Annotated in this window: 54 protein-coding genes (1 of these 54 running past the window's edge); 31 read left to right on the forward strand and 23 right to left on the reverse strand. The window is 56.9% G+C overall.

Annotated elements, in window-relative coordinates; translation table 11 throughout:
* The 3 genes from IM313_RS10110 to IM313_RS10120 all read left to right on the forward strand — a co-directional run.
* Nucleotides 1-2868, forward strand: a 2868-nt coding sequence (locus tag IM313_RS10110) for an FG-GAP-like repeat-containing protein (protein ID WP_193056095.1), incomplete at its 5' end; no start/stop codon positions are given.
* Between the two features lie 72 nt (nt 2869-2940).
* Entirely contained in the window at nt 2941-5118 is a 2178-nt protein-coding gene (locus IM313_RS10115) for a type I secretion system permease/ATPase (protein ID WP_047368514.1), read from the forward strand.
* Nucleotides 5115-6290, forward strand: coding sequence for an HlyD family type I secretion periplasmic adaptor subunit (locus IM313_RS10120; RefSeq protein WP_192971043.1), 1176 nt, complete (start codon nt 5115-5117; stop codon nt 6288-6290). The genes IM313_RS10115 and IM313_RS10120 overlap by 4 nt, the downstream gene beginning before the upstream one ends.
* Nucleotides 6291-6324: 34 nt before the next feature.
* Here IM313_RS10120 and IM313_RS10125 read toward each other — a convergent pair whose 3' ends face one another.
* Nucleotides 6325-7209 carry a hypothetical protein gene (locus tag IM313_RS10125; RefSeq protein WP_028013087.1) on the reverse strand — a complete coding sequence of 295 codons (885 nt, stop codon included), beginning with the start codon at nt 7207-7209 and terminating at the stop codon, nt 6325-6327.
* A gap of 280 nt (nt 7210-7489) precedes the next feature.
* On the opposite strand from IM313_RS10125, the gene IM313_RS10130 reads away from it, so the two are divergent.
* Entirely contained in the window at nt 7490-8953 is a 1464-nt protein-coding gene (locus IM313_RS10130) for an EAL domain-containing protein (protein WP_192986883.1), read from the forward strand.
* Between the two features lie 25 nt (nt 8954-8978).
* Here the strand turns inward: IM313_RS10130 and IM313_RS10135 are convergent, their stop codons facing one another.
* From IM313_RS10135 to IM313_RS10145, 3 genes are all read right to left on the reverse strand, one after another.
* Complete coding sequence (locus IM313_RS10135) at nt 8979-9251, reverse strand: YqjD family protein (RefSeq protein ID WP_028013089.1); 273 nt, start codon at nt 9249-9251, stop codon at nt 8979-8981.
* Between the two features lie 119 nt (nt 9252-9370).
* Nucleotides 9371-10039: an epoxyqueuosine reductase QueH gene (locus IM313_RS10140; RefSeq protein WP_192971045.1), complete on the reverse strand. Its 669-nt coding sequence runs from the start codon at nt 10037-10039 to the stop codon at nt 9371-9373.
* A gap of 121 nt (nt 10040-10160) precedes the next feature.
* Nucleotides 10161-10637, reverse strand: coding sequence for a GNAT family N-acetyltransferase (locus tag IM313_RS10145; protein WP_045260478.1), 477 nt, complete (start codon nt 10635-10637; stop codon nt 10161-10163).
* 89 nt (nt 10638-10726) lie between these two features.
* On the opposite strand from IM313_RS10145, the gene IM313_RS10150 reads away from it, so the two are divergent.
* The 4 genes from IM313_RS10150 to IM313_RS10165 all read left to right on the forward strand — a co-directional run bounded on the left by IM313_RS10150 (nt 10727) and on the right by IM313_RS10165 (nt 15037).
* Nucleotides 10727-11665, forward strand: a complete 939-nt coding sequence (locus tag IM313_RS10150; RefSeq protein ID WP_192971046.1) for a LysR family transcriptional regulator — start codon at nt 10727-10729, stop codon at nt 11663-11665.
* Between the two features lie 91 nt (nt 11666-11756).
* On the forward strand, nt 11757-12032 hold the full coding sequence (locus IM313_RS10155; RefSeq protein ID WP_028013093.1) for a metal/formaldehyde-sensitive transcriptional repressor: 276 nt from the start codon (nt 11757-11759) through the stop codon (nt 12030-12032).
* 31 nt (nt 12033-12063) lie between these two features.
* Entirely contained in the window at nt 12064-13182 is a 1119-nt protein-coding gene (locus IM313_RS10160; RefSeq protein ID WP_041910069.1) for an S-(hydroxymethyl)glutathione dehydrogenase/class III alcohol dehydrogenase, read from the forward strand.
* Nucleotides 13183-13342: 160 nt separating this feature from the next.
* On the forward strand, nt 13343-15037 hold the full coding sequence (locus IM313_RS10165) for a methyl-accepting chemotaxis protein (protein WP_192971047.1): 1695 nt from the start codon (nt 13343-13345) through the stop codon (nt 15035-15037).
* A 76-nt stretch (nt 15038-15113) separates the two neighbouring features.
* Here the strand turns inward: IM313_RS10165 and IM313_RS10170 are convergent, their stop codons facing one another.
* The 4 genes from IM313_RS10170 to IM313_RS10185 form a co-directional block, all read right to left on the reverse strand.
* Nucleotides 15114-17495, reverse strand: coding sequence for a glucose/quinate/shikimate family membrane-bound PQQ-dependent dehydrogenase (locus IM313_RS10170; RefSeq protein WP_192971048.1), 2382 nt, complete (start codon nt 17493-17495; stop codon nt 15114-15116).
* A 255-nt stretch (nt 17496-17750) separates the two neighbouring features.
* A complete protein-coding gene (locus tag IM313_RS10175) occupies nt 17751-18674 on the reverse strand; it encodes a LysR substrate-binding domain-containing protein (RefSeq protein ID WP_192971049.1) in 924 nt (307 codons plus the stop codon).
* A 182-nt stretch (nt 18675-18856) separates the two neighbouring features.
* Nucleotides 18857-19741: an SDR family oxidoreductase gene (locus IM313_RS10180; protein WP_028013098.1), complete on the reverse strand. Its 885-nt coding sequence runs from the start codon at nt 19739-19741 to the stop codon at nt 18857-18859.
* A 64-nt stretch (nt 19742-19805) separates the two neighbouring features.
* Nucleotides 19806-20195, reverse strand: coding sequence for a YdeI family stress tolerance OB fold protein (locus IM313_RS10185; RefSeq protein WP_045630393.1), 390 nt, complete (start codon nt 20193-20195; stop codon nt 19806-19808).
* A gap of 139 nt (nt 20196-20334) precedes the next feature.
* Here IM313_RS10185 and IM313_RS10190 point away from each other — a divergent pair, with 139 nt between their 5' ends.
* The 4 genes from IM313_RS10190 to IM313_RS10205 are packed head-to-tail and all read left to right on the forward strand — an operon-like array spanning nt 20335 to nt 22828.
* A complete protein-coding gene (locus IM313_RS10190) occupies nt 20335-20838 on the forward strand; it encodes a hypothetical protein (protein ID WP_048959564.1) in 504 nt (167 codons plus the stop codon).
* A 9-nt stretch (nt 20839-20847) separates the two neighbouring features.
* A complete protein-coding gene (locus IM313_RS10195; RefSeq protein ID WP_028013100.1) occupies nt 20848-21294 on the forward strand; it encodes a DUF421 domain-containing protein in 447 nt (148 codons plus the stop codon).
* Between the two features lie 11 nt (nt 21295-21305).
* Entirely contained in the window at nt 21306-21824 is a 519-nt protein-coding gene (locus IM313_RS10200) for a 2-oxo-tetronate isomerase (RefSeq protein ID WP_192971050.1), read from the forward strand.
* Nucleotides 21825-21841: 17 nt separating this feature from the next.
* On the forward strand, nt 21842-22828 hold the full coding sequence (locus IM313_RS10205) for an SDR family oxidoreductase (RefSeq protein WP_192971051.1): 987 nt from the start codon (nt 21842-21844) through the stop codon (nt 22826-22828).
* On the opposite strand, the gene IM313_RS10210 is transcribed toward IM313_RS10205, so the two are convergent.
* The 8 genes from IM313_RS10210 to IM313_RS10245 form a co-directional block, all read right to left on the reverse strand.
* Entirely contained in the window at nt 22829-24454 is a 1626-nt protein-coding gene (locus IM313_RS10210; RefSeq protein WP_048999540.1) for an alpha-amylase family protein, read from the reverse strand.
* 8 nt (nt 24455-24462) lie between these two features.
* Nucleotides 24463-25473 carry a cytochrome d ubiquinol oxidase subunit II gene (cydB, locus tag IM313_RS10215; protein ID WP_048999541.1) on the reverse strand — a complete coding sequence of 337 codons (1011 nt, stop codon included), beginning with the start codon at nt 25471-25473 and terminating at the stop codon, nt 24463-24465.
* Nucleotides 25473-26876 (reverse strand): cytochrome ubiquinol oxidase subunit I, encoded by a 1404-nt coding sequence (locus IM313_RS10220; RefSeq protein ID WP_028013105.1) that lies wholly within the window; start codon nt 26874-26876, stop codon nt 25473-25475. Before IM313_RS10220 ends, cydB begins: the two co-directional genes overlap by 1 nt.
* Nucleotides 26877-26943: 67 nt before the next feature.
* Nucleotides 26944-27816, reverse strand: a complete 873-nt coding sequence (locus IM313_RS10225; RefSeq protein ID WP_028013106.1) for a manganese catalase family protein — start codon at nt 27814-27816, stop codon at nt 26944-26946.
* Between the two features lie 17 nt (nt 27817-27833).
* Nucleotides 27834-28340, reverse strand: a complete 507-nt coding sequence (locus IM313_RS10230; RefSeq protein WP_028013107.1) for a ferritin-like domain-containing protein — start codon at nt 28338-28340, stop codon at nt 27834-27836.
* A gap of 25 nt (nt 28341-28365) precedes the next feature.
* Complete coding sequence (locus IM313_RS10235; RefSeq protein WP_008502273.1) at nt 28366-28569, reverse strand: hypothetical protein; 204 nt, start codon at nt 28567-28569, stop codon at nt 28366-28368.
* 23 nt (nt 28570-28592) lie between these two features.
* Nucleotides 28593-29087 carry a ferritin-like domain-containing protein gene (locus IM313_RS10240; protein WP_048999542.1) on the reverse strand — a complete coding sequence of 165 codons (495 nt, stop codon included), beginning with the start codon at nt 29085-29087 and terminating at the stop codon, nt 28593-28595.
* Between the two features lie 94 nt (nt 29088-29181).
* Entirely contained in the window at nt 29182-29367 is a 186-nt protein-coding gene (locus IM313_RS10245; RefSeq protein WP_004150795.1) for a general stress protein, read from the reverse strand.
* 506 nt (nt 29368-29873) lie between these two features.
* Here IM313_RS10245 and IM313_RS10250 point away from each other — a divergent pair.
* Nucleotides 29874-31217, forward strand: coding sequence for a VOC family protein (locus tag IM313_RS10250; protein ID WP_048999543.1), 1344 nt, complete (start codon nt 29874-29876; stop codon nt 31215-31217).
* Between the two features lie 43 nt (nt 31218-31260).
* The gene (locus IM313_RS10255; RefSeq protein ID WP_192971052.1) at nt 31261-32766 is read left to right on the forward strand and encodes a carboxylesterase/lipase family protein; all 1506 of its coding nucleotides are present in this window, start codon (nt 31261-31263) and stop codon (nt 32764-32766) included.
* Here IM313_RS10255 and IM313_RS10260 read toward each other — a convergent pair.
* Complete coding sequence (locus IM313_RS10260; protein ID WP_192971053.1) at nt 32753-33595, reverse strand: LysR family transcriptional regulator; 843 nt, start codon at nt 33593-33595, stop codon at nt 32753-32755. The two genes, IM313_RS10255 and IM313_RS10260, sit on opposite strands and share 14 nt — an antisense overlap.
* A gap of 114 nt (nt 33596-33709) precedes the next feature.
* On the opposite strand from IM313_RS10260, the gene IM313_RS10265 reads away from it, so the two are divergent.
* The 4 genes from IM313_RS10265 to rimL all read left to right on the forward strand — a co-directional run bounded on the left by IM313_RS10265 (nt 33710) and on the right by rimL (nt 38300).
* Nucleotides 33710-34879, forward strand: a complete 1170-nt coding sequence (locus IM313_RS10265) for a pyridoxal phosphate-dependent aminotransferase (protein ID WP_045630397.1) — start codon at nt 33710-33712, stop codon at nt 34877-34879.
* Nucleotides 34880-35034: 155 nt separating this feature from the next.
* Nucleotides 35035-35808 (forward strand): transporter substrate-binding domain-containing protein, encoded by a 774-nt coding sequence (locus IM313_RS10270; RefSeq protein ID WP_192971054.1) that lies wholly within the window; start codon nt 35035-35037, stop codon nt 35806-35808.
* Between the two features lie 242 nt (nt 35809-36050).
* Nucleotides 36051-37706 carry a glucan biosynthesis protein D gene (locus IM313_RS10275; protein WP_045260490.1) on the forward strand — a complete coding sequence of 552 codons (1656 nt, stop codon included), beginning with the start codon at nt 36051-36053 and terminating at the stop codon, nt 37704-37706.
* A gap of 45 nt (nt 37707-37751) precedes the next feature.
* A complete protein-coding gene (rimL, locus tag IM313_RS10280; RefSeq protein ID WP_192971055.1) occupies nt 37752-38300 on the forward strand; it encodes a 50S ribosomal protein L7/L12-serine acetyltransferase in 549 nt (182 codons plus the stop codon).
* Here the strand turns inward: rimL and ydcK are convergent.
* On the reverse strand, nt 38295-39275 hold the full coding sequence (ydcK, locus tag IM313_RS10285; RefSeq protein ID WP_041910038.1) for a YdcK family protein: 981 nt from the start codon (nt 39273-39275) through the stop codon (nt 38295-38297). The two genes, rimL and ydcK, sit on opposite strands and share 6 nt — an antisense overlap.
* Nucleotides 39276-39397: 122 nt before the next feature.
* Between ydcK and tehA the strand changes: the two genes are divergently transcribed.
* Entirely contained in the window at nt 39398-40399 is a 1002-nt protein-coding gene (gene tehA / locus IM313_RS10290) for a dicarboxylate transporter/tellurite-resistance protein TehA (RefSeq protein WP_041910036.1), read from the forward strand.
* Complete coding sequence (gene tehB / locus IM313_RS10295; RefSeq protein WP_028013116.1) at nt 40399-40992, forward strand: tellurite resistance methyltransferase TehB; 594 nt, start codon at nt 40399-40401, stop codon at nt 40990-40992. The genes tehA and tehB overlap by 1 nt, the downstream gene beginning before the upstream one ends.
* Here tehB and pepT read toward each other — a convergent pair.
* On the reverse strand, nt 40989-42218 hold the full coding sequence (gene pepT, locus IM313_RS10300; RefSeq protein WP_192971056.1) for a peptidase T: 1230 nt from the start codon (nt 42216-42218) through the stop codon (nt 40989-40991). The genes tehB and pepT overlap by 4 nt on opposite strands.
* A 111-nt stretch (nt 42219-42329) precedes the next feature.
* Here pepT and IM313_RS10305 point away from each other — a divergent pair, with 111 nt between their 5' ends.
* Complete coding sequence (locus IM313_RS10305) at nt 42330-43925, forward strand: ABC transporter substrate-binding protein (RefSeq protein ID WP_192971193.1); 1596 nt, start codon at nt 42330-42332, stop codon at nt 43923-43925.
* Between the two features lie 134 nt (nt 43926-44059).
* Nucleotides 44060-44734, forward strand: a complete 675-nt coding sequence (locus tag IM313_RS10310) for a DUF3313 domain-containing protein (protein ID WP_041910029.1) — start codon at nt 44060-44062, stop codon at nt 44732-44734.
* Nucleotides 44735-44768: 34 nt separating this feature from the next.
* Here the strand turns inward: IM313_RS10310 and IM313_RS10315 are convergent, their stop codons facing one another.
* Nucleotides 44769-45665: a DMT family transporter gene (locus tag IM313_RS10315; protein WP_047365193.1), complete on the reverse strand. Its 897-nt coding sequence runs from the start codon at nt 45663-45665 to the stop codon at nt 44769-44771.
* Nucleotides 45666-45839: 174 nt separating this feature from the next.
* On the opposite strand from IM313_RS10315, the gene IM313_RS10320 reads away from it, so the two are divergent.
* Nucleotides 45840-46712 (forward strand): helix-turn-helix transcriptional regulator, encoded by an 873-nt coding sequence (locus IM313_RS10320; RefSeq protein WP_192971057.1) that lies wholly within the window; start codon nt 45840-45842, stop codon nt 46710-46712.
* Here the strand turns inward: IM313_RS10320 and IM313_RS10325 are convergent.
* Entirely contained in the window at nt 46686-47858 is a 1173-nt protein-coding gene (locus IM313_RS10325; protein WP_192971058.1) for a benzoate/H(+) symporter BenE family transporter, read from the reverse strand. The two genes, IM313_RS10320 and IM313_RS10325, sit on opposite strands and share 27 nt — an antisense overlap.
* Before the next feature lie 92 nt (nt 47859-47950).
* On the opposite strand from IM313_RS10325, the gene IM313_RS10330 reads away from it, so the two are divergent.
* Nucleotides 47951-48478, forward strand: coding sequence for a helix-turn-helix domain-containing protein (locus IM313_RS10330; RefSeq protein WP_192971059.1), 528 nt, complete (start codon nt 47951-47953; stop codon nt 48476-48478).
* 80 nt (nt 48479-48558) lie between these two features.
* Nucleotides 48559-50523 (forward strand): U32 family peptidase, encoded by a 1965-nt coding sequence (locus IM313_RS10335; protein WP_192971060.1) that lies wholly within the window; start codon nt 48559-48561, stop codon nt 50521-50523.
* On the opposite strand, the gene IM313_RS10340 is transcribed toward IM313_RS10335, so the two are convergent.
* On the reverse strand, nt 50524-50754 hold the full coding sequence (locus IM313_RS10340; RefSeq protein ID WP_047368536.1) for a DUF2554 family protein: 231 nt from the start codon (nt 50752-50754) through the stop codon (nt 50524-50526). It lies immediately after the preceding gene.
* Between the two features lie 246 nt (nt 50755-51000).
* On the opposite strand from IM313_RS10340, the gene IM313_RS10345 reads away from it, so the two are divergent.
* Nucleotides 51001-51363 (forward strand): hypothetical protein, encoded by a 363-nt coding sequence (locus IM313_RS10345; RefSeq protein ID WP_045260501.1) that lies wholly within the window; start codon nt 51001-51003, stop codon nt 51361-51363.
* A 155-nt stretch (nt 51364-51518) separates the two neighbouring features.
* On the opposite strand, the gene ftrA is transcribed toward IM313_RS10345, so the two are convergent.
* Nucleotides 51519-52526, reverse strand: a complete 1008-nt coding sequence (gene ftrA / locus IM313_RS10350; protein WP_192971061.1) for a transcriptional regulator FtrA — start codon at nt 52524-52526, stop codon at nt 51519-51521.
* 73 nt (nt 52527-52599) lie between these two features.
* Here ftrA and IM313_RS10355 point away from each other — a divergent pair, with 73 nt between their 5' ends.
* From IM313_RS10355 to urtC, 5 genes are all read left to right on the forward strand, one after another.
* Nucleotides 52600-53013: a rhodanese-like domain-containing protein gene (locus tag IM313_RS10355; protein WP_047365183.1), complete on the forward strand. Its 414-nt coding sequence runs from the start codon at nt 52600-52602 to the stop codon at nt 53011-53013.
* A 156-nt stretch (nt 53014-53169) separates the two neighbouring features.
* Nucleotides 53170-54273 (forward strand): cobalamin-independent methionine synthase II family protein, encoded by a 1104-nt coding sequence (locus IM313_RS10360; protein WP_041910011.1) that lies wholly within the window; start codon nt 53170-53172, stop codon nt 54271-54273.
* Between the two features lie 202 nt (nt 54274-54475).
* Nucleotides 54476-55747 carry an urea ABC transporter substrate-binding protein gene (urtA, locus tag IM313_RS10365; RefSeq protein WP_028013130.1) on the forward strand — a complete coding sequence of 424 codons (1272 nt, stop codon included), beginning with the start codon at nt 54476-54478 and terminating at the stop codon, nt 55745-55747.
* 24 nt (nt 55748-55771) lie between these two features.
* Entirely contained in the window at nt 55772-57346 is a 1575-nt protein-coding gene (gene urtB / locus IM313_RS10370; RefSeq protein WP_063438025.1) for an urea ABC transporter permease subunit UrtB, read from the forward strand.
* Nucleotides 57346-57671, forward strand: partial view of an urea ABC transporter permease subunit UrtC gene (gene urtC / locus IM313_RS10375; protein ID WP_047368539.1) — the start only. The gene runs 748 nt beyond the window's last position; the window shows 326 of its 1074 coding nt (coding positions 1-326); it begins with the start codon at nt 57346-57348; the stop codon falls past the right edge of the window. The genes urtB and urtC overlap by 1 nt, the downstream gene beginning before the upstream one ends.

Below are 57671 nucleotides of genomic sequence, written 5' to 3' on the forward strand. Positions count from 1 at the left end.
TGGCGCTATAACGATACCCGCGATCTGCCTGACGGGGATTACACCTACCAGGTGCGGATTATCGACCAGGCGGGCAACGTCGGCTCCACCGCCTCTCAGGTGGTGACGGTGGACACCACGCCGCCAGCTACGGTAGGCACGGTAGTGAGCTATACCGACGGTGAAGGCGAGCGTCAGGGCACCTTTGGCAGCACGGTGGCCACGGACGATAACGCACCGCTGATCAACGGTACGCTCAACCGCGCCCCTGAAGACGGCGAGATCGTCCAGCTATACCGCGACGGCGTTCTGCTCGGTCAGGTGACCATGAACGGCAGCGCAAGCTGGTCCTTCCAGGATAACGGCCTGAGCGATGGCAACCACACGTACATCGTGCGTGTGACCGACAAAGCCGGTAACTACACGGAATCCGACGGCTTCGTGCTGAACGTTGATACCAGTATCCCGACCACCACGGCGGCGATTACCGCCCAGACCACGTCAGATACCACCCCAATCGTCAGCGGTACCGTCTCCGCCGACCTGGTGAATGGCGAGTATCTGGTGGTGACGGTGAACGGGAAAACCTACACCTCCCAGACGGGGGGGGCCGTGGTAGTCGACCCGGATCACAATACCTGGTACCTGCAGATCCCGGACGGCGATGCCCTGAGCGTGGCGGGCTACAGCGTGACGGCGCAGGTGAAGAGCAGCGCGGGTAACGGCAATACCACCGGTACGGCGACCGGCAGCCTGGTGATTGATACCACCACGGTGAATACCGACTGGGCAACCACGGCGGGGAACAGCAACAACTCCACCATGACCCTCGGCATGAACAGCAGCGGTCTGTGGAATATCATTGCGAACACTCAGGCTTACTCCAGTAGCGATAGCTCGACCTATGCCGGCAATACGCTGACTAACACCCGCGGCTACTACGTGGTGAGCCAGACCGCCGCCGACTTTGACCGTAACGGCACGCAGGATATCTTCGCGACCGAGAATACCTACGCCGGGTCTACTCAGGTGATGTGGACCTACGATGGCAGCACCTATAACGCCAGCCAGCTGGCGATGGGGACCACTATCTGGTACGGCGGCGTGATTGCGTACGATAAAACCGGCGATGGCTATCTGGATCTGGCGTACGGCGATGCCGGTATGGACTCACTGACCTACCTGGTGAACAACAACGGCGTCCTGTCGCCGGACGGCACCGGCGGGGAGGGCGGTTTCTACGGTCAGTTCGACTCCGGGCGTGAAATCTCCGGCGTCGACCTGAACAACGACGGTACGGTGGATATTGTCCAGCACACCAACCGCAGCGGCGCGTACTCGTTAACCGTGATCAACAACAACGGCAACGGCACGCTCTCCATCGGCCAGAACCTGACCAACGTGTTTGTGGTAAACGCCGCGAATACCACCACGGCGGCGTCCATGACGTGGGCGGATTTCAACGGCGATGGCTACATGGATCTGTACCTGGGCAGCAGCTACAACAACAACGGCGGGGTGATCTACTACAACGACGGTACCGGGAAGCTCTCGACCACCAAGAGCGCGGTGGAAGCCTCTAACGCCACGGCGGGGTATCTCTCGGTGGCGGTGGACTGGAACGGGGACGGGCAGATGGACATCATCAAGCTCAGCACCTACGGCGGTTCACAGACGGCGACGCTGTTCACCAACAACGGCTACGGTTCCAGCTGGACCGCCAGCCAGCTTAAAACTGGCCTGGCCTACGCCACCGGCGTGGCGGCAGTGGACTACAACTGGGACGGCGCGAAGGATCTGCTGGTGTCGCAGCAGAACGGCAAGGTGGTGCTGGTGCAAAACAGCGCCAAAATTGCCGACGGTACCGCGATGCACCTGCACATTGTCGACAGCGAGGGCATCAATGCCTTCTACGGCAACACGGTCAATCTGTACAACGCCGCGGGCGTGTTGGTGGCTTCGCAGATCATTAACGCCCAGTCTGGTATTGGTTCGAACGATACCTCTGCGCTGGTGAGCTTCTACGGGCTGGATCCGAATGAAACCTATTCGGCCGAGATCCTGAAGATCACCAACGGCGTGTCGGATAACGTCACCTGGAGCGGTCTGGAGGCGGGCAACGGCAAAGAGGGCTACGTTCTGACGGCCGAAGCGGCCACCGGCGGCCACAGCGGGACCCTCACCGGGACCGGGTATAACGACACCTTTATCGCAGAGGATGGCACCTATACCTACAACGGTTCCGGCGGCTGGAATACCCATTCCGACTACGACACCTGGAGCAACACCGGCGGGATGGACGTGGTGGATTACCGCAATGCGACTTCCGGCGTAACCGTTGATTTGCGTCTCTCTACCGCGCAGGACACCGGGTTCGGTACGTCACGACTGCTCAACATTGAGGGCATCAACGGCTCGAACTTCGACGACGTCATTACCGGCAACAGCGGTGATAACCAGTTCGAAGGCCGCGGCGGGAACGACACCTTCAACATCGGCAGCGGCGGTCACGATACGTTGCTCTACAAGCTGATCAACGCGTCGGACGCGACGGGCGGTAACGGTCACGACGTGGTGAACGGCTTCACAGTCGGCACCTGGGAAGGGACCGCGGACACGGATCGTATTGACCTGCGCGATCTGCTCTCCGGCAGCGGCTATACCGGCACGGGCTCGGCGAGCTATGTGAACGGCGTGGCCACGCTGGACAGCAGCGCGGGCAACATTACCGATTATGTCCGCGTGGTGCAGAACGGCAGCAATACCGAAATCCAGGTGGATCTGGACGGTACCGGCGGCCAGTTCTCACCAACCACCCTGGTGACGCTGAACGGCGTGCAGACGGACCTGGCGACGCTGCTGGCGAATCATCAGCTGTTAATTGCGTAAACCAACGCCGCGGGGAGTAATCCTCGCGGCCTTTTGGCGTTTCTTTACACGAATGGCGTTAACCCGGAGATTATGAAGACACATCCACAGTACGAACCCTGGCTGCAGGGCATGCTCATCATCGCGAAGCACTACCGGCTGGACTTTTCGGTGGAGCACGTTCGGGTCACGATTAACCATGAAAGTCAGTCTCCGCGCCAGCTGGTGCTGGAGGAGATGGCGCGCCAGCTAGGGCTGGGAATGCGCGTGGCGACGGATGCAACATCTCTCGATCCGTGGCGCCTGCCGCTGCTGGCGGAATTCACTGGCGGTCAAATCGCGGTCATTAACCGCATGGATAACGAAGGCAACGTCAGCCTGCAGTTCAGCGGCGACGGCGGGCTGGAGACGACGCTAACGCGGGACGCGCTCGGCTCACGGTTGAAAACGCTGCTGGTACTGCGCCCGCTTGAGTCCACGCCGGATGCCCGCGTGGACGACTACATCAAACCGTATGAGAAAAACTGGTTCTGGCAGCTGGCGCTGAAGGACTGGCGCCGCTACAGCGACATCATGCTGGTGGCGCTGGTCGCTAACGTGCTGGCGCTCTCCGGCATGGTCTTCTCCATGCAGGTGTACGACAGGGTGGTGCCGTCGCAGTCGGAGGCCACGCTGTGGGTACTGTTTGGCGGCGTCATGCTAGCCATCGTGTTTGAATTCATCATGCGCATGCTGCGCGTGCATATTTCGGACGTGGTGGGGAAACGCGCCGACCTGCGCATCTCAGAACGCGTCTTTGCCCACGCGCTGCGGATTAAAAACGGGGCGCGCTCCAAATCAACCGGATCGTTTATCGCCCAGATCCGCGAGCTGGAGTCGGTGCGCGAGCTCATCACCTCGACCACCATTGCGGCGATCTCCGATCTGCCGTTCTTCCTGCTGTTCGTCTTTATTCTGTGGATGATTGGCGGCCCACTGGTGCTGGTGGTCCTGCTCGCCGTGCCGCTGCTGCTCATTCCGGGCCTGCTGGTGCAGCGCCCGCTGGGGAAACTCTCCAGCGAAGGGATGCGTGAATCCGCCATTCGTAACGCGACGCTGGTGGAGGCGGTGCAGGGTATTGAAGACATCAAGCTGATGCGCGCCGAGCAGCGTTTCCAGAACCAGTGGAACAACACCAACGACGTGGCCGCCAGCGTCGGCATGAAGCAGCGCTGGCTGACGGGGCTGCTGTTGACCTGGACCCAGGAGGTGCAGTCCATCGTCTATGCGGTGGTCCTGCTGGTGGGCTGTTACCTGGTCATCAGCGGCGACATGACCACCGGTGCGCTGGTGGGAACCTCGATTCTGGCATCGCGTACCATCGCGCCGCTGTCGCAGATCTCTGGCGTGCTCTCGCGCTGGCAGTCGGCAAAAGTGGCCCGCAAGGGGCTGGATGACCTGATGCAGCGCCCGATTGACGATCCGCAGCACGGGAAGAAGGTGCATAAAGCCCACCTGCGCGGGGATTACCGGCTGGAAGACGTCGGCTTCTACTATGACGAGGAAGAGAAACTCACCGTGCTGAACATCAGCAAACTGCAGATTCGCGCCGGTGAGCGCGTGGCGGTGCTCGGGCGTAACGGCTCCGGTAAAAGCACGCTGCTGCAGCTTCTGGCGGGCATGCAGGAGCCGCAGCAGGGGAGCATTCTGCTGGACGATATTGCTCTCAATCATCTGGACCCGGCCGACCTGCGTCGCGACATGCAGCTGCTTAGCCAGCAGGCGCGGCTGTTCTTTGGCTCCGTGCGGGACAATATCCTGATGGGGAACCCACTCGCCACTGACGATGAAATTCATCAGGCGCTGGTCAATAGCGGCGCGCTGGAGTACGTGCGTAAGCAGAAAATGGGGCTGAACACCATCATCAACGAGGGCGGAACGGGCCTCTCCGGCGGACAGCGTCAGGCGCTGCTGCTGGCGCGCGCGCTGATCACTGCCCCGAATATCCTGCTGCTGGATGAGCCTACCGCCTGGCTGGACGAGATGAGCGAGAAGCAGTTTATTCAGCATCTTCACAAATGGCTGGGCAAGCGCCGGACGCTGGTGGTGGCAACGCATCGCCTGCCGATTCTGGATTTGGTCGACCGCATTATTGTACTGGAAAACGGCAAGGTGGTGATGGACGGTCCGCGCGACGCGATCCTGCATCAGCACGGGCTGGCGCCGCAAAAGGCGGCACAGCGCACCGTGACCATGAAGCCGGCGGCTGTAGCAGAGGAGGGTGCGGCATGAACGATTTCTCCCGTTATAACAGCCGTCTGAAAGAGCCGCGCCTGCCGCGATCCTCGCTGGTGGCATGGTCGCTGTTCGCCCTGCTGGCGGTGTTTATCGCATGGGCGAGCCTGTTCCAGCTGGACGAAGTCACGACCGGCAGCGGCAAGGTGATACCGTCCTCCCATGAGCAGGTGATTCAGTCCCTGGAAGGGGGGATTATCCACAGCCTGCTGGTTCGCGAAGGCGATATCGTTGAGCGCGGTCAGCAGCTGGCACAGCTTGACCGGACTAAAACCGAGTCCAGCGTGCTGGAGAGCGAGTCTCGTCTGAACGCGGCGCTGGCAACGGCTGCGCGACTGAAGGCCGAAGTTAACGACACGGAACTCGCGTTTCCCGAGGAGCTGGACGATGACGTTGAGCTGGTCAAACAGGAAACGGCGCTCTATCAGTCCCGTCGCGAGAGCCTTGAAAAAGGGCTGAACGGCTTACGTCAGGGCGCCGAGCTGGTGCAGCGCGAGCTGTCGTTAACCCGTCCGCTGGTGACCCAGGGGGCGGCCAGCAAGGTTGAGGTGTTACGTCTTGAGCGTCAAAAAAATGAGCTTGAGAATAAAATCACCGAGATGAAAAATCAGTATTACGTCCGCGCCCGCGAAGAGCTGGCGAAAGCCAACGCGGAGATTGAAGCCCAGCGTTCGGTGATGAAAGGGCGTGAGGACTCCCTGACCCGGCTGACCTTCAACGCGCCGGTGCGTGGGATTGTGAAGGATATTGACGTGACGACCGTGGGCGGCGTTATTCCCCCGAACGGCAAGCTGATGAGCCTGGTCCCGCTGGACGACCAGATGGTGGTTGAGGCGAAAATCTCGCCGCGCGATGTCGCGTTTATCCACCCCGGCCAGAAAGCGCTGGTGAAAATTACGGCCTATGACTACTCCATCTATGGCGGGCTGGAGGGCGAGGTGACCATGATTTCGCCGGACACCCTGCAGGACGAGGTGAAAAGAGATGTCTACTACTACCGCGTCTATATCCGCACCGACAGTAACCACCTGACCAATAAGCAGGGCAAAGACTTTCCGGTCTTTCCAGGGATGATTGCAACGGTAGATATTAAAACCGGCAGCAAAACCATCCTGGATTATCTGTTGAAACCGCTGAACAAGGCAAAAGAGGCGCTGCGCGAGAGATAAAGATTGGCGTTCGGGATACCGAACGCCATTTGTATTATACCGTTGACGTTACGTTGTTTGGGTGGCGTCGCTCCTTCGGCACCACGTTAATGTAATGAGTAACATAGGCGAAATATAATCCGGCATAGTTTTCGACCAGTTCGAAAAACGCCGGATACACCGACAGGCGACCGTCACCGCGATCTTTAAGATAACCTGCCTCATGCGCCGATTTGATAATCCGGTTGACGTGGATCCGGGAGACAAAGAATTCTTTAGCGAGCGTGCTGGCGGAGTATTGAATAACCGCGCCGTGGGCGGATTTGTTTTTTATGGCCTGCAGGTAAAGATACAGCATAATCATGCGGCCTCCATCCTTATCAATAAATAACCCCACTTCCGGTAAAACTTTTCTGAACGTTAATCCCCGAAAAAGATATTCTGCCGCGCGGCGGAAGAAATTATTTCTCAATGTGTCATTATCCAGCAGGTTAACATCAATATTAAACGTCGGGTAAAGAATGCTGACGGGTAAAAATGCACCGGACATATAGCGTTTGAGTTCATTCAATCCTTTTTCGGTTGGGGCAATTCTCGTTTTTCGCCGGTCTTCCGTACAGCGCCAGGTCCTGATGCGTCCCGTGGTTCTGAGTAACGTAATGATCGCAATAACGCTGTTGGGGCTGGCTATTTTATAGCGGGAACATAACTCTTTTATCTCTGAGACGGATTCGGCCTGATTGCCAAATATAAAACAACACATGGAAAGAATAATGTTAAACCGTGATTCCTGAAGCATTGTCTTGTAGAACAAGGGTTGTTTTTTGTAGATGGCGTCATTGATTGTGTAGTGCTCTAATATTGCCTCACTAAACCGCGGGTTGCTTTTTATAACATCCCTTCGATGTAGCAAGGCCCTGGATGAGATGTGATTATCCATAGCATTTTTCTCGTATTTGATGAGCCGATAGATGAAGTATCCAGCCTTCTTTTTCGGAATTTTCATTATACCTGAGAAAAAGTGGCTTGCGGTCGGTATTTTAAAAGAAATATAGAGTTATATTTATGCGTGGAAAAGGGTGATTAACGCAAAGATGTTACAGTGCATGGCGTTGATAACAGTATCTTAACCTGATGGTGTATTGTAAAATTATTATACACACCGCTGTTGGTTTACATACTCATAATAATAATGGCGCTTTCGTGCCCAGGAGCAGGTTATGACCCACCAAATTTCTCTCAGGAATGATGCGCGCAACGAGCAAAGATTTGTCATTTCAACCTGCGGCTTTACGTTTCAGGGATATCACCTGCTGCTCAAAAAGTACGGCATAGAGACTGCGCATATTCACTTTGATGGAGATGAGTTATCTGATCCTGACAAGGAAAATATCCTTATTCATCAAAACGCTCACATCGTAGTGTTCCTGGGAAAAGGTACGGTAGCTCTCCTGGAGAGCCTGACGCGACTGGCATCCGTACTCAATGCACTTCCTGTTATTCGTCGTGTTACCCTGTATGGTGATATACCGGACAGCTGGCTGTATCGAACCCTGGGTAGTCTTCTAAATAACAGTCATCAATTATCATTGATTCGCATAGCCAGCGTATCTGATGTAATAACCTGTTTCCACACCCACAATAATGGTTTTAAAGACCGCTCGCGCTTATTACGCGATTACTATCTGCACTGTTCCTCGTCAGAAAAGCTCAAATGGCTGACAAGAAGAGAGGTTGATGTTTTATTGAACTTCTATCGCGGCATGTCTATAAAAGACCTGTGCGACAAACTGAGGCTTTCTAATAAAACGGTTTACACCCATCGTAAAGAAGGTCTGCAGAAATTACATTGTATCAAGCGATGGTTGAATGAACCGCGCAATGTAAAAGTGGAAAGGCGGATTAAAAACCAAAATCAAAGAGTGGACTTCACGGATAAAGAAGCGGAAGTTTTTAATGCGCTGGTGAAAAGGGAGATATTCCCCGCCTACCAGATCATTACCGATCGTGACAAGAAAGGAGTGGGGTTTGAGATACTTATTCGCTGGAATAAGAACGGTAAAATAGTCAAGCCAGCCCGTTTTCTGAATGACATCGCTAATTATGAAGTATGGCTAAAGATTACGGCTATGGTGATCCACGCCGCCGTGTCCGGGATTAATAAATATAACGGTAAATTCTATTTTTCCGTTAATATACCGCCTCGCCTGGCGTCCGGGAACGCGCTGCCAGAGATGGCCAGGAAAGCCATCGGCATGCTGCTTAACCCCCAGTGGGCAGAAAAGCTGGTCTTTGAATTCGCGGAAGATATTGATGTAACGAAAGATAAAAGCATCCCAGAAACCATGCGGCACCTGCGTAATACGGGGTGCAAACTGTTTCTTGACGACTGCTTCTCAAGCCATCATGCCATGTTCCCCGTGAGGCAGGTGCATTTTGATGGGCTGAAACTGGATCGGGACATCGTCGATCATTTTGTGGCGAACGACAACGATTATAATTTGATTAAAGCGATACAGATTTACAGCGACATGACCGGAACAGCTTGCATTGCAGAGGGCGTTGACAGTGAGGAGAAGTTTGAAAAATTAGTCGAGCTGGGTGTGAAAAACTTTCAGGGATATTATCTCTCGCGCGCCGTGAAAGAGGAGGAATTAGACCGCATGGTGAGATTGTTCAGCTAAAAAATAAAGCCCCGAAGGGCCTTGTTTATTTGCGTCCCAGCAACAGGCCAAGCACAATACCGACCGCACCTGCGGCGATAAGACCGGTGAGCGGGTTATTTCTGACCGCTTCAGTCACGTCAGAGACAGCATCGCTGGCCTGTGCGGCATATTTTTTCGCAGCGCCTTTTACCTGATGCTTCGGTGAATCAACGAATTCACCGAACTGCTGCTGGGCTGAACCTGAAAGTTCATCAAATTTATTTTTTGCTTTGTCTTCAGCAAACTGGGTGTTTTTATCAGTACCGAAATCAGACATTTTTGCCTCCTTTTGTTGATAGTTAAAGGATAGCCTCTCTTTGAAAAGATGAGAGGCGGAACGCTAAATTTCGGAGGGAATTGGCCGGTTTTCGGATATATCTACACCAGAAGAGGGCGTTATTTTTCGTTCTCATCCTGGCCGTAATACAGCTTGCCAATGCGGATAAGCGGGCGGCCCTGCGACTTGCGGTGCAGGTTGCTGTCCCGAAGGGAATACACGCAGCCGCAATATTCCTGCTGGTAAAACTGTTCCCGCTTGCTGATCTCAATCATGCGTGATGAGCCGCCCTGTTTGCGCCAGTTGTAGTCCCAGTAGATCATCCCCGGATAGCGCGCTGCCGCACGCTGGCCGCAGTCATTGATCTGCTGCATATTCTTCCAGCGAGAGATCCCCAGCGAGCTGCTGATAACGCTGAAACCATTTTCCGCCGCGTAGAGCGCCGTACGCTCGAAGCGCATATCGAAGCACATGGTGCAGCGGACGCCGCGCTCGGGCTCCCACTCCATGCCTTTTGCACGCTCGAACCAGTTATCGGTATCGTAATCGGCATCAACAAACGGCACGCCGTGTTTTTCTGCAAAACGAATGTTTTCTTCCTTACGGATGAGGTATTCCTTTTGCGGATGGATGTTGGGGTTATAGAAGAAAATGGTGTAGTCAATGCCCGAGGCCTGAATAGCTTCCATGACTTCACCGGAGCAGGGGGCGCAGCAGGAGTGCAGCAGAAGTTTATCGGCGCCGTTTGGCAGGGTGAGCTGCGGGCGGATGAAGGGGGTTGTACTCATGTTGTTCTACAATATGTTGATGAAATTTATGGAATTGTAGCACAAGTTATTAATGTCTTCTGACTGTACTGGTGGGAATCGAGGATCCGCCTGGTCGGGATCCTCGCGCTGAGCGGTGCCGCTATTCGGCAAATTTGAGCAGCGCTTCGCCGTCAAGACGGTAGCGCACCCATTCGGACTGCGGCAGCGCGCCAATGCTGAGATAAAAATCGATGGCGGGCTGGTTCCAGTCCAGCACGCTCCATTCAAGGCGGCCACATTGCCGTTTTACCGCGAGTTGAGCGATATGTTTCAGCAGCGCTCTGCCCGCGCCTTTACCGCGGTAGTCCGGGGAAATGTACAGGTCTTCCATATAAATCCCGTTGCGTCCAAGCCAGGTCGAATAGCTGGTGAAGAACACGGCATAGCCGGCGATCCTGCCGTCAAACTCAGCGATCAACGCCTCGGTTTTACTGCCCGCACCAAAGAGGGTTTCCCGGATCTCGTCCGGCGTGGTTACGACCTCTTCGGGGGCTTTTTCATATACCGCCAGCTCATAGATCATGGCGTAAATAGCCGCTGCATCTTCGGGACGGGCCTGACGAAGGGTTATGCTCATTGTTTTTCCTGTTATTTGCACGGTTCGCGATTGATGGCGTTAAGCATACGGAGTATTGTCCGAAGAATTAAGTGCAATGAAATCAACAAATGATGAATATTATGCATCCGGCGCTGAGACGTCTTGATTTAAACCTGCTGCCCGTTTTTGACGCCATTTACCGCCACCGTTCTGTTCGCCTCGCAGCCGACGAGCTGGCGATGAGCACCTCGGCGCTGAGCCATGCGCTGTCGCGTCTGCGCACGGCCCTTAACGATCCGCTCTTTTTTCGGGAAGGGCATCGTATGTCCCCCAGCGTGTACGCCTCTCAGCTTGCGCCTTCTATTGCTTCCGCATTGTCGTTCCTTAATCAGGAGCTGACCCCGCAGCCGGAGTTTGACGCCGCCAGCAGTACCGAAAGCTTGCAAATTGGGATTACGGATTTTACCGCGCTATGTATTTTTCCCGCTCTGATGCACAAGCTGCAGACTGCTGCCCCGGGCTTGCGTTTCGAATTGCGCTATCTGCCGCACAGCCCGGCGCTGACGGAGCTGCTGGCGGGCGAGGTAGATCTGGCGCTGGGTTTCAGCACCGAGGACGATATCCGCCATCCGGAACTGGAAGAGATCGGCTGGTTTGAGGATGAGTATGTGGTTATCAGCAACGCAAGCCGGACCCGGCTAACGCTGGAGGATTATCTCGCGGCCCGACACCTGGTGGTGACGCCGTGGAATGAAAAGCAGGGCGTCCTGGACGTGCGGCTCGAGCAGCTGGGCTATACGCGGCACATTGCGATCAAAACGCCGTCGATGCTGAGCGCGCCATTTATCGTTGCGGAAAGCGACCTGCTGATGGCCATTCCTCGTTACGCCGCCGAGAAGCTGGTGGCGGCGGCGGAACTGAGGATTTTTGCCTTGCCGTTCTCTATTCCCAAATTTGAGGTGAAAATTTACTCGCATAAGCGCAGCGGCCAGCGGGGGGCGACCCGATGGCTCCAGGAGGAGCTGCAAATGCTGGCGCAAGATGGCAGGGGGATGAGTGCCGGATAAGCTCAGCGCGATTTAGATTTCACGTTAAAAGTAAGTTTACATATGTAAGATAACTCATATACCATACCCCCCTATAGTATCAGGAGGGCATATGCCGCACTCACCCGAAGATAAAAAACGTATTCTTACCCGCGTCCGCCGCATTCGCGGCCAGGTTGATGCCCTTGAACGCGCGCTGGAGTCGGGCGACCCCTGTCTGGCCATCCTGCAGCAAATTGCCGCCGTGCGCGGCGCTGCCAATGGCCTGATGGGCGAAATGGTTGAAATACATCTCAAAGACGAGCTGGTGACGGGAGACACAACGCCGGATCAGCGAGCCGTACGCATGGCGGAAGTCGGCCATTTGCTGCGCTCTTATCTAAAATAAATCCACACACCTGACAAAAAGGGAAGACATGATGAAATCTCGCGCAGCTGTTGCATTTGGCCCCGGCCAGCCGCTGAAAATCGTCGACATCGACGTCGCTCCGCCGAAAAAAGGCGAAGTGCTGATCAAAATCACCCATACCGGCGTGTGCCATACCGATGCATTTACCCTCTCCGGTGACGATCCGGAAGGCGTCTTCCCGGCTGTGCTGGGTCATGAAGGCGGCGGGATTGTGGTGGAAGTGGGCGAGGGCGTGACCAGCCTGAAGCCAGGCGATCACGTTATCCCGCTGTACACGGCGGAATGCGGAGAGTGTAAGTTCTGTAAATCCGGCAAAACTAACCTCTGCCAGGCCGTGCGCGCCACTCAGGGGAAAGGGCTGATGCCGGACGGCACCACCCGTTTCTCCTACAACGGTGAGCCAATCTATCACTACATGGGTACCAGCACCTTCAGCGAATACACCGTTTGCGCGGAGATCTCGCTGGCGAAGGTCAACCCGCAGGCGCCGCTGGATAAAGTCTGCCTGCTGGGCTGCGGCGTAACCACCGGCATTGGCGCGGTGCATAACACGGCAAAAGTCAAAGAGGGCGACACCGTGGCGGTGTTCGGTCTCGGCGGCATTGGTCTGGCAGTGATTCAGGGCGCGGTGCAGGCGAAGGCCGGGCGTATCATCGCGGTCGATACCAACCCGGAAAAATTCAAGCTGGCGGGTGAAATGGGCGCGACCGATTTCGTGAACCCGAAAGATCACGAGAAACCGATTCAGGACGTCATCGTTGAGATGACCGACGGCGGCGTGGACTTCAGCTTCGAGTGTATCGGCAACGTCAACGTTATGCGTTCTGCGCTGGAATGCTGCCACAAGGGCTGGGGTGAGAGCATCATCATCGGCGTGGCCGGGGCAGGACAGGAGATCAAAACCCGTCCATTCCAGCTGGTGACCGGACGCGTCTGGCGCGGCTCCGCCTTTGGCGGCGTGAAGGGGCGTACCCAGCTTCCCGGCATGGTGGAAGACGCGATGGTCGGTAAAATTCAGCTCGACCCGTTCATCACCCACCGTTTGCCGCTGGAGCAGATCAACGAGGCGTTCGATCTGATGCACGAAGGAAAATCCATCCGCACCGTCATTCATTTCGGCGACAAGTAACTCTTCTGCCAGCGGTTTTTAGCCGCTGGCATTTCTTTAATAATCTTCTCTAAAGTGTGACCAGTGCGGCGTTTTTAGCCGTAATCTAAATCTCTGCCGTGCCGATGACTATCTAACAGGCGTGTTTTTGCGCATCTTACCTATAAGAGAGTCGACGGTCATGGACAACACTTCTTCGATGCAGGCGCAGCGCAAGCTGAGCTTCCTGCATCACATCAGGCTGGTTCCGCTGTTTTCCTCCATTCTCGGTGGCATTATTCTGCTGTTTGCCTTGAGTTCGGGTCTGGCGGGGTATTTCCTGCTACAGGCCGACAACGATCAGCAGGACGTTACGTCCGAAATTCAGGTGCGTATGGGGCTATCGAACAGCTCAAACCATCTGCGCACCGCGCGTATCAATATGATCCACGCCGGCGCGGCAAGCCGTATCGCAGAGATGGAGGCCATGAAGCAGAACATCCGTGAGGCGGAAACGCGCATTAAGCAGTCCCAGGATAGCTTTACCGCCTATATGCATCGTTCCGTGCGCAGCGCTGCGGACGAAGCGCTGGATGCAGACCTGAAGGCACGCTACGACGCCTATATCGCGGGCCTCCAGCCGATGGTCAAATTTGCCAAAAACGGCATGTTCGAGGCGATCATCAACCACGAAAATGAGACCGCGCGCCCGCTGGACGACGCTTACAACGCCGTTCTGCTGAAGGCGATTAAGATCCGGACCGACCGCGCCAATGCGTTGACGGCGCAGGCGCACAGCCGCACGCAGCTGGGTCTGATGTTTATGGTGGGCGCGTTTGCGCTGGCGCTGGCGCTGACCGCGATGACCTTCGTCGTGCTGCGCCGCACGGTCATTAATCCGCTCCAGCGTGCAGCGAAACGTATCGAGAATATCGCCAAAGGCGACCTGACGATGCCGGACGACGTGGCCGGACGCAGCGAAATTGGCCGCCTGACGCGCGATCTGCAAACCATGCAGCACTCCCTTGAAACAACGGTCGGCACCGTCCGTCAGGGAGCGGAGGAGATCTACCGGGGTACCAGCGAGATCTCTGCCGGTAACACCGATCTCTCATCACGCACCGAGCAGCAGGCCGCGGCGATTGAGCAGACTGCCGCCAGCATGGAGCAGCTGACCGCGACGGTGAAGCAGAACGCCGATAACGCCCATCATGCCAGCAAGCTGGCGGAAGATGCCTCCGGGAAAGCCAGCCGCGGCGGCCAGATGGTCTCCGGTGTGGTGAAAACTATGGGCAATATCTCAAGCAGTTCGAAGAAAATCTCTGAGATTACCGCGGTGATCAACAGCATCGCCTTCCAGACCAATATCCTGGCGCTTAACGCGGCGGTAGAAGCGGCGCGGGCGGGCGAGCAGGGACGCGGGTTCGCCGTGGTGGCCAGTGAAGTTCGTACCCTTGCAAGCCGCAGCGCCAACGCCGCAAAAGAGATCGAAAGCCTGATCAACGAATCGGTCTCGCTGATAGACCAGGGTTCCGGTGAAGTCGTTGCCGCAGGCAATACCATGAATGAGATCGTCGAGGCGGTGAAGCGCGTCACCGACATTATGCTGGAGATTGCCGCCGCGTCTGACGAGCAGAGCCGCGGTATCGTGCAGGTCAGCCAGGCTATTTCGGAGATGGATAAAGTGACTCAGCAGAACGCCTCGCTGGTGGAAGAGGCCTCCGCGGCGGCCGCGTCGCTGGAAGAACAGGGCGCGCGTCTGACAGAGGCGGTCGGGGCGTTTCGTCTGAGCGGCAAGGCTCAGGGGCGTACTCAACAGCAGAACTCTGCGGCAGTAAAACCTGCTGCATTACGTCCGGCGGTAGCGCATAACGGTGATAACTGGGAAACGTTCTGACTCGCCGGCCGTGTCGGGTGGCGCTTCGTTTACCCGGCCGACAAAAAAGGGACCTTTCGGTCCCTTTTTTCATCCGTTACTGCTTATCGGGTAACGCGTACGCGATAACGTAATCACCGCGATCCGGCGACTGGCGAGCGCCCCCGGCGTTAATGACGATGTACTGCTTACCGGTTTTCGGCGAGACGTAGGTCATCGGGCCGGACTGGCTGCCGACCGGCAGGCGGTCCTTCCAGATCTCTTTCCCGGTGGCGGTATCAAACGCGCGCAGGTAGAAATCCTGGGTGCCGGCGAAGAACAGCAGGCCGGACTGGGTTGACAGCGACGCGCCCAGCGTTGGCATCCCGATTGGGATTGGCATGTGCATGCGAATGCCCAGCGGGCCGGTATCTTCCACGGTACCAACCGGTACCTGCCACACCAGCTTGCCGGTTTTCAGGTCAACGGCCGACATGGTTCCGAACGGCGGCTTCTGGCACGGAATGCCCAGCGGCGACAGGAAGCGTTCGCGCATTGCGCCGAACGGCGTGCCGTCCATCGGGACAATCCCCATCTCAATGCCGCTGGCGTTTTTCGCCACGTTCGCGCGCGGCACCATGTAGTTTGCCAGCCCCAGACGCATATCGTTGACGAACATCAGGCTGTTGTTCGGGTCAACGGAGACGCTGCCCCAGTTCATCCCGCCGAGCGAGCCGGGGAACTGCAGGGAACGGTCGAGACCCGGCGGGGTGAAGACGCCCTGATGACGCATTTCTTTAAACTGAATGCGGCACAGAAGCAGGTCGACAGGCGTCGCCCCCCACATGTCGGACTCGGTTAACGTCTGGTTGCCAATCATCGGCATGCCCACGGAGTACGGCTGGGTCGGGGAGTAGCGTTCACCTTCAACGTTACCCGCCGGAACTGGACGTTCCTCCACCTTCGCCACCGGCTTGCCGGTTTCACGGTTGAGCATAAAGATCATGCCCTGCTTGCTGGTCTGCACCAGTACAGGCGTGGTGCCGCCTTTGCCGTCCGGCAGGTCGTACAGCAGCGGCTGGGAAGGCAGGTCGAAGTCCCACAGGTCGTGGTGGGTGGTCTGGAAATGCCAGCGCACCTGTCCGGTGGCAGCGTCAACGGCGACGATGGAGGAGCTGTATTTATCGTCCAGCGCGGTACGCTCGCCTGCCCAGAAGTCTGGCGTGGCGTTGCCGGTTGGCAGGTAGATCAGGTTCAGCTTAGCGTCGTAAGACATTGCAGACCAGACGTTCGGCGTGCCGCGCGTGTAGGTCTGGCCTTCCGGCGGCAGGCCGGTCAGGTTCGGATTACCCGGATCCCACGCCCAGGCGAGCTTACCGGTGTGAACGTCGTAGGCGCGCACCACGCCCGGCGGCTCCCCGGTGGAGAAGTTATCCGCGACGCGACCGCCGACGACAACGACGTTTCCGGCCACCAGCGGCGTGGAGGTCTGCTGATAATAGCCCGGCTTGATTTCGCCCATGCCAACGCTCAGGTCAACGGTGCCATGGTCGCCAAAGTCGTCGCAGAGCTTGCCATTATCCGCGTTGATGGCAATCAGACGGGCATCGGTGGTAGGCAGGAACAGGCGGCGAGGGCATGCCGCTGGAGACGTCCCGGTCTGTGACGCTGTCACGTTTGCATGATCTTCAAAGTAGCCCAGACCACGGCAACGCTGCCAGTTCGGCGCGGTGGCTTTCGAATCATAACGCCATTTTTCTTTACCTGAATCCACATCCAGCGCCAGCACTTTACTGTACGGGGTACAGACAAAGAGCGTGTCGCCAATTTGCAGCGGCGTGTTCTGATCTTCCGCGCCGGAGCCGTTGCTCTGCGGAATATCCCCGGTGTGCGCCACCCAGGCGACTTTCAGATCGCTGATGTTTTGCTTGTTAATCTGGTCCAGCGCGGCGAAGCGGTCGCCGTGGGTGGTGTTGCCCCAGTGTTCCCAGTTTTTCTGCTGTTCGCCGGGAGCAACGGGTTTCACCGGAACGAGCTCGTTCGCCGCCACGAGGGTTTGCGGCTTAAACATCCAGCCGAGGCTGACCAGCATCGCCAGTGCGAGAACCGCCGCAACGCCATAAGCCGGGGCTTTATTCGCTGCGCCGCGGTTTGCCGCGCGCAGGAAAGGCCAGACGATGGCGCAGAGGAAGGCCAGTACGGCGAAGGTGAACAGGCGCGAGAATAGCGGCCAGAAATCCCAGCCCGCATCGCTTACCGCCCAGAACAGCGAGGCAATAAACGCGATGCCGTAAAGCACGATCCCGCTGCTGCGATTGAGGAAAATCAGTAGCGCGGCAATGACCATCACCACGCCCATTATCACGAAGTAAAAACTTCCGCCTACGGCGGCGAGCTTGAAGCCCAACCCGCCGACCGCCAGACCGATGAGCAACATCAGTCCGGCAAGGAGCCACTGCAAAATACGAGGTATCCCGCGCGGCGCGCTGCCAAATGCCATTTCTGTCTCCTTTGAATCTCTCCGCATTGCCGGGTATGTACCATATGGATAATAAAGGCGGGGAGAGTAATGATTAAAACGAGTGAATTCTTTTTTATATAACGATTAACGAACCAAATGGTGAATCCGTCGTTATGATAAAACTGTTAATTTGTTTTACGCAATTGTTAATGGATCATTCCGCATTATTTGATTAACGCACAGCCCAGTTCCCTCTCCCACAGGGAGAGGGAACTGGGTGAGGGGTGAAGGGAATCAGACAGGCATAGATTTACGGATAGCGCTCAGCAGCGTTTGTGCGCCCGTGGAAAGGGGAGTATCTACCCGGGTCAAAATACCGATGGGTTCACCCGCACCCGGGGAGGCGATCGGCAGGGCGGTCAGCGTGCCCTTACGCAAATCATCTTTTACCGCACCGGAGGGGACGAACCAGACGTAGTCATAATCCAGGGTAAGCTGGCGCGAAAGAGAAGCCGAAAGCGTTTCGATGCACCCTGAGGGTAGCGTACACCCCTGCATCTGCAGCAAGGTTTCGGCGGCCTGGCGCGGGACGGTCCCTTTCGGGCAAACCACCACCGGCCACTCCATCACCCGGCTTAACGTCACCGTGTCCTGCAGCAGGGGATGATCGGGTCGAACCACCAGCTTCAGGGATTCCAGGAACAGCAGTTCATAATTGAGACCGCCCATCAGCTCGGGGTCGGACATTCGACCGATACCGAGATCAAGCTCACCCGATTTCAGCCCCGCGAGCAGCATGGTGTTATTCATGGTGGCAACCTGAATAGTGGTATTTCGCTGCTGCTTATGGAACTGACCAATAACGGGCGGTAGGATCCCCAGCGCCGCGGTTGGCAGGGCGCCGACGCGCACCACCTCGCTGGTCTGCTCTTCTTTTCGGTGCAGGGACTGGCCTGCGGTGTTGAGCGCATCCAGCACCTTCACGGCGTGCGTCAGGAACTGTTCGCCCACCAGAGTCAGCTGTGCCCCCAGCCGACCGCGGTCAAATAGACGGGCGCCGGTCAGCTGTTCTAGCTCGTTAAGGGTTTTCGAGAGCGCGGGCTGGCTCAGGTTAAGAGTTTCAGCCGCGCGCCCCAGCGTTCCCTGTTGAGCGACGGCCACAAATGTATGCAAATGGCGCAAGCGTATGCGCTGACTGAACAGACCATTTTTTTCCATAGGCGATGTTAAAAACAGAGCGATGCGGGTGACAAGTTAAGTTGTTTAATTTTGATAACTTGATAGCAAAATATTTTTAACATTTGATCTGTTTGAGTTACAACATGTTTTTCAGGCGAGGTGGGTGATGAACGTCCTTGTTCATTTATTGCTCACTGCGGAGGGATAAGCTGCAAACCGGTTTAGATCACGCCGTCGCCGCCGTCAGAGCACCATACCTGACCGGAGGTAAAGGAACACTCATCCGAGGCCAGTGTGACGTACAGCGGGGCAATCTCGACGGGCTGTCCCGGACGACCCAGCGGGGTATCCCCCCCGAACTCCTTCACTTTCTCCATCGGCTGGCCGCCGCTGGACTGGAGTACCGTCCAGTACGGGCCGGGGGCGACCGCGTTGACGCGAATGCCTTTCGGACCCAGCTGTTTGGCTAAGGATTTAGTAAACACCGCCAGACAGGCCTTCGTCTGAGCATAGTCCAGCAGTACGGGGCTGGGCTTCACCGCCTGAACGGAGGAAGTGTTAATGATCACGGACGACGCTTTCAGGTGGCGCAGGGCGGCCTTGGTGATCCAGAAGGGGGCGTAAACGTTGGTTTTAAACGTCGCGTCAAAATCTTCAGTGGTCAGCTCTTCAAGGGATTCCCGGAACTGCTGGCGGCCTGCGTTGTTGACCAGAATATCCAGCCCGCCCAGCTTCGAAACGGCTTCTTCGACCAGATTCTGGCAAAAGGTCTCGTCCCGGACGTCTCCGGGCAGCGCGATGGCCTTGCGGCCTTCCGCTTTGATCAGGTCGATGACCTCGGCGGCATCTTTCTCTTCTTCAGGCAGATAGTTGATGGCGACGTCTGCCCCTTCACGGGCGTAGGCGATAGCCACTGCGCGTCCAATCCCGGAGTCACCACCGGTGATCAGCGCTTTTTTGCCGGCAAGGCGGCCATGCCCTTTATAGCTTGTTTCACCGTGGTCGGGTACAGGCTGCATTTCAGACGCCAGTCCCGGCGGCGTTTGCGGCTGTTCCGGGAACGGGGGTTTCGGGTAAGCGTTCGTACGTTGTGTAGTATCACTCATAGCTGACTCCTTAAGCCAAGGGGTGAGATTTGATGGATAGTTGCAGCGTTAACGCTTCGCTGAATTATTTCTGCAAACGATCAACACGAACGACGGCAGGCGATGATTTTTTATCAAGCGAACCGTTGATACTGATCATCTGATCGGGTTTTACCGTTCTGCCGTCGAAGACTGCCTGGGGAATAATAACGTCGATTTTTCCGGTTTTATCCTGGAATACAAACTTATCGCCGCTACCGTCAATAAGATTACCGCGCAATGAAATTGTCGCGCCATCGTGCAATTGTTTTGCCTGATCGATGGTCATAATACGCGCGTCATCGGTTCCACGATATCCGCTGTCCAGCGCGTGGGGCGGTGGCGGTGCTTCACCTTTTTGTAACCCGCCGTTATTATCTGCCCATGCAACTGGAACCAGAAATATCAAAAAAGCGGAAATAAGTGATAATTTCATCTGATATCCTTCATTTTTGAGTGTCTTGACATATTAAGTATTGTTGCTATTCCTTTATGTGGCAAATGTGATAAGTCTTAAAAACATTTTCTTTGGAAATCAAAACTATCTTGAAATAAGCGAAACGGTGACAACGACTATGAAGCATGAAAATGAAAAGTTACCCGGGATAGATGAGAGTTATCGCTTGTTGAGGTTTGAATATTCATTTCGCCAGGTGGGTTTTGTGGTCCTTCTGGCTATTATCATCGCAGCGGTTGCTGGTCTGTTTTCCAGCGGAGTGGTGAGCGATACGGCCAAAACCAATTCCGCTAACTCCTTGAGCATAAACTATGAACGCTTCGGCCGGCGGGAGACGGAGTCAAGAATGCAGGTCACCTTCCCGGTGAAGACGGAGGGCAGCTATACCCTCAGCCTGACCACCGACAGCAGCGACGTGTACGAGCCCGGCAGCGTCTGGCCGCAGCCAGACAAAATGTATAGCCACGGCAAAACCCTCTATTTGGTCTATGACGACCTGCAAAAATCAGACAACTTCTCTGTTTTATACTTCACGACACCTTCCAGAGCCGGTAAATGGAACACCGTCATCCGCGTCAACAACGAGCCGGAGATTAACCTCTGGCAATTTATTTACCCCTAGGAGGCTGATATGGATATGGTCTTTCGCGCGCTGGCGATTTATCTGTTTCTCGTGGTGGTATTTAAAGTGGCAGGGCGACGGGCGCTGCTGCAGATGACCAGCTTTGATCTCATCCTCCTCTTAATTATTAGTGAGGCGACGCAGCAGGCGCTTTTGGGGCAGGATTTCTCCGTTACCGGTGCAATGATTACCATTACCACGCTGGTGGTCGTTGACATTATATTTGGCCTGATGAAGAAATATTTTTCCCCGGTGGAGAATATTCTTGATGGGACCCCTGTGATTCTGGTTGAGAATGGCGTTCCATTAGCGGATAAGCTAAAAAAAGTCGACGTATCTTGTGATGATATTCTGGTTTCAGCGCGTCAAAATAATGGCATTACAGAACTTAGCGAAATTAAATATGCCATACTTGAGCGCAATGGACATATTTCAATCATTCCTGTTGAAAAATAAGAGGCGGCAAGATGAGCAATCTTTTACACGACAGTCATTATACCGAGAGTGAACTCACCAAAAAGCTGGCGAGTAAATTAACCGATGCCGGGCTGCGCTTAACCACCGCGGAATCCTGCACGGGAGGAAAGCTCTCGGTGGCGCTGTGTGCAGAGGAAAACACGGCCGATTTTTATGACGTCGGGCTGGTTGTGTTCAGCGATGAAGCCAAATCGCGGATCCTCGGCGTGCGTCAGGAGACGCTGGCGCGCTATACCGCCGTCAGTGAACAGACGGTGACCGAGATGGCCGCCAGCATCCGCGACATTGCCCAGGCGGATATCAGCATCGCCATCAGCGGCTACGCGGGCCCGGAAGGAGGCGATGACGGCACGGCGGCGGGAACGGTCTGCTTTGCCTGGAATATCTGCGGTGAGACGAAAACCCGCACCGTCCTTTTCTCCGGCGACTGCCAGGATGTGGTGGAAAAAGCGGTGCAATTTTCGCTCGCTGAACTGGTGACAACATTGTCGGACGGCAATAACGGCTAAATTCACGCGGAGGTTCTATGGCGGTCATAGTGATTACCGGCGGGACGGCGGGCGTGGGAAAAGCCACGGCGCTGAAATTTGCAAAGGCAGGTTACGATGTGGGGCTTATCGCCCGCGATGAAGCCAGCCTGCACTCCACCCAGGAAGAGCTGCACCGCTTCGGCGTCAATGCCCACGCGGTGCAGGCGGACGTCGCCGACAGCCAGGCGGTGGTAGATGCGGCTAACGAGATCGAGTATCGCCTCGGGGCGATTGATGTCTGGGTCAACAATGCGATGGGGGCCGTGCTGGCGCCGTTTCGTACCCTGACGCCGGATGAGTTTCGTCGCGTGACAGATGTTACCTATCTCGGATTTGTTAACGGCACCCGCGCCGCGCTGGAGCTAATGGTGCCCCGCGACAGGGGGGTGATTATTCAGGTGGGGTCCGCGCTGGCCTACCGTTCCATCCCTTTGCAGTCGGCCTACTGCGGGGCCAAAGCGGCGATCCGCGGGTTCACCGATGCGGTGCGCACGGAGCTGATGCACGAGAATAGCCGGGTTCAGCTTTCCATGGTGCAGATGCCGGGGCTCAATACGCCGCAGTTCGAATGGGCAAGGAATAAGTTCGCCTGGGCGATGCGACCGGTGCCGCCGGTCTTTGAGCCTGAAGTGGCCGCCAGCGCCATCTTTAAGGTTGCGCAGAAACCGGTGCGCGAGCTGTGGGTGGGCAGCAGCACTATCCAGTCCATCGTCGGGCAATTCTTCTTTCCGGGCTACCTTGACCGTCTGATGGTAAAAAAAGCCTGGGAAGGCCAGATGACCGACGATCTGAACGCAGCGGATCGGCGGGACTATCTCGACCAGCCGATTGACGACCTGCACAAAATCCATGGTCGTTTTACCGACGAAGCGAAGAACCGCGCTACTTCCGTCACCTCCGGTATGCCGGGCAAGGTGGCGCTGGGGGCCCTCGCGGTGGCGGGGATTATGCTGACGCGTCTGATAACCTGCCGGAAACGCTAATCAGCGCAGCGCGCTGCGGTGCGTCCAGAACCAGCGGTAGCCGTAGGCGCCAATACTGAGTTCGACGGTTTTGCCGCAAACCAGCGCGTCGTCGTAGCGTTTGTCCGCGAGGCAGGCGGTCCAGGTGGCGTTGCGGATCCCTCTGGCGGTGAACTGCACCGGCTGGTCGCTGAAGTTTACGAAGGTCAGAATGCTGCGCTCGTCGGTCTCGTAATAGATCCCCAGCACCGCGTCATGATTGAGGGTGATGAGGCGAAAGGGCGCCACGGCAATTTCGGGGAACTCCGAGCGGGTATTGGCAATATCAATAATCCGGTGCAGGAGCGAGTTGCGGTGGAGCAGCGAATCGGCGACGTTGATTTTCTGATAGCGGTAGGGCCCGTGGTCGATTATCGGCGCAATAAATTTTTCAGGATCGGCTGCCGAAAACCCGCCGCCCTGTGAACCCGCCCACTGCATTGGGGTGCGAACGGCGTAGCGCTCCTCCAGTTCAAGGTCGTCACCCATGCCGATCTCATCCCCGTAGCGCATCACCGGGACGCCCGGCAGTGAAAAGAGCACCGCGTGGCAGAACGCCAGCCGCTTTGGATCGCCATTCAACATCGGAGCCAGACGTCGGCGGATCCCACGCTGATAGACGTTCATCTCCTCGTCAGGGGCGAAGGTGTCGAGCACGAACTGTTTATCTTTCTGGCTAATCCCTTCCAGATCCAGCTCGTCATGGTTGCGCAGCCAGTTGGCAAAACAGCATGAATCTGGCGGGACGATCATCTTCTTCACCGCGTTGCGCAGCGGGCGGGCGCTTTTTCTGGCCAGGCTGACGTAGAAATACTTGTTGAGCCAGAAGTTGAGCACCAGATGCAGGCGGTCGTTATTGCCGAAATAGTCTTTATAAACCTCAACGTCTACGTCCACTTCGCCGAGCAGGATCGCGTCCGGATTACGCTGCTCGATAAGACGGCGCATGTGCTCCAGGATCCACAGGCCCTTTTCCTCGTCACCGCTGCCCGCCTGCTTCGTGAGGTGTGATGCGGCATCCAGCCGAAATCCCGATACCCCCAGTTTGAGCCAGAAGAGGATAATATTCTCAATCTCCTTAAGCACGGCGGGCGAGGTCAGGTTCAGGTCCGGCTCGTGGCGGTAGAACATGTGCCGGTAATACTGTCCCGCCTCGTCGTCCCAGCTCCAGACGCTCTTTTCCACGCCGGGAAACATGGGGGGCGTATCGTCGTCGTCGTTATCCGACCAGATATAGTAATCGCGATAGGGCGAGGCGGGGCTGCGGCGGGCCTGCTGGAACCAGGGATGGGCGTCCGAGGTGTGCTGGATCAGCAGCTCAATAATAACCTGCATGCCCAGCTCCCGGGCCTGTTCGATAAAAGCGATGATATCGGCCAGTTTTCCGAAGCGGGGGTCCACCTGCAGATGGTCGCTGACGTCGTAGCCCTCATCGAGAAAGGGCGTGAGGTAAAACGGGGTGATCCAGATAACCGTCGCCCCCATGCGGCGAATATAGCGCAGCTTGGCCGCGATCCCGGCGATGTCCCCGCAGCCATCGCCGTTCATATCGTAAAAAAGCGCGGTGTCAATCTGGTAGATAATGGCCCGTGTATGCCAGTCCGTCATAGCGTTCCTCAGTGATAGCCTTCAGTATCCGAAACTTTGCCCCGGAAGACGTAGTAGCTCCAGGCGGTGTACACCAGAATCACCGGAATTATCAGCAGGGTTCCGACCAGCATAAACAGCTGGCTGGCGGGGGGCGCCGCGGCTTCCCACAGGGTGATGCGCGGCGGAATTATGTTTGGCCACAGGCTGATACCCAGGCCGCTAAATCCGAGGAAGATCAGCCCCAGCGTCAGCAGGAAGGGACGCGAGTGGCTGGCCGGGTTGCGGGTCAGCCGCCAGATCAGCACGCTAAACAGGCCTACCAGCAGGGGAACCGGCATGAACCAGAAGAAGTTGGGCAGGGTAAACCAACGGTCGGCCACGTACTGCCAGCCGAGCGGCGTCCAGACGCTGACCACCGCGATCACCACCATCAGGGCCAGCAGCACGTGGCGGGTTAGCTCGCGCATGCGGCGTTGCAGGGTACCTTCACTTTTCATGATAAGCCAGGTGGTGCCCAGCAGCGTGTAGGCGACCACCAGGCCGATACCGCAGAAAAGGTTAAAGGGCGTCAGCCAGTCAAGCGGCGAGCCCACAAAGCGTCTGCCCTCAACCTCAAAGCCGTTGATTACCGCCCCCACGACGATCCCCTGGCTGAAGGTGGCGAGCAGAGAGCCACCGGCGAAGGAGTAGTCCCAGAACTTGCGGTGCGAAGGCGTCGCTTTAAAACGAAACTCAAAGGCGACGCCGCGAAAGATGAGGCCGATCAGCATCGCGGTGAGGGGGATAGTGAGCGCATCAATGATCACCGCGTAAGCCAGCGGGAACGCGCCGAACAGCCCCGCGCCGCCGAGCACCAGCCAGGTCTCGTTGCCGTCCCATACGGGCGCTACGCTGTTGACCATCACATCGCGCTCTTTCGCATCGCCCACGAAGTTAAACAGCAGGCCGATGCCCAAATCAAAGCCATCCATAATGATGTACATCAGCGTGGCAAAGACGATGATGGCAAACCAGATAACAGAGATATCGACGCCCATCAGTTTCTCTCCTGTTCCGGAACAGACTCCGCGGCAGACAGTGGACGGGCGGGGGTGCCCGACGTGTTTGACGTCAGCGTATCGACGGGCTGCGGGCCTTTCTTAATCAGCCGGATGAGGTACACATAGCCCACGCCAAACACCGACGAGTAGACAACGAAGAACGCCAGCAGGCTGATGCTCATCTGCAGGGTGCTGTGCAGGGAGACCGCGTCAATCGTGCGCAGATAACCGTAAACCACCCACGGCTGGCGGCCCACTTCGGTGGTCACCCAGCCGGCGAGCAGCGCCACCAGACCCGCGGGCCCCATGCAAAGAGCAAACCACTGGAACGGACGCGAGTGGTAGAGCCGGTGGCGATAGCGTAGCCAGAGGCTGACCAGACCGAGGGTAATCATCAGCAGGCCCATTCCGACCATGATGCGAAACGACCAGAAGACGATGGTCGAGTTTGGGCGATCCTCTTTCGGGAAGTCCTTCAGCGCCGGAACCTGCTTATCGAGGCTGTGCGTCAGGATAAGGCTGCCGAGCGCGGGAATTTCAAGACCGTATTTGGTGCGCTCCTCGTCCATATCGGGCAGGCCAAACAGCAGCAACGGCGTGGCCTCGCCGGGCGGATTTTCCCAGTGCCCCTCTATGGCGGCAATTTTGGCTGGCTGATGCTCAAGCGTGTTCAGGCCGTGCATATCGCCCACGACGGCCTGAATGGGGGCAACCAGCAGCGCCATCCACATCGCCATGGAGAACATGGTGCGTATGGCAGGGGTATCGTTACCGCGCAGCAGGTGCCATGCGCCCGACGCGCCGACAAACAGCGCGCTGCTCAGAAATGCGGCGATGGCCATATGAATCAGGCGGTAAGGGAAGGAGGGGTTAAAGATAATCGCCAGCCAGTCCTGCGGAATGACCTGCCCGTTCTCGATAGTAAAACCCTGCGGGGTGTGCATCCAGCTGTTTGAGGCGAGGATCCAGAAGGTCGACATCAGCGTGCCGAGCGCCACCATGCAGGTTGAAAAGAAGTGCAGCCCAGGGCCGACCTTGTTCCAGCCAAACATCATTACGCCAAGAAAGCCAGCTTCCAGGAAGAAGGCGGTTAACACCTCGTAGGTCAGCAGGGGACCGGTAATACTGCCTGCGAACTGGGAGAACCCGCTCCAGTTGGTGCCGAACTGATACGCCATGACCAGCCCGGAAACGACACCCATCCCGAAGTTAACGGCAAATATCTTGAGCCAGAAGTGGTACAGCGAGCGCCAGACGTCGTTTTTGGTGCGCAGCCACATGCCTTCAAGCACGACCAGATAGCTGGCAAGACCGATGGTGATCGCCGGGAAAAGAATGTGAAACGAGACGGTAAAAGCGAACTGAATTCTGGCGAGATGAAATGCATCAAGTTCGAACATGGTCCGTACCTCTGAAGCGATGGGGCACGAGAATTGCCGGGCAGGTCAGGATGCCCGGCAAAACCGATTACGGTTTACTCTTTCCGGCACCCAGCTCGGCACCGGTCAGCGGGTCGGAATGGGGATCGGACTTGGTGCGGGCAGACATCGCCTTAACCAGGGTTGCCTGTTCAGCTGTGAGCGTCACGCTGGCGCTACCGTCTCCGCCATCAACCGCAGGCTGGGGGGACTCAACGTAATCAAAGTGCTTATCGCTGTTCCAGCTTCCGCGAACCTCTCCACCTTCAGACATATTGTAGTACTTGTTGGTGAATTCCTCGATTGGCGGCAGTTTTCCCGGCGGGAAATTATTACGAATGGACTGCAGCGCCTTCTCAAAGGAGAGCTGATGCGCCGCCTCACGCGTCATCAGAAACGCCAGCGCATCCTTCACTCCGGGATCGTCAGTGACGTTAATCAGCCGTTCATAGATGATTTTCGCCCTGGCCTCTGCCGCCACGTTCGAGCGCAGATCCGCCGTCGGCTCGCCGATGGTATCGACGTAGGCTGCCGTCCAGGGCACGCCCGCCGAGTTAGTGAGCGGGGTACCGCCGCCGTAGAGGAGGGAGGTGATGTGGCTGTCGTTACCGTTTTCGGTCATGGACCGATACAGTTCAGCCTCATTTTCCACCCCTTCCGCCAGCGCGCCTTTGGCACCTTTGTTCAGCATACCAACCAGCGTACCGATGATTTCGAGGTGGCTTAGCTCCTCGGTGGCGATATCCATCAGCATATCCTTGCGGCCCGGATCGTCATCGCTCAGGCCCTGAGTGAAGTAACGGCAGGCGGCAGCCAGTTCGCCCTGCGGCCCGCCAAACTGTTCCAGTAAAAGGTTAGCAAGACCGGGGTTGGGTTCGGCGACGCGAACCGTATATTGCAGCTGTTTGACGTGTCGAAACATAGGCACTCTCCTGTGGATTATTTTTTCGCTTCGACACCGTCTGCGTCTGAACGCAGCAGGAACTGTTCCGTCGTTTGCGGGATATGGCGAATCAGCCAGTCGGCCATTTCGCGCTCTTCTGCGAGGATCGTCTCAATGGCAGGCACAGAGGCGGTATCGCCCGCTTTTTTCGCCGCAGCGAGCAGGGAGGTGTAGCAGGCGATTTCAAACTGTTCGAAGACATAGCCGCTGATCGAGCCCTTAACGATCTCATCGGACGGGAACATACCGCCGATGGATTGACCCAGGGCCGCCATTTTGCTCATCGAGTCTTTTAAGACCGAACGAGAAATATCATTACGGTCGAGGATTTCCTCCAGCAATGTAATTTGCCGTTTTGTCTCATTAATATGTTGCTCAATTCTGGCGCGAACATCAGGATAATTATCAATACGGCTGGCCATGGACTCCAGCATAGATTCGGCTTGCTTTTCCATTGCATGGGCATCGCGTAGCCAGTCATGGTAGTGTTCTACGTGATTCATCATTGTATCCTCATTAGGGGTTCGCTTATTTGGTCTCACTTTCAGCAGCCTGATCGGCACGTGCGGCACTGTAGCCAGATAAGTGGCCGACAATATTGGCGTAAATGCTGATGATAATGACCCATAGTACGCTATTCTTCCACCATATTACGGAAGGGATAGCGAGAATGAACCATATTATTGCTGCCGCTAAATGGCACCGTTTAATTGTCCTGGGACTGATGCTCATTTTATTTAACCTGTCTTATCGCGTCATTTCTGCGCTTTTTGGTTAATATTGCCAACGGCCAGGTCGGTGAGTTTAAGGTCGGTCTCTTTCTCTTCTTCCAGCGTTTCGGCAAGAAGTTTAACGGCTTTTTTGTAGCCCAGTTGTTCTGCGAGGGTCGCAAGGGTACCGTAGCTGGCTATTTCGTAATGCTCCACTTTTTGCGCAGCGGCAATTAACGCGGCATCACGCACTTCATTTTTTTCCGTACTTTCGATAACTTCGTTGGCTTCTTCAATTAAGCCTTCCATTGCCACGCACTTCATGCGCTTGAGCTTAATACCGTCTTCCTGTTCGACGATCTGGTCAATACGTTCAATCTGACCCTGCGTCTCCTCCAGGTGCGCGGTGAAGGCGGCGCTCAGCTTCTCGCTGGCGGCGGCGCGAGCGAGTTTGCTTAACGCTCGGGTAAGTTGTTTTTCAGCGCTGTAGGTATCGGACAGAAGATGAATAAATACATCCTCAACACTTTTCATATTCATAATAATTACGCTCCGGTAAAATAAGGAAAGGGTACTGCGAGCTTTTCAGCCCGCAGCATGCTCTCAGGTTTTATTAAAAGAGTACTAAATAAGATCAGGAATTATCAGATTTACGGCCTCCGCCGTGACTGTTCTGTCCCCCTTTCTTACCCGCTTCAGATGCGCGTTGCGGATCGTTTTTGAAATTACCACCGCTGTGCTGGCCGCCTTTACGTCCAGCTTCTGATGCTTTTTCACGGTCTTCAGCGAAATTACCGGAACCACCACGATGCTCTGCCATATTAAACCTCATAGTCATATATTGGTTATGTCAGTACGATACGAAAAATATTCCGTATCACTCGTCGTTCGAGTAATAACTCTAGTCGCTGTGAGGCATACGTCAAATTCGTTTCGCCATTAGCGGTTGCGTTATATTTAATTATTGCTGCGTTTGCGCTTCGCTTGGTTTGGAAATATGGAGGTGTGGGAAGGACTTGTAAAAAAATGTTCAGATTAGTCCTAAGTTTCATTTAAAAAGCGGAAGGTTGAGGCCAATAATAATGGCGTAGCAAAAACGAATAATTTGCTAGCGGTGATTTGGGGAAAATTACCCCTTTAGGGCTAGAGAAAATAGCCGCTACGAATTATAAGGAAAATCCTGGAAAAAATGACGAGGCGGCTGACAGGGGGCGGTAGCACACGGTTTAACCACTGGCGTCTTAAGATCACAAATCAGAAATTCTTCCCCCCGGAAGGAACGGCCTTCTCTACACTCCAGGTAATATTCACTGGAGGCATGACATCATGGCGAACACCATCACGGCTGATGATATTCGGGAACATTTTTCGCAGGCTATGTCGGCGATGTACCAGCAGGAAGTTCCGCAGTACGGCACCTTGCTTGAGCTGGTCGCGGACGTAAACCTGGCGGTTCTGGAAAATAACCCACTATTACATGAACAACTGGCGAACGCCGACGAGCTGGCGCGCCTGAACGTAGAGCGTCACGGGGCGATCCGCGTCGGTACGGCACAAGAGCTTTCCACCCTGCGTCGTATGTTTGCCATCATGGGCATGTTCCCGGTCAGCTATTACGATCTTTCTCAGGCGGGGGTACCGGTCCACTCAACGGCGTTTCGTCCGGTTGACGATGCGGCGCTGTGCCGCAATCCGTTTCGTATCTTTACCTCACTGCTGCGCCTTGAGCTGATTGAAAACGTGGCGTTACGCGAGCGGGCGGCAGAAATTCTCTCTCAGCGGAACATCTTTACGCCGCGCTGTCTGGAACTTATTGACCTCCATGAGTCGGAAGGGCACTTTACCGAAGCGCAGGCGCGCGAGTTTGTGCAGGAAGCGTTAGAAACCTTCCGCTGGCACCGTCATGCAACGGTCGACCAGGAGACCTACCTGGCGTTAAGTAACGAGCACCGCCTGATAGCTGACGTGGTCTGCTTCCCGGGGTGCCATATCAACCACCTCACGCCGCGCACGCTGGACATTGATCGGGTGCAGGAGCTGATGCCGAAGTATGGGATTGAGCCCAAAATTCTGATCGAAGGGCCGCCGCGTCGTGAAGTGCCGATCCTGCTGCGTCAGACCAGCTTTAAAGCCCTCGAAGAGCCGGTGCTTTTCGCCGGGGAACATAAAGGCACCCACACCGCGCGCTTCGGTGAAATTGAACAGCGCGGCGTGGCACTGACCCCGAAAGGCCGTGAACTGTACGATAGCCTGCTGGCCCAGGCCGGAACCGGAAAAGATAACCTCACGCACCAGCTGCATTTGCGGGAGATTTTCAGCGCCTTCCCGGACAGCGAAATGTTCCTTCGCCGTCAGGAGCTGGCGTATTTTCGCTATCGCCTGACCCCGGCGGGAGAGGCCCATCGTCACGCGTTTCGTCCGGGGGATGACCCGCAGCCGCTGATCGAGCGCGGGTGGGTGGTGGCCCAGCCGATAATTTACGAAGATTTCCTTCCGGTCAGCGCGGCGGGGATTTTCCAGTCCAATCTCGGGAATGAAACCCAGGCGCGCAGCCACGGAAATGCCAGCCGCAATGCGTTTGAAGCCGCACTCGGCTGCCCGGTGTATGACGAATTTACGCTCTACGAGGAGGCGGAAACGCGCAGCAAACAGCGTTGCGGTTTGCTCTGAAATCGTTACTCTTCAGGGGTGTGATGGAAAAAATAAGGTCGTTATGCAAAATCCTTCCGCCCCTGTGGTTGAAACGCGCCAGGGCGCACTGTCTGGTTTAACCGATGAAAACGTTCACCTCTGGCGCGGTATTCCCTATGCCGCACCTCCCGTTGGCGACTGGCGCTGGCGCTCACCCCGGCCGCCGGAACGCTGGGATGGCGTGCGTGCAGCTACCGACTTTTCGCCCTCAAGCTGGCAAAGCAGTGAATATTGTCAGGAGCTGGGCGGGGGCGATCCCGGCCAGTTTTCTGAAGACTGCCTCTATCTGAACGTCTGGTCCCCTATCGACCGTACCGGGCCGCTGCCGGTCATGGTCTGGCTGCACGGCGGCGGGTTTACGATCGGCGCCGGAAGCCTGCCGCCGTATAACGGCAAAGCCCTGGCATCCCGCGGTGTGGTTGTCGTCACGATTAACTACCGTCTCGGCCATCTCGGCTTCTTCGCCCATCCCGCTCTGGAAGGTGAAGAGGAGCGGGTGGTGCATAATTTTGCCCTGCTGGACCAGATCGCCGCGCTCGAATGGGTGCGGGATAATATTGCCGCGTTTGGTGGCGACCCGAATAACGTGACCCTGTTTGGTGAATCCGCCGGCGCGCGCAGCGTGCTGTCGCTGCTGGCCTCGCCGCTGGCGAAAGGACTATTCCATAAGGCGATAGTGCAAAGCGGGTACACTTTGCCGGATACGCCGCGCGCGCAGGCCCTGCAAAAAGGGGAAGCGCTGGCCGCCCACTTCGGGCTGGGAAATGCGACGGCAGAGCAGCTGCGCGCGATCCCGCCCGAGGCGTTCTGGCCGCTGACCGCGCCGCTGAACGTCGCCCCGGCCCCTATCGTTGGGGATTGCGTTTTGCCGGAGGCGATGCTGGACGTCTTTTTCGCCGCCCGCCAGCATCCCGTGCCGGTGATGATTGGCTCCAACAGCGATGAAGCCAGCGTGATGGCGGTGTTTGGTGTCGATCTCGCCGGGCAGATCCAGAAGCTTCGCCGGGAGCGCCGCTTCGGGCTGGGGCTCATCAAGCTGCTTTATCCGGGCGTGAAGGGCGACGAGGAGCTCGGCAGGCAGGTGTGCCGCGACATGGCCTTCACCACTATGGGCTACGTGGTGATGCAGGCCCAGCAGCGCGTCGGCGGGCTTTGCTGGCGCTACTGGTTTGACTATGTGGCCGAAGCGGAACACGCCACCTATATCAACGGTGCCTGGCACGGCAATGAGGTGCCGTACGCGTTCGATACCCTCGGGCAGGTGGAGCCTTCGCGCCAGTACGTTAACGAACGGGATCTGGCGTTTGCCGCCCAGGTGGCTGATTACTGGGTGAGCTTTGCGCGCGATGCCGGAACGCATGACAGCCTTCACGGGCCGACGCGCTGGCCCGCCTGCCGCAAAGGGCGGGACGTGCTGTTACGTATTGGTGTGAATAAACATGCAGGTTTCAGGCTTGAAAACCGCTTTATGCGCGCCCGCATGAGCCTCTTCAAGCGCGTAATGAAGCACCACGTCAGCCTCGATTAAGCAAACAGGCGCGAAACGCCGCCAGACCATTCTCCTGACAAGGCGTTTCGCGCAGCACCAGCCGGTAGCTCGCGCCGGTTTTAATGCTGGTCTCATAGGGCCGCATTAGCCTTCCGGCGCGGATATCTTCTGCCACCAGCGTTTCGTCGGCAATGGCTACGCCCAGCCCCTGAATGGCGGCGGTAATGGCGAGATCCATCGTATCGAAGTGTTGATTTTTGTGCATAGCAAAGCCCGTACCTTCCTGATTCGCCAGCCACAGTGACCAGTCTGTCTTATCCCTTGTCGGATGAAGAAACGTCAGCGAACCCAGCGCGGCACCCGCTCGCACGGGGCTGAACACCGGCGTCAGCGCCTCTTCGAACAGCAGATCGCCTGCGCTCATGTGCGTGCCGAAGACGATGGCGGCATCGTAAGATTCGGTTTTGAAATTGACGTTATGATCGGTCGTGGTGGTGAGCGCGATCTGCAGATCCGGCTGCTCGCGCTCCACTTCCAGCAGGCGCGGCACCAGCCAGCGCATCGCGCAGGTGGGGGCCTTGAGGCGGATCACCGTGTGCTGGCTGCGGGCCTGGTCGGCCACGCTCAGCAGTTGTTCGAAGGAGGACTGCAGTTCGGGAAGCAGGGCGCTGCCCTGAGGGGAGAGGCGCAACCCGCGCGCGTGGCGCTCAAACAGCGGAAAGCCAAACCAGGCTTCAAGGGAGGCAATCTTACGGCTCACGGCCCCCTGCGTCAGGCAGAGTTCCGCGGCGGCGTGGGTAAGATTCAGATGACGCGCGGTGACTAAAAATGCGTCGATGGCATTGAGCGGGAGCGAACGGCGTGACATTGAAACACCTCAGCTATGCATTTTTCTCATGGCTATTATGACAACAATTCGATTGTCCCGGCAACGGAGTTGTTGTTTGAATAGTTATGCAATATCCATGAGAAGGGAAAGAGGATGACTTTACGAACGCCGGTGCAAACGCGCTCCAAGCTGCCAGACGTGGGGACCACCATTTTTACCGTTATCGGCCAGCTTTCGGCCCAGCATAACGCCATCAACCTTTCTCAGGGGGCACCGAATTTTTCCTGCGACCCGAAGCTGATCGCCGGCGTTACCCGCGCAATGGAGGCAGGGCATAACCAGTATGCGTCGATGACCGGCCTGCAGCCGCTCAAAGAACGCATCGCCGATAAGATTGCCGCGCTCTACGGCACGCAGTATAACCCTGCCAGCGAGGTGCTGGTCACCGCCAGCGCCAGCGAAGGGCTCTATTCGGCGATAAGCGGGCTGGTGCACCCTGGCGATGAGGTGATCTACTTTGAGCCGTCGTTTGACAGCTACGCGCCGATTGTTCGTCTGCAGGGGGCAACGCCTGTCGCCATCAAGCTCACGGTGCCGGATTTTGCCGTCAACTGGGATGAGGTCCGTGCGGCAATCACCCCGCGCACGCGCATGATCATCATCAATACGCCGCACAACCCGAGCGGCCAGGTCTTCTCCGCTAATGACCTGCAGCAGCTGGCGGCGCTGACGCGCAATACCGACATCATTATTTTGTCTGACGAAGTGTACGAACACGTCGTGTTTGATGGTGAACCGCACCACGGGATGGCCACGCACCCGCAGCTGGCGGAGCGTAGCGTGATTATTTCTTCTTTCGGAAAAACCTATCACGTCACCGGCTGGCGCGTGGGTTATTGTGTGGCACCCGCAGAGCTAATGGACGAGATATGTAAAGTCCATCAATTTTTGATGTTCTCTGCCGATACGCCAATGCAATACGCGTTTGCAGAACACATGACCGATCCGCAAACCTGGCTGTCGCTGTCGGCGTTTTACCAGCGTAAGCGCGATCTGCTGCACGGCCTGCTGGCCGATTCGCCGTTTACCCTGCTTCCGAGCGCCGGGTCGTTCTTTATGCTGGCGGACTACAGCCAGTTCAGCGACGAGCGCGACAGCGAGCTGGTGAAGCGGCTGATTGTTGAGTACGGTGTTGCCACCATTCCGCTGTCGGCGTTTTATGCCGACGGCACGGATAATAAATTGATTCGTCTCTCTTTTGCGAAAGATGAGGCGACGTTACGGGCAGGTGCTCAAGCCCTGTGTCAGGTTAAACCACGCTGAGCCTATCCCATTAGGCTATTTTATTCGCCATTTTGGCACCGGGCAGTGCTCGAAATCCTCACGTACTACATGTACGTTCCGGTTTCTGTGCGCTGTCCGGTTCCAAACTGTCTTCAACAATTACGCCTACTGGGATAGGCTCTGAGGAGTTTGAAATGAAATTACGCGCGTTAGTTGTCGGCATGGGATTGCTGTGTACCTTTTCCTCCTTCGCGGCCACCGAGCTGCGCTACGGTCTGGAAGCGGAATATCCGCCGTTTGAAAGCCGTAATGCGGCAGGCGAACTGGAAGGGTTTGACGTTGAGCTGGGAAATGCCATCTGCAAAGCGGCAGCGCTGAAGTGCAGCTGGGTCGAAACCTCGTTTGACGCGCTGATCCCGGGGCTGGTGGCGAAGAAGTTAGACGCCATCAACTCGGCGATGAACATTACCGAGCAGCGCCGCAAGAGCATCGATTTTACCCAGCCGATCTACCGCATTCCGTCTCAGCTGGTGGGCAAGGCCGGTACGGCGGTCGAAGCAACGCCTGAAGGGCTGAAGGGGAAAACCATCGGCGTGCTGCAGGGGTCTATTCAGGAAACCTATGCCAAAGAGCACTGGGAAAAGCAGGGTGTCACCGTGGTGTCGTATAAAGATCAGAATATGGCCTGGGGTGACCTGCTGAATGGCCGCATTGACGCCTCGCTGGTCATGTCCGCGGCCGGGCAGGCGGGTTTCCTCAGCAAGCCGCAGGGAAAAGGGTTTGGCTTCATCGGCAAACCGGTGTCTGACGACACAATCCTCGGCAGTGGGATCGGCTTTGGGTTGCGCAAAGGTGACGAGGCCACCAAAAAGCAGCTTGATGCCGCCATTGATAAAGTACGTGCCGACGGCACGATCGCCAAACTCGCTGATAAGTACTTCCCGGGTATCGATGTCAGCGTAAAATAACCGCCTCATTGGCCCCGTCAGCTGATGTCCTGACGGGGCATTTTTCTACACATTTTCCAGGCTTTCTTTACACCACTTTCGGGCCGTTCTGGTCGACAGAAAATATTTCTCACTTTGTTCATATAATCACCGGCCAACAATTGGATTCTTAACCATTTTTGTTTAGGCTGTGCGTTCTTTCTTGCCGTCATTTCGCCGAGCGCGAAACACATTCACACGACCATAAGGACGTTTTTCCAGGCATGAATCGCAGACGTTTTCTAAAAGGCTCGCTGGCTGTGGCAGCCCTGAGCGGCACCTCCGGCCTTGCTTCCCTGTTTTCCAAAGCGGCATATGCGGCTGACTCTGACATCGCTGACGGTCAGAGCCGTCGGTTTGACTTCTCCGTACTGCAATCCATGGCGCATGACCTGGCGAAAACCCCGTGGGGTGGCGCGCCGCGTCCGCTGCCGGAGACGCTGGCGACCATGACGCCGCAGGCGTATAACGCCATCCGCTACGATGAAAAACAGTCTCTGTGGAACAACATTGAAGGGCGTCAGCTGGACGTGCAGTTCTTCCACATGGGAATGGGGTTCCGCCGCCGTGTGCGGATGTTCTCGCTGGACCAGTCTACCTCTATGGCGCGCGAGATCCACTTCCGCCCTGAGCTGTTCAGCTACGGTGACACGGGTGTCGATACCAAACAGCTGGAAGGGCAAAGCGATCTCGGCTTTGCGGGCTTCCGCGCCTTTAAAGCGCCTGAGCTGGCGCGCCGCGATATCGTCTCTTTCCTCGGGGCGAGCTATTTCCGCGCGGTGGACGACACCTACCAGTACGGGCTTTCCGCGCGCGGTCTGGCGGTAGATACCTTTACCGACACCCCGGAAGAGTTCCCGGACTTCACCTCCTTCTGGTTTGAAACCGTCAAGCCTGGCGATACCACCTTTACCGTCTATACGCTGCTGGACAGCCCGAGCGTCACCGGTGCCTATAAATTCGTGATCCACTGCGAGAAGAGCCAGGTGATCATGGAGGTGGAAAACCATCTCTACGCGCGTAAGGACATTAAGCAGCTGGGCATCGCGCCGATGACCAGCATGTTCAGTTGCGGCAACAACGAACGCCGCATGTGCGACACCATTCACCCGCAAATCCACGACTCCGACCGCCTGGCAATGTGGCGCGGCAACGGGGAGTGGATCTGCCGTCCGCTCAATAACCCGCAGAAGCTGCAGTTTAATGCCTATCTGGACAAAAACCCGAAAGGGTTCGGCCTGCTGCAGCTCGATCGCGATTTCTCCCACTATCAGGACGTGATGGGCTGGTATAACAAGCGCCCGAGCCTGTGGGTTGAGCCGCGCAACGACTGGGGGAAAGGATCTATCGCGCTGATGGAGATCCCAACCACCGGTGAAACGCTGGATAACGTGGTCTGCTTCTGGCAGCCGGAAAAACCGGTGAAAGCGGGCGACGAGCTGGACTTTAAATATCGTCTCTACTGGAGCGCGCAGCCGCCGGTGCGTTCCCCGCTGGCCAACGTTTACGCGACCCGCACCGGCATGGGCGGCTTCCCGGAGGGCTGGGCGCCGGGCGAACACTATCCGAAAGTGTGGGCCCGTCGCTTTGCTATCGACTTCGTCGGCGGCGACCTGAAGGCCGCTGCGCCAAAAGGCATTGAGCCGGTGATTACGCTCTCCAGCGGTGAAGCGAAGCAGGTTGAGATCCTTTACGTTGAGCCGTTTGACGGGTATCGCATTCTGTTTGACTGGTACCCAACGTCGGATTCGACGGAGCCGGTGGATATGCGCCTGTTCCTGCGCTGCCAGGGCGATGCCATCAGCGAAACCTGGCTGTATCAGTATTTCCCGCCAGCGCCGGATAAACGTCATTACGTTGATGACCGGGTAATGCGTTAACGATCGATTCCCTCTCCCTGTGGGAGAGGGTTAGGGTGAGGGGCAATGACCGCAACACAATCCGAAACTATTCCCGTATCTGACGCGCTCGAGCTTCGCGCCGTTGAAGAGCGCTACACCGCCGAACTGCATAACCTCGTCGTCAAAAACAGAGCCTATCTGCAAACCGCCTTTGAATGGGCGCAGCACGTGGGCAGCGAGGACGATACCCGACGCAACGTGCAGAGTAACCAGATGCTGCACCAGCGCGGCTACGCCAAAATGTTTTTGATCTTCAGGGAGGATGCGCTGGTCGGCGTACTGTCGTTTAATGCGATTGAGCCTGCCAACAAAGCCGCGTATATCGGCTACTGGCTGGATGAAGCACACCAGGGGCAGGGGATCCTCTCGCAGTCGCTGCAGGCGTTTATGCGCTACTACGCTGAGAGCGGTGAGATCCGCCGTTTTGTGATCAAGTGTCGGGTGGCGAATCAGCACAGCAACAGCGTGGCCCTGCGCAACGGTTTTACGCTGGAAGGGTGCCTGCGGGAAGCGGAATACCTCAATGGCGCCTATGACGATGTGAACATCTACGGCAAAATTTATACCCTATAGCGCCCCCAGCAGCGGCGTGCGGGTGATGCGCTGGTCGCCGTTGATCACCTTTTCACCGCGCAGGTGAATGCTCTCACCAGCAAAGGCCTCTATCACCGCATCGTCGGTGATTTCTACCCGATGCTCAATCAGCACGTCGCCGCTGATCCGCGCGCGTCCCTGAATCACCACTTTATCATCCAGCATGATCGGCCCGCCGCGCAGCCATGCCTGACCGCCGATCAGGACGTGGTGCTTGATGATGCAGTTTCCTTCCACCACGGCGTTCTCGGCAATCTGAGAGCTGTAGCGCACGGTAGGGATGGCGTCATCGTCGAAACCGGCTATTACGCGGGCGTTGCCGTACACTTTGGCGCAGTCGCACACCCAGACGTTGTTGAGTTCGTTACCTTCGAGGATCGCACAGTCGAACACTTCGGCGCGGTGCTCAACAAACGCGTTATTCACCATCGCCTCGCCGTATATTTGTGCCTGATGCACAATGCGCGATCGGCTTACCGTCGCCTTGCCGTAAATTTGCAGGATCTGGTCGTGGTCCGGCGTGAGGCCTTTAGCGGCAATGATGACGCTGTTGTGCAGCACGCGCGCATCGCCGTAGAGATGGCACTCACCCCGCACGCAGGAGTGCTGAATAGTGACGTTGTCACTTATTCGCGCTCCGTGGCTGACCTCTGCGGCGTCAAGCCAGCAGTTATCGCCGATATGCGCGTCATGGCTGACGGTGCACGGCAGGGTCAGGCGCGCGTTGCCGGACACGGTTGCGCCAGCGAATACCACGCTGTTTTCATCGTAGATCCAGCAGTCCCCGTCCTGCGCAAGGGCGCGCTCATCGTCAATCCAGCCGCCTTTCGTGCCGGCCTTCACATCGTTAAAGTCCACCGTAGCGATAATCTGCCGCAGCGTCGTTGAGTGGGATGTTTCGCCATTTTTCCATTGCCAGAGCCGGGTTTCATCGCTGAGCCGATACTTATTCATCGTGGGGTCCCTGATATGCGTCTTCACTAAACGTAGCAAACTTTTGGCTTTCCGTTGTGCTGGCATCCGTTGCTGAAACCCCTTAAAATGGCATTTAAAATACATTTTAATAATTCAAATTAATGGATAAATTAAACAAACCTGAACAGGCGCTTAACCTTCCCGCAGGCTATTTTGGCATGGTGCTGGGCATCATCGGCATGGGTTTCGCCTGGCGATACGCCAGCACCCTGTGGCCGGTGACGCGCTGGCCGGGTGAGATTCTGGTCGCTCTCGCAGTTGCCTGCTGGTTTTTACTGACGACGGCGTTTATTACCCGTGCGATCCGTTTCCCGCACAGCGTGCTGGCAGAGATGCGCCACCCGGTAATGAGCAGCTTCGTCAGCCTTTTTCCGGCCACCACCATGCTGGTCGCCATCGGTTTTGTGCCCTGGTTCCGCCCGGTATCGCTGGCGCTTTTCGGCGTGGGCGTGGTGTTACAGCTTGCTTATTCCGCCTGGCAAAGCGCCGGGCTCTGGCGAGGCAGGCACCCGCAGGAGGCCACCACGCCCGGATTGTATCTGCCGACGGTGGCGAATAATTTCATCAGCGCGATGGCGTGCGGTGCTCTGGGGTTCAACGATGCAGGGCTCGTTTTTCTCGGCGCGGGCGTCTTTTCCTGGCTCAGCCTGGAGCCGGTGATCCTCCAGCGTCTTCGCAGCGCCGGGGAGCTTCCCACCGCGCAGCGCACCGCTTTAGGCATTCAGCTGGCGCCCGCGCTGGTGGCGTGCAGCGCCTGGTTTAGCGTCAACGGTGGGGAAGCCGACACCTTCGCCAAAATGCTGTTCGGCTACGGCCTGTTGCAGTTGCTCTTTATGCTGCGCCTGCTGCCGTGGTATGTGTCTCAGCCGTTTAACGCCTCCTTCTGGAGTTTCTCGTTTGGCGTGTCGGCTCTGGCTACCACCGGGCTGCATCTGGGTCATGGCAGTTCGTCTGGATTCTTCCACGCCATTGCCGTGCCGCTGTTTATCTTTACCAATCTCATCATTGGGATGCTGTTGGTCCGTACGTTTATTCTGCTGATTCAGGGCAAACTTCTGGTGCGCACTGATAAGGCACTGCTTATGCAATCTGAGGAAAAATAATGGCTGTCGATGAAAATTACTTCACAGAAAAATATGGCTTAACCCGTACGCATTCAGAGGTGCTGTACAGCGCGGGGATCGTAAAGCCCGGCAAGACATTGGATCTGGGCTGCGGAAATGGCCGCAACAGCCTTTACCTGGCGGCCAACGGCCACGAGGTGACCGCCTGGGATAAAAACCCGATGAGCGTTGATAACATTGAGCGCATCAAGGCGGCAGAAGGGATTGAGAATCTGCACACTGCCGTCAAAGATCTTAACAGCCTGAGCTTTGACGGCGAGTACGACTTTATTCTCTCCACCGTGGTGCTGATGTTCCTGGAGGCGAAAACCATTCCGGGCCTTATCGCCAACATGCAGCGCTGCACCAAACCCGGCGGCTACAACCTGATCGTTGCCGCGATGGACACGGCGGATTACCCGTGCACCGTCGGCTTCCCGTTTGCGTTCAAAAGCGGTGAGCTGAGCAGCTACTACGAAGGCTGGGAGCTGCTCAAATACAACGAAGAGGTTGGCGAACTGCACCGCACCGATGAAAACGGCAACCGCATCAAGCTGCGCTTTGCCACCATGCTGGCGCGCAAGCCCGCTTAACGGGCGGCCAGCAGGCAGATCTGCAGGGCAGTCTTGTAAGACGCCTCGAACGACGACAGCGGCAGGAACTCAAACTTCGAGTGGAAATTATGCGCGCCGGTGAAGAAGTTCGGGGTGAGTAGCCCTTTTGCCGACAGCGCCGCACCGTCCGTGCCGCCGCGCATAGGGATCGGTTTTGGGGTGATGCCGAGCGATTCCATCGCCTCAAACATCAGGTCGATGGCGCGCCGGTCTTCACCAATCGCATTGCTGATGTTGCTGTAGGTATCTTCAATGCGATAGTCGACCTTCGCCGTCGGGTGTTGGGCGGCAATCAGCGCGGCGACGTCCGCAATCTGCTGCTTGCGGGCGTCAAAGCTGTTTTTATCAAAATCGCGAATATTAGCCTTTAGCACGGCGTCGTTCTGTCCGGCCTGAATGCCGTTAAACCAGATATAGCCCTCGCGGCCCTCGGTGCACTCCGGGGTTTGCTGGCGGTCGAAATGGCTGATGAAGTCGGTCGCCATCAATAACGGGTTCACCAGTACCCCTTTAGCGGACATCGGGTGCGCCGTCACGCCGGTGAAGTGGATCTCTGCCGCTGCCGCGTTAAAATTCTCGTAAACAATTTCTCCCAGCTCACAGCAGTCGATGGTCCAGGCAAAGTCCACGTCGAAGCGTTTCAGATCCAACGCCTTGGCGCCGTTCAGGCCAATCTCTTCGTCGGGCACAAACGCGACCACAATGTCGCCATGCTGATGCTCAGCGGTGAGGTTTTCCAGTACGGTCATTACCACCGTCACCGCCGCTTTATTGTCTGCGCCCAATACGCTGGTACCGTCGCTGAAAATAATCTCCTCATTCGGATAAGCCAGAATTTCCGGGTGCTCGTTCACGCGCAGCCAGATGTCTTTTTCCTTATTCAGACAGAGATCTTCACCATTAAACGTTAATATTTGTGGATGAATATTCGGTGATAAACCGACGTCAACGGTATCAATGTGGGTAATAAAGCCGATGCGCGGCGCGCCGGGCACGTTGCCTTTTTTCACTGCCGTCACGGTCGCGAATTCGTCAATCACGATGTCGTCTAACCCCAGCTGTGTCAGCTCCTGTGCCAGCTCTCCCGCCATGTCCTGCTGGCCCGGCGTCGAGGGCAGAGTTTTCACTTTCGGATCGCTTTGGCTGGTAATCGCAAGATAGCGGAAAAAACGGTGCGTTAATTGTCTGGAAAGCGGCGAGCCCATAGTGTTTTCTTCCTTATTTATTTTTCGGGTGTTTGCCACTTCACTTTAATGTTATTTATGAAATGGCAAAAGAATTAATTAGCCGTCGAATTAAAAAGACAGGAATAAATGATGACAAGCAAACGCACAACGTTAACGCTGGCACTCGCTGCGCTCACGGTCAGTTCCACCGTAGCCGCGAAAACGCTGGTGTATTGCTCCGAAGGGTCACCGGAAAACTTTAATCCCCAGTTATACACCTCGGGCACCAGCGTGGATGCCAGCGCAGTGCCGGTCTACAACCGGCTGGTCGATTTCAAACCCGGCACCACGGAGCTGGTGCCGAGCCTGGCAGAGCGCTGGGAGGTGAGCGACGACGGCAAGGTTTATACCTTCCATCTGCGTAAAGGGGTGAAGTTTCAGAGCAATAAATTCTTCACGCCGACCCGCGATTTTAACGCCGATGACGTGATCTTCTCGTTTATGCGCCAGAAGGACGTGAACCATCCCTATCACAACGTCTCAAACGGCAGCTATTCCAACTTCGAAAGCCTGGAGTTTGGCAGCCTGATTACCGCTATTGATAAAGTCGATGACCACACGGTGCGCTTTACCCTGGCGCACCCTGAAGCGCCGTTTGTTGCGGATCTGGCATGGTATTTTGCCTCGATCCTCTCCGCGGAGTATGCCGATGCAATGTTGAAAGCGGGCACGCCGGAGAAGGTGGATATGCAGCCCATTGGCACCGGGCCGTTTAAGCTGGCGCAGTATCAGAAGGATTCCCGCATTCTGTTTACGGCGTTTGCCGACTACTGGCAGGGGAAATCAAAGCTGGACAGGCTGGTGTTCAGCATTACCCCGGATGCCTCCGTACGTTTTGCCAAAATTGAAAAGAACGAGTGTCAGGTCATGCCGTTCCCGAACCCAGCCGATCTGCCGCGCATGAAGGCCAGCAAAGATATCACCCTGATGAGCAAGGCGGGGCTGAATACCGGCTTCCTTGCGTTCAACACGCAGAAGCCGCCGCTGGATAACGTGAAGGTCCGTCAGGCGCTGGCGATGGCCATCAACAAACCGGCCATTATTGACGCGGTGTTCCACGGTACCGGAACGGTGGCGAAGAATCTGCTGCCGCCGGGCGTCTGGAGTGCCGACAGCGAACTTAAGGATTACGACTACGATCCTGAGAAGGCGAAAGCGCTGCTGAAAGAGGCCGGTTTTGCCAGCGGCGTCAGCATTGATTTATGGGCGATGCCGGTCCAGCGGCCCTATAATCCGAATGCGAAACGCATGGCGGAGATGATTCAGGCGGACTGGGCGAAAATCGGCGTGCAGACCAAAATTGTCACCTACGAATGGGGCGAGTACCTGAAACGCGTCAAGGGCGGAGAGCATCAGGCCGCGCTGATGGGCTGGACGACGGCCACCGGCGATCCGGACAACTTCTTTGGCCCGCTGTTTACCTGCACCTCGGCCAACGGCGGTTCGAATTCGGCGAAGTGGTGCTATAAGCCGTTTGATAAAATTATCGCAGAAGCAAAATCAACCACCGATCGCGACAAGCGCGTAGCGCTGTATAAAGAGGCGCAGCAGATCATGCATGACCAGATGCCGGCGGTCATGATTGCGCATTCAACGATCTTCGAACCGGTGCGCAAAGAGGTGACAGGTTACGAAATCGATCCGTTTGGTAAACATTTGTTCTGGCAGGTGGATAGTAATCAGTAATTTTCTCTGCCCGGTACGCTGCCGGGCATTCTTTTCGCAATTTGTGCTCCCCACGTCATTTTTTGTCACAACAAACCCACCGAACTTTTGCTATAACTTCAAATGCATACTTGCAGATTACATGGAAAACTATCATGCGTACTCAAACTTTTTTTAAAGTTGCAGTGCTTACTGGTTTATTGGCAGTGGCGGGCTGTTCTTCAAAAGTCGCGGCTCCAGAACAATATTCAGGCTTTTTAAAAGATTATTCCGGCTTGCAGCAGACGACGTCTGCAACGGGTAAACCAACGCTGCGTTGGGTTGACCCTTCCTATAACGAAGCCAACTATGACAGCATTATCTGGACGCCGATCACCTATTATCCAGCGCCAAAACCAACCACTCAGATTGGTAAAAGAACGCTTGATGAGCTGCTGGATTACACCAATAACAAAATGAAAACGGCTATTGGTACCCGTAAGCCGATTGTGACCACGCCGGGTAAACACAGCCTGATTTTCCGCGGTGCTATCACCGGGGTGAGTTCGCAGAAAGAAGGCCTGCAGTTCTATGAAGTGGTGCCGGTCGCGCTGGTGGTAGCAGGTACGCAGATGGCTACCGGCCATCGCACCATGGATACCCATCTCTATTTTGAAGGTGAGCTGATCGACGCGGCCACCAATAAACCGGTGATGAAGGTGGTACGTAAAGGTGAAGGTAAAGAGCTGAATAACGAAAGTACGCCGATGACCTTTGCGACGCTGAAGCAGGTTGTTGACGACATGGCGACGGACGCCACCATGTTTGACGTGCATAAAACAGCGAAATAACGTTAAGCGGCCTGCATTGAGCAGGCCGTTTTTTTTACGCCGTACGCAGGCGCCTGAACCAGGTCTCTGGTTTCGTGAACATCACCATATTCCCGCCCAGAATCAGCAGCAAACCGACGATACCGTTGATGTGCCAGACGTAGCCTTCATACACCGTTGAGATAGAGAGCGCCACCAGCGGGAAGAGCAGCGTACTGTAGGCCGCTTTCCCGGGGCCGATACGTCCCACCAGCGTGAAGTAGGCGCCAAAGGCAATCACCGAGCCGAAGAGGGCCAGATAGAGCAGCGCGCCCATGTAGGTGACCGTCCATTCCGGGGTAAAACTGTCGCCTCTGAAGAGCGCAATACCCCCCATCACCAGCGTGCCGTAAAGCATAGCCCAGGCGTTGGTGGTCATGGTTTCCAGACCTCTGCGCTGATGGCGCATGCTGATCATATTGCCCAGCGAGAAGCCGTACGTGCCGAGGGCGGAAAGGCCAATGCCCGTCAGGAGCGATACGCTCCAGCCGCTGGCCAGCAGGTCGTCCCAGAAAAGGGTCACGATCCCCACAAGACCCAGCGCCGCCGCCGTCCAGAAACGCGCGGGCGGGCGCTGTCCAAAGAAAATAAAACAGTTAATAGCGTTGTAGAGCACCGCCATGGAGAAGATCACCGATTCCAGCCCGGTGTTGATGTGTGCCGCCGCGGTATAAAAACACCAGAAGTTAAAGCAGAAGACGCAGCATCCCTGAAGCATGCAGAACAGATGATCCCGCAGCGCCAGCTTACGCAACCGGCGCAGGGCAAGTAACACCACCATCATCGTGGCGCTGGCCACCGCGAAACGCCAGAAAATAGAGACGGGGGCGGGTACGGGACCCTGCTGCAGGAAAATGGCAATCCAGGTGGTTCCCCAGATGATCACCACCAGTCCGTATAATAACGCGTTCATATTTTTTCTCTTCTCAAACCACGGAAGCCCGCAGTATGGCGCTGTCATCGCTCTGGGGCTTTCACCGGCTTGCGGTAGACTTGCAAAATCTTGCGCTTTTTTCTTTTCCGGGGGCTGGCAACGGGGGACAACAGTTCTTAGACTGAGCGTTCACACAATAACGCGCTAACGGTTATGTCTTACGCTTACGATACCTTTGAAACGCTTCGCCAGCAGAATGCGGTCCTGCGGGAAACGGTCGCGCTCAATTCCGGCATTCAGCTGGCGGCGTGGTACAACAAGCACGATACGATAACGGTTAAAAGCAATCATCATACCCTTAGTCTGTACGTCGCCGACGGTTACGAGAGCTATCAAAAGACGCCGGGCGGCTGGAAGAACGGCGGGGGACCGGACCGTTTCTGTCTGATGCCGAAAGAGAGCGAATCGACGTGGGACATCCGCGATGACCTGTCGTTTGTCCATCTCTACTGCACCGATGAACACCTGCGCGATGTGGGCGAAAAAATCTGGGACAAGCGGCCCCTGTCGCTGACTCTGGACGAGCGCATTTTTGGCAGCGACCCGAAAATCACCGCGCTTTACCGCCAGTTTCTGCTCGGCTGCGACTGGCAGCAGCAGGCCAACCAGCTCACCCTGAGCACGGCCTCTACGCTGCTGTTGACCCACCTGCTGCAAAACTACGCCAACGTTCAGTGGAAGCTCCCGGTCGTTACCGGCGGGCTATCGCCGTTTGTTCTGCGCAACGTGCTGGCTTTTATTGAAGAAAACCTCGGACAGCCCCTGACGCTGGCCGATCTGGCGGCGCAGGCCGCACTCAGCGAATACCATTTTGCCCGCATGTTCCGCCAGTCGACGGGGCTGGCGCCGCATCAGTACGTCATGCAACGGCGCATGGAAAAAGCGAAAAACCTGGTGCAGAATACCTCGACGCCGCTGACGGATATCGCGCTGGCCTGCGGGTTTAACTCCGCCAGCCACTTCAGTAACCGTTTTCGCAGCGTCATGGGCATCACGCCGTCACAGCTGCGCGCGGCGAGCGCGTGAAAACAGGGCATAGCTTACGCCGCCCAGCACCAGCCCCCAGAATGCCGAGCCGATGCCCAGGATCGTAACGCCGCTTGCGGTCATCAGAAACGTGACGATAGCCGCGTCGCGCTCCGCTTCATGATTCAACGCCTGATATAAACTCCCGCTGATGGTACCCAGCAGCGCCAGACCGGCCAGCGTCTGGATCCAGCTGAGCGGCAGCGCAGCCATTATCCCGGTGATGGATCCGCCGAACACTCCCGCCAGCAGATAAAACCCGCCCGCGGCGATGGCCGCCAGCCAGCGTTTACCGGCATCGGGGTGGGCATCCGGGCTTTGACAGATAGCGGCGGTAATGGCGGCTATGCAGATGGAAAAGACGCCGAAGGGGGACAGCAGCAGCGCCAGCCCACCCGTAAAAATAATGAGCGGTGAGACCGCCAGCGGATAGCCGGACGCTTTCATGGTCGCGAAACCGGGCGCATTTTGCGAGGCCATGGTCACCAGGAAGAAGGGCAAGCCGATGCTCACCAGGCTGGTGAAGGTGAACGTGGGCGCAATAAACTCAGGTATCACGAAGGAAATGGTGATTTTATCGGTGACAACGTCACCTCCCGCCCATGCCACGATCCCGCCCACCAGCAGCGTAATGACGATCGCATAGCGCGGTGCCAGCGCTTTCGCCAGCAGCCACGCGGCAATCATGCTGCCGCACAGCAGAAAGTGCCCGTCCAGATGGGCAAACGCATGCAGCCCAAACTGAAGGAGTACGCCTGCCAGCATGGCCGCGGCCAGTGAGTGTGGGATCAGCTTCATCAGGCGGGCGAAAAGCCCGGTCATGCCGCAGAGTAAAATGAGCGCGTTGGCGAAGATAAACACGCCGATTGTCTCGGCCAGCCTCACGCCGTGCAGGCTGGTGGCGAGCAGCGCCGCGCCGGGCGTAGACCAGGCGGTCAGCACCGGAGCTTTATACCACCAGGAGAGCGCCAGCGTGCTGACGCCCATCCCAACCCCCAGCGCGGTCATCCAGCCCGCAATCTGCTGCGCGCTGGCGCCTGCCGCCGCGGCGGCCTGCCAGATGATGGCTGCCGAACTGGCGTAACCGACCAGAACGGCGACAAATCCAGCCAGTACGACTGGAACGAGATGAGAGGTAGGGCGCATAGAAACTCCGCTGTGCGTTATAACGTCCGCGATAAGGTAACACTGTGCGCTATAGCGTACAAGTGGTATGCTCAGGGCCATCAGGAGGGAGCATGGACATTACACAACATCTTGCAGCAAAGCTGAAAACGCTGCGCCAGGCGCGCGGCTGGAGTTTGTCGAAGCTGGCGGACGAAACGGGCGTGTCGAAAGCGATGCTCGGGCAAATCGAGCGCAATGAGTCCAGCCCGACGGTGTCGACGCTGTGGAAAATTGCCACCGGGCTGAACGTCCCGTTTTCCGCTTTCATTACGCCCGAGGCGGACAGGCCGGCTGTGTTTGATTCACAGCAGCAGGCGATGGTGGTCAAACCGCTCTTTCCCTGGGATGAGACGCTCCGGTTCGATCATTTTTCCATCACGCTGGCACCGGGTGCCCTGAGCGAGTCCACGCCGCATGAGGCAGGCGTGATTGAACATGTGGTGGTCATCAGCGGCGAGCTGGAGATGAACATCAACGACGAGTGGCAGACGGTTCATGCCGATTCTGGCGTCCGTTTTGCCGGTGATAAACCGCACGCCTACCGCAACAGCAGCGACCGGCCGGTGCATTTTCACTCTCTGATCCATTATCCCCGCTGAGGCTACGCAAAACTGTTTCGCTGGCGCAGACTTCTGACTACAATAGCCGCCATTTTGACCATAACGGATAACGACGAAGTATGCGCCTGCAATCCCATCATCTTGAACTTTTAAGCCCGGCCCGCGACGCCGCCATTGCCCGTGAAGCGATCCTTCATGGCGCTGACGCCGTCTATATCGGCGGCCCTGGCTTCGGTGCCCGCCATAACGCCAGCAACAGCCTGCGCGATATTGCCGATCTGGTGCCGTTCGCCCACCGTTTCGGGGCGAAAGTGTTCGTGACCCTGAACACCATTCTTCATGATGATGAGCTGGAGCCCGCGCAGCGTCTGATTACCGATCTTTACCAGACCGGCGTCGATGCCCTGATTGTTCAGGATATGGGCGTGCTTGAGCTGGATATTCCGCCTATCGAACTGCATGCCAGCACCCAGTGCGATATCCGCACGGTTGAGAAGGCGAAGTTTCTCTCCGACGTGGGCTTTTCGCAGATCGTTCTGGCCCGCGAGCTGAACCTCAATCAGATCCGCGATATTCACCAGGCGACGGACGCGACGATCGAATTCTTTATCCACGGCGCGCTGTGCGTGGCCTATTCCGGCCAGTGCAACATCTCCCACGCGCAGACGGGCCGCAGCGCCAACCGCGGCGACTGCTCGCAGGCCTGCCGTCTGCCGTATACCCTGAAAGACGACCAGGGTCGCGTGGTGGCGTTCGAAAAACACCTGCTTTCCATGAAGGATAACGATCAGACCGCCAACCTGGGCGCGCTGATCGACGCGGGCGTGCGTTCCTTCAAGATTGAAGGGCGCTACAAAGATATGAGCTACGTGAAGAACATCACCGCGCACTATCGCCAGATGCTGGACGCCATCATCGAAGATCGCGGTGACCTGGCGCGCGCCTCGGCCGGTCGTACCGAACATTTCTTTATTCCGTCAACGGACAAAACTTTCCACCGCGGCAGCACGGACTATTTCGTGAACGCCCGCAAAGGGGATATTGGCGCGTTTGACTCACCGAAGTTTATCGGTTTACCGGTCGGCGAGGTGCTGAAAGTGGCGAAAGATCACCTGGACGTTGAAGTGACCGAGCCGCTGGCGAACGGCGACGGCCTGAACGTGATGATTAAGCGTGAAGTGGTGGGCTTCCGCGCCAACACGGTCGAAAAAACCGGCGAGAACCGCTACCGCGTCTGGCCGAATGAAATGCCTGCCGATCTCTACAAGGCAAGGCCGAACGCGCCGCTCAACCGTAACCTGGATCATAACTGGCAGCAGGCATTGCTGAAAACCTCCAGCGAGCGTCGCATCGTGGTGGACATTGAGCTGGGCGGCTGGGAAGAGCAGCTGATCCTGACCATGACCTGCGAAGACGGCATCAGCGTAACGCATACCCTTGATGGCCTGTTCGAGGTGGCAAACAACGCGGAGAAAGCGCTTAACAGCCTGAAGGACGGCGTAGCGAAGCTGGGCCAGACGATTTACTACGCGCGCGCCATCGAGGTTAATCTGCCGGACGCGCTGTTCGTGCCGAACAGCCTGCTGAACCAGTTCCGCCGCGAAACGGCAGAGATGCTGGATGCCGCACGCCTGGCGCAGTACCCGCGCGGCAGCCGTAAGGCCGAATCCGTTCCTGCGCCTGTGTATCCGGACACCCATTTATCGTTTCTGGCCAACGTTTACAACCATAAAGCGCGTGAATTTTATCATCGCCACGGCGTGCAGCTTATCGACGCGGCCTATGAAGCGCACGAAGAGAAGGGCGATGTGCCGGTGATGATCACCAAGCACTGCCTGCGCTTTGCTTTTAACCTGTGCCCGAAACAGGCGAAAGGGAATATTAAAAGCTGGAAGGCCACCCCCATGCAGCTGGTCAACGGTGACGAAGTCCTGACCCTGAAGTTTGACTGCCGTCCTTGTGAAATGCATGTTATCGGCAAAATGAAAAACCACATTTTCAAAATGCCACCGCCGGGCAGTATCGTTGCGTCCGTGAGCCCGGACGATCTGATGAAAACCCTTCCGAAACGCAAGGGCAGTTAATTACCTTACGTGCGTGTCCGGTTTGCGCGATTTCTGCCACAGGTGGTGTTCGCGCAAACCCTCCGCTGACTCTTCCGCTACACTGCGTAACTCGTCACTGTCGGCCTCATGCCGCAGCTGATGTTCCACATTCTTTACCCAAACATATTCATGCCCTTTGTGCCCGGCCATCAGCTGGCCGGAAAAGAGGGCACAAATAAGCATGATAAAAGATAGCCCTTTTTTGAACATAAATTCACCGAATAAGAACAGCGCGGGTTAATCATGCCAATTATTGTTTAGGGTTATTATTCAAAATTTCAAAATAGCGCAAAGAAAATGTCAAATAACGTGGGTTCATAATACCGATTAGGATTTTTCTTAAAATATATGTGCGTTTTTGTAAACCTCCTATTTCTGGTCCATAGTTGGATGTTCGCTTTAAGGATAAATCCTATATAATAGTGAATCTCTGGCTAAGGAATGGGTCATTCATAAATGAAAAAAATAATAGCGTTTTCGCTTCTGGCTGTTGCGGTAGGTGCCGTTGCAGCGATTCGTTATGCAGGTAATGACGAACCAGAATATATTCAGTCCGCTGAAATTCGCGTTGGTTCCTATTTAACCAGCGACTATGGACGCGTAGCCTGCACTAGTAAAAGAGTAAATGAACAGCGCTGGGAATTAGACTGCACCCATCCGGCACGGGGAAAAACATTCCAGTTTGCGGTATATCCCTCTGAAAAGGCTCCCTATGGCGTATCGCGATCGTTTTATCTCGAGGCCCTTAACGATGATGCCAGGCAGAGCGCTGAGCAGGGCCTGATGCGCTATTTGCAAATCAACACCAGCGCGAGTTAATCAGGCTGTTTAGCTTTCGTTGAGACAGCCAGTGTTAGTTTGTATGAGATCCGCTGCCCGACCATGGAGCGTCGGGGACGTAGAGACCAAAATACAAATCTATCCATGCAAGCATTTACCGCCAGATAATGGCGGTTTTTTTTGCGCTTTTGCCGCTAGCGGGCAGTATCAGAACGTGAAAATTGTTTGCGATACTGCGCCGGGGAAAGCGCAAACTGCTGACGAAAATGATGACGCAGCGTCGACGCCTGACCAAACCCGGTCTGTTCCGCGATGCTGTCGATGCTTAAACGGCTGCTCTCCAGATAATCTTTTGCTCTCAGCAGGCGTTCATTAAGCAGCCAGCGTGCGGGCGTCGTGCCCGTTGCCGCCTCGAAGCGACGAAGAAAGGTGCGCTGGCTCATGCCGACCCGACGCGCCAGCGAGTCGACGCTGTGCGGCTCGGTAAGATGCGTGTGCAGAAAATCAAACAGCTGGCCCAGGCGCTGGCTTTCCCGCAGCTGCGCCACCGGGCGGCTCAACTGCTGCGGCTGTGAACCATCCCGGTGAGGGGGGATCACCAGCCGACGCGCCACGCTGTTGGCGGTTTCCAGCCCATAATCCCTTCGTACAACATGAAGGCAGAGATCGATCCCCGCCGCGCTGCCCGCGGAGGTCAGGATATCGCCCTCGTCCTGGTAGAGCACATCCTCAATCACCTCGATGTCAGGGTAGCGGACCTTAAGCGCGTCAATGTAGCGCCAGTGCGTCGTGGCTTTACGTCCGTTCAGCAGCCCCGTAGCGGCCAGTACGAACACGCCCGAGCAGATGGACAGCAGCTGACATCCGCGCGCGCTGGCCTGGCGCAGCGCCTCGCAGAGCGCCGGAGGAACCGGTGAGTCCAGCCCCCGCCAGCCGGGAACCACGATCAGGTCCGCCGACGCAAGCAGGCTCAAGTCCCCATCGGTAACGATGCGGATCCCGCCGGTCGCCCGCAGTTCTCCGCTATCCACGCTCGCCACCGCAAAACGATACCAGTCGTCGCCCAGCTCCGGACGCGGCAGGCCAAAAATCTCAACCGCCACGCCAAACTCAAAGGTACATAGCCCGTCATACGCCAGCACCACCACCTGCGGGCGGGTAATCTGTCTTAAGTTTGTCATCTTTTTGCTGTTTTCTGGCATAAGCGAGCGCATTCACGGGCTGAATTTGTGGATAGAGTAGTGTTAACACAAACGCCAAAGATGAGGAAGGATCATGAGCTATGTTACTGAATTTCCGGCTGCCGAGCCGCAGGAAGCCGTTACCCATTTTCTGCGTCGCCTGAGCGTCGAAACCGACTGCGCCGACGTGCATCACGCCATCGCCAATAATGAGCAGGACTTCGTGCTGCTGCACGTGGTGGGGAGCCCGGAGCAGTTTGCCCGCCGCCATGTGCCGGGCGCACTGCATATGCCCTGGAGCCAGATGACCGCTGAGCGGATGTCTCAATGGCCGGAAGGGACGCTGTTTGTCGTCTACTGTGCGGGGCCACACTGTAACGGCGCGGACAGGGCGGCGCTGAAGCTGGCGCGTCTCGGGCTGCCGGTCAAAATCATGCTCGGCGGCATCACCGGCTGGGAAGATGAACGCTACGCCTTTGCCAGCCAGGCGCACGCTGACGCGCTGTGAAGATGAATTTTTTTCAACCCCCATGAAATTTTCTCGTTTGCCGGAAACGGTAAGGTATGACATCTTTTTTGGACATTTAGACATCCAGAAGTCTAAAGGTTCAAATAATGAATTATCACTGCGGGCAATTAATACCGGCAGACTGAGGAGATTTCCATGCAACGACAGCACGCCCCATACCGCGCCGACGTAGTCGGCAGCTTTTTACGCCCGGATGCCATCAAGCAGGCTCGCCTGAAGTTCGCCAGCGGCGAGATTGATGCCGGACAGCTTCGCGCGGTGGAGGACGAGGCTATTCGCCACGTCGTCGAGCAGCAGTGCGCGTGCGGCCTGCATGTGGTGACCGACGGTGAATTTCGCCGTGCCTGGTGGCACTTCGATTTCTTCGACGGTCTTCAGGGGGTTGAGCGTTACGATTCACAGCAGGGGATTCAGTTCAACGGAGTACAAACCAAAGCCCACGGCGTGCGCGTGACCGGCAAGCTGGGCTTTGGCGACCACCCGATGCTGGAAGACTTCCGCTATCTGAAAAGCATCAGCGGCAATGCCCAGCCGAAGATGACCATTCCCAGCCCAAGCGTGCTCCATTTCCGCGGCGGGCGCAAAGACATCGACGCGACGGTGTACCCGGATCTGAACGACTATTTCGACGATCTGGCAACCACCTGGCGCGACGCGATACGCGCATTCTACGACGCGGGCTGCCGTTATCTGCAGTTGGACGACACCGTCTGGGCCTACCTCTGCTCGGACGACCAGCGCCGTCAGATCCGCGAGCGCGGCGACGATGCCGATGAGCTGGCGCAAATCTATGCCCGCGTGCTGAACAAGGCCCTGGAAGGCAAGCCGGAGGATCTGACCATCGGGCTGCACGTCTGCCGCGGTAACTTCCGTTCAACCTGGATTTCCGAAGGCGGCTACGAGCCGGTGGCGGAAGTGCTGTTCGGGACGGTCAACGTTGACGCATTCTTCCTGGAATACGATAACGACCGCAGCGGGGATTTCGCGCCGCTGCGCTTCGTTCGCCCGGGCAAGCAGCAGGTGGTGCTGGGCCTGATCACCACGAAAAACGGTGAGCTGGAGAACCCGGAAGGCGTGAAGGCCCGTCTGGAAGAGGCGGCGAAATACGTGGCGAAAGAGCAAATCTGCCTCAGCCCGCAGTGCGGTTTTGCCTCCACCGAAGAGGGCAACAGCCTGAGTGAGTCCCAGCAGTGGGATAAGGTCCGTCTGGTGACGCAGATCGCCAGCGAAGTCTGGTAAAACCGCTTCCTCAGCGCTGCATTATAAAAGTGCAGCGCTGTGCCATTCTGAGTCGTTCTCTTTACATCCTGCCGTCTGTCTCCTGCAATAACGCTTCCTCCATTCTGGCATCCTTTTTGCTCCTGCTTCGCTGACACCTTTATTTCCGCGTCCATGCCGTAACGGACGTTTTCGCACAGCGTTCTTTTTCAGGAGTGAAAATATGCAGCGTCGTACCTTATTAAAAGCCTTTGCGTTATCCGCGTCCGTCGTGGCGATGGGAATGAGTTTTGGCGTGCAGGCGGCCGACACCATCAAAGTGGGGATCATGCACTCTCTGTCCGGCACGATGGCCATCTCCGAAACCCCGCTGAAGGACGTCGCCCTGATGACCATCGACGAGATCAACGCCAAAGGCGGCGTGCTGGGTAAGAAACTGGAGCCGGTGGTGGTGGATCCGGCCTCAAACTGGCCGCTGTTTGCCGAGAAGGCTCGCCAGCTGCTGAGCCAGGATAAAGTGGCGGTGGTGTTCGGCTGCTGGACGTCGGTTTCGCGCAAATCCGTGCTGCCGGTGTTTGAGGAGCTGAACGGCCTGCTGTTCTATCCGGTGCAGTATGAAGGCGAAGAGATGTCGCCAAACGTCTTCTATACCGGCGCGGCGCCGAACCAGCAGGCCATCCCGGCGGTGGAATACCTGATGAGCGAGGACGGCGGCGGGGCGAAGCGCTTCTTCCTGCTGGGTACCGACTACGTTTACCCGCGCACCACCAACAAGATCCTGCGCGCGTTCCTGCATTCGAAAGGTGTCGAGGATAAGGACATCGAAGAGGTTTACACCCCGTTTGGTCACAGCGACTACCAGACCATCGTCGCCAGCATCAAGAAATTCTCCGCCGGCGGCAAAACCGCCGTGGTGTCGACCATCAACGGCGACTCCAACGTGCCGTTCTACAAAGAGCTGGCTAACCAGGGGCTGAAGGCCACCGACGTGCCGGTGGTGGCATTCTCCGTCGGCGAAGAAGAGCTACGCGGAATCGACACCAAACCGCTGGTGGGTAACCTGGCGGCGTGGAACTACTTTGAGTCCGTGGATAATCCAACCAACCAGGCGTTCGTCGCGGATTACAAAGCCTATGCGAAGGCGCACAAGCTGCCGAATGCCGATACCGTGGTGACCAACGACCCGATGGAAGCGACTTACGTGGGGATCCATATGTGGGCACAGGCGGTGGAAAAAGCGGGCACCACCGACGTGGATAAGGTGCGCGCGGCGATGGCCGGTCAGTCATTTAAGGCGCCGTCTGGCTTTACGCTCACCATGGATGCTACCAATCATCATCTGCATAAGCCGGTCATGATCGGTGAAATTGAAGGCAACGGCCAGTTCAACGTGGTCTGGCAGACGGAACAGCCGGTACGCGCCCAGCCGTGGAGTCCGTTCATCGCCGGGAATGACAAAAAGCCCGACCAGCCGATGAAAACCGCCAGCAACTAGGCCATTGCCTCAGGGAGATACGTCATGAACGCCATGCGCATGTTCATCGCTCTTGTATGGCTTTCCGGACTGCTGCCAGGGATGGCGCAGGCATCGGATGCCGATCGTTTTGTTGCCGCCAGCCGCGGCCAGCAGGCGGAGCTCCTCACGCAGTGGGCCGCCGCGCCGGATGCCGCCAGGCTTCCGCTGCTTCAGTCCCTGCAAAAGGAAAACCTGTATACCGACAGCCAAAAGCACGCCTTTGCGAAGCGTAATGGCGAAATGGTTTCGCTCGGTGAGGCGCGTGCGGCAGTAGGGCAAACCAAAGCTGTACGCCTGACAAACCGGCTGCGCGTGCTGGCTGCAACGGCCATTGCCACGCATCAGCTTGTTAGTGACAGTGTCACCGAAAGGCGGGCGGCAGCCCGGCAGCTGCAGCGGGATGCTCAGCCCGACATGCTCGCTTTTCTGGAAAAACGCGTTCGCGAGGAGACAGATGCCGTGGCGCGGCAGGCGCTGCTGCTGGCGGTAGCGAATCTCCAGCTGGCGAGCCCGCAGCCGGAGGTGCGCCGCAGGGCCGTCGAACTGCTTGGCCAGTCAGACGATCCGGACGTACAGTCCAGACTCACGCCGTTTACCCAGGCGCAGACCGAGCCGGATGCCGGCGTGCGCGCGGCCGCAGAAGAGAGCCTTAGCCAGATTACGCATCGCCTGATGTGGGGCGATCTGCTGGGCCAGGCGTTTATGGGGCTTTCTCTGGGGTCGGTGTTGCTGCTGGCCGCGCTGGGGCTCGCGATCACCTACGGCCTGCTGGGCGTCATTAACATGGCCCACGGCGAGATGCTGATGCTGGGGGCGTACGCCACGTGGATGGTGCAGCAGGCAATGGCCGGGCTTGCCCCTCAGTGGCTGGCGCTCTATCCCGTTATCGCCTTGCCGGTGGCATTCTGCCTGACTGCGGGCATTGGAATGGTGCTGGAGCGCACCGTGATCCGTCACCTGTACGGTCGTCCGCTGGAAACGCTGCTGGCGACCTGGGGGATCAGCCTGATGCTCATCCAGCTGGTGCGCATGACCTTTGGTGCCCAGAACCTGGAGGTGGCAAACCCGGCATGGCTTTCCGGCGGGGTGCAGGTTTTTGCAAACCTGACCCTGCCGTGGAACCGCATTGTGGTGCTGGGCTTCGTGCTGCTGGTGCTGTTCTTCACCTGGCTGATTCTGAATAAAACCCGTCTTGGTCTGAACGTGCGCGCGGTGACGCAAAACCGCAGCATGGCCGCCTGCTGCGGGGTACCGACCGGGCGCGTCGATATGCTGGCGTTTGGGCTGGGCTCAGGGATCGCCGGGTTAGGCGGCGTGGCGTTATCCCAGCTTGGTAACGTCGGGCCGGAGCTTGGTCAGGGGTACATCATCGACTCGTTCCTCGTAGTCGTTCTCGGTGGCGTAGGCCAGCTGGCAGGCAGCGTGGCCGCCGCGTTCGGGCTGGGCATTTTCAATAAAATCCTTGAGCCGCAGATGGGGGCGGTGCTGGGCAAGATCGTGATTCTGGTGGCGATCGTCCTGTTTATCCAGAAGCGCCCTCAGGGGCTGTTTGCGCTAAAAGGGAGGGTGATTGACTGATGAGCCAGCCGCTGACCTTAACGCTGGCGCGTAAAGCGCCGCGAACGACACAGATTGCAGGCAGCCTGCTGGTGGCGTGTTTGCTGATTTTACCGTTTTTCGCCTTGCTGCCCGCGACGCATCCGCTGGCGCTGTCGACCTGGATGCTGACGCTCATCGGCAAGATCCTCTGCTATGCCATCGTTGCGGTGGCGCTGGATCTGGTGTGGGGCTACGCCGGTATGCTCTCTCTTGGACACGGCATCTTCTTCGCCCTGGGCGGCTATGCGATGGGCATGTACCTGATGCGCCAGGCGTCAGGCGACGGCCTGCCCGCGTTTATGTC

The organism is Enterobacter cloacae complex sp. P2B (assembly GCF_014895985.1).
In the GTDB taxonomy this organism is placed as follows: Bacteria; Pseudomonadota; Gammaproteobacteria; order Enterobacterales; family Enterobacteriaceae; genus Enterobacter; species Enterobacter bugandensis.

Bases quoted from the DNA above. Each gene is read 5' to 3' on its own strand.
- IM313_RS10115 (WP_047368514.1), top strand. From the start codon at position 2,941: ATGAAGACACATCCACAGTACGAACCCTGGCTGCAGGGCATGCTCATC.
- IM313_RS10120 (WP_192971043.1), top strand. From the start codon at position 5,115: ATGAACGATTTCTCCCGTTATAACAGCCGTCTGAAAGAGCCGCGCCTG.
- IM313_RS10125 (WP_028013087.1), bottom strand. From the start codon at position 7,209: ATGGATAATCACATCTCATCCAGGGCCTTGCTACATCGAAGGGATGTT.
- IM313_RS10130 (WP_192986883.1), top strand. From the start codon at position 7,490: ATGACCCACCAAATTTCTCTCAGGAATGATGCGCGCAACGAGCAAAGA.
- IM313_RS10135 (WP_028013089.1), bottom strand. From the start codon at position 9,251: ATGTCTGATTTCGGTACTGATAAAAACACCCAGTTTGCTGAAGACAAA.
- IM313_RS10140 (WP_192971045.1), bottom strand. From the start codon at position 10,039: ATGAGTACAACCCCCTTCATCCGCCCGCAGCTCACCCTGCCAAACGGC.
- IM313_RS10145 (WP_045260478.1), bottom strand. From the start codon at position 10,637: ATGAGCATAACCCTTCGTCAGGCCCGTCCCGAAGATGCAGCGGCTATT.
- IM313_RS10150 (WP_192971046.1), top strand. From the start codon at position 10,727: ATGATGAATATTATGCATCCGGCGCTGAGACGTCTTGATTTAAACCTG.
- IM313_RS10155 (WP_028013093.1), top strand. From the start codon at position 11,757: ATGCCGCACTCACCCGAAGATAAAAAACGTATTCTTACCCGCGTCCGC.
- IM313_RS10160 (WP_041910069.1), top strand. From the start codon at position 12,064: ATGAAATCTCGCGCAGCTGTTGCATTTGGCCCCGGCCAGCCGCTGAAA.
- IM313_RS10165 (WP_192971047.1), top strand. From the start codon at position 13,343: ATGGACAACACTTCTTCGATGCAGGCGCAGCGCAAGCTGAGCTTCCTG.
- IM313_RS10170 (WP_192971048.1), bottom strand. From the start codon at position 17,495: ATGGCATTTGGCAGCGCGCCGCGCGGGATACCTCGTATTTTGCAGTGG.
- IM313_RS10175 (WP_192971049.1), bottom strand. From the start codon at position 18,674: ATGGAAAAAAATGGTCTGTTCAGTCAGCGCATACGCTTGCGCCATTTG.
- IM313_RS10180 (WP_028013098.1), bottom strand. From the start codon at position 19,741: ATGAGTGATACTACACAACGTACGAACGCTTACCCGAAACCCCCGTTC.
- IM313_RS10185 (WP_045630393.1), bottom strand. From the start codon at position 20,195: ATGAAATTATCACTTATTTCCGCTTTTTTGATATTTCTGGTTCCAGTT.
- IM313_RS10190 (WP_048959564.1), top strand. From the start codon at position 20,335: ATGAAGCATGAAAATGAAAAGTTACCCGGGATAGATGAGAGTTATCGC.
- IM313_RS10195 (WP_028013100.1), top strand. From the start codon at position 20,848: ATGGATATGGTCTTTCGCGCGCTGGCGATTTATCTGTTTCTCGTGGTG.
- IM313_RS10200 (WP_192971050.1), top strand. From the start codon at position 21,306: ATGAGCAATCTTTTACACGACAGTCATTATACCGAGAGTGAACTCACC.
- IM313_RS10205 (WP_192971051.1), top strand. From the start codon at position 21,842: ATGGCGGTCATAGTGATTACCGGCGGGACGGCGGGCGTGGGAAAAGCC.
- IM313_RS10210 (WP_048999540.1), bottom strand. From the start codon at position 24,454: ATGACGGACTGGCATACACGGGCCATTATCTACCAGATTGACACCGCG.
- cydB (WP_048999541.1), bottom strand. From the start codon at position 25,473: ATGGGCGTCGATATCTCTGTTATCTGGTTTGCCATCATCGTCTTTGCC.
- IM313_RS10220 (WP_028013105.1), bottom strand. From the start codon at position 26,876: ATGTTCGAACTTGATGCATTTCATCTCGCCAGAATTCAGTTCGCTTTT.
- IM313_RS10225 (WP_028013106.1), bottom strand. From the start codon at position 27,816: ATGTTTCGACACGTCAAACAGCTGCAATATACGGTTCGCGTCGCCGAA.
- IM313_RS10230 (WP_028013107.1), bottom strand. From the start codon at position 28,340: ATGAATCACGTAGAACACTACCATGACTGGCTACGCGATGCCCATGCA.
- IM313_RS10235 (WP_008502273.1), bottom strand. From the start codon at position 28,569: ATGAGCATCAGTCCCAGGACAATTAAACGGTGCCATTTAGCGGCAGCA.
- IM313_RS10240 (WP_048999542.1), bottom strand. From the start codon at position 29,087: ATGAATATGAAAAGTGTTGAGGATGTATTTATTCATCTTCTGTCCGAT.
- IM313_RS10245 (WP_004150795.1), bottom strand. From the start codon at position 29,367: ATGGCAGAGCATCGTGGTGGTTCCGGTAATTTCGCTGAAGACCGTGAA.
- IM313_RS10250 (WP_048999543.1), top strand. From the start codon at position 29,874: ATGGCGAACACCATCACGGCTGATGATATTCGGGAACATTTTTCGCAG.
- IM313_RS10255 (WP_192971052.1), top strand. From the start codon at position 31,261: ATGCAAAATCCTTCCGCCCCTGTGGTTGAAACGCGCCAGGGCGCACTG.
- IM313_RS10260 (WP_192971053.1), bottom strand. From the start codon at position 33,595: ATGTCACGCCGTTCGCTCCCGCTCAATGCCATCGACGCATTTTTAGTC.
- IM313_RS10265 (WP_045630397.1), top strand. From the start codon at position 33,710: ATGACTTTACGAACGCCGGTGCAAACGCGCTCCAAGCTGCCAGACGTG.
- IM313_RS10270 (WP_192971054.1), top strand. From the start codon at position 35,035: ATGAAATTACGCGCGTTAGTTGTCGGCATGGGATTGCTGTGTACCTTT.
- IM313_RS10275 (WP_045260490.1), top strand. From the start codon at position 36,051: ATGAATCGCAGACGTTTTCTAAAAGGCTCGCTGGCTGTGGCAGCCCTG.
- rimL (WP_192971055.1), top strand. From the start codon at position 37,752: ATGACCGCAACACAATCCGAAACTATTCCCGTATCTGACGCGCTCGAG.
- ydcK (WP_041910038.1), bottom strand. From the start codon at position 39,275: ATGAATAAGTATCGGCTCAGCGATGAAACCCGGCTCTGGCAATGGAAA.
- tehA (WP_041910036.1), top strand. From the start codon at position 39,398: ATGGATAAATTAAACAAACCTGAACAGGCGCTTAACCTTCCCGCAGGC.
- tehB (WP_028013116.1), top strand. From the start codon at position 40,399: ATGGCTGTCGATGAAAATTACTTCACAGAAAAATATGGCTTAACCCGT.
- pepT (WP_192971056.1), bottom strand. From the start codon at position 42,218: ATGGGCTCGCCGCTTTCCAGACAATTAACGCACCGTTTTTTCCGCTAT.
- IM313_RS10305 (WP_192971193.1), top strand. From the start codon at position 42,330: ATGACAAGCAAACGCACAACGTTAACGCTGGCACTCGCTGCGCTCACG.
- IM313_RS10310 (WP_041910029.1), top strand. From the start codon at position 44,060: ATGCGTACTCAAACTTTTTTTAAAGTTGCAGTGCTTACTGGTTTATTG.
- IM313_RS10315 (WP_047365193.1), bottom strand. From the start codon at position 45,665: ATGAACGCGTTATTATACGGACTGGTGGTGATCATCTGGGGAACCACC.
- IM313_RS10320 (WP_192971057.1), top strand. From the start codon at position 45,840: ATGTCTTACGCTTACGATACCTTTGAAACGCTTCGCCAGCAGAATGCG.
- IM313_RS10325 (WP_192971058.1), bottom strand. From the start codon at position 47,858: ATGCGCCCTACCTCTCATCTCGTTCCAGTCGTACTGGCTGGATTTGTC.
- IM313_RS10330 (WP_192971059.1), top strand. From the start codon at position 47,951: ATGGACATTACACAACATCTTGCAGCAAAGCTGAAAACGCTGCGCCAG.
- IM313_RS10335 (WP_192971060.1), top strand. From the start codon at position 48,559: ATGCGCCTGCAATCCCATCATCTTGAACTTTTAAGCCCGGCCCGCGAC.
- IM313_RS10340 (WP_047368536.1), bottom strand. From the start codon at position 50,754: ATGTTCAAAAAAGGGCTATCTTTTATCATGCTTATTTGTGCCCTCTTT.
- IM313_RS10345 (WP_045260501.1), top strand. From the start codon at position 51,001: ATGAAAAAAATAATAGCGTTTTCGCTTCTGGCTGTTGCGGTAGGTGCC.
- ftrA (WP_192971061.1), bottom strand. From the start codon at position 52,526: ATGCCAGAAAACAGCAAAAAGATGACAAACTTAAGACAGATTACCCGC.
- IM313_RS10355 (WP_047365183.1), top strand. From the start codon at position 52,600: ATGAGCTATGTTACTGAATTTCCGGCTGCCGAGCCGCAGGAAGCCGTT.
- IM313_RS10360 (WP_041910011.1), top strand. From the start codon at position 53,170: ATGCAACGACAGCACGCCCCATACCGCGCCGACGTAGTCGGCAGCTTT.
- urtA (WP_028013130.1), top strand. From the start codon at position 54,476: ATGCAGCGTCGTACCTTATTAAAAGCCTTTGCGTTATCCGCGTCCGTC.
- urtB (WP_063438025.1), top strand. From the start codon at position 55,772: ATGAACGCCATGCGCATGTTCATCGCTCTTGTATGGCTTTCCGGACTG.